Annotated in this window: 59 protein-coding genes (1 of these 59 cut by a window edge); 29 read left to right on the top strand and 30 right to left on the bottom strand. The window is 74.3% G+C overall.

Annotated features, from left to right (window positions below):
• Positions 1-149: 149 nt before the first annotated feature.
• Positions 150-491, top strand: a complete 342-nt coding sequence (locus CRP39_RS09760; RefSeq protein ID WP_097206165.1) for a DUF3099 domain-containing protein — start codon at positions 150-152, stop codon at positions 489-491.
• A gap of 28 nt (positions 492-519) precedes the next feature.
• Here the strand turns inward: CRP39_RS09760 and CRP39_RS09755 are convergent, their stop codons facing one another.
• Together CRP39_RS09755 and CRP39_RS09750 are read right to left on the bottom strand one after the other, a co-directional pair.
• Positions 520-1395, bottom strand: a complete 876-nt coding sequence (locus tag CRP39_RS09755; protein WP_097206164.1) for a carbohydrate kinase family protein — start codon at positions 1393-1395, stop codon at positions 520-522.
• Positions 1396-1403: 8 nt separating this feature from the next.
• A complete protein-coding gene (locus tag CRP39_RS09750) occupies positions 1404-2351 on the bottom strand; it encodes a pseudouridine-5'-phosphate glycosidase (protein ID WP_245853727.1) in 948 nt (315 codons plus the stop codon).
• Positions 2352-2446: 95 nt separating this feature from the next.
• Here CRP39_RS09750 and CRP39_RS09745 point away from each other — a divergent pair, with 95 nt between their 5' ends.
• Entirely contained in the window at positions 2447-2677 is a 231-nt protein-coding gene (locus tag CRP39_RS09745) for a DUF3039 domain-containing protein (RefSeq protein ID WP_097206163.1), read from the top strand.
• A gap of 4 nt (positions 2678-2681) precedes the next feature.
• Here the strand turns inward: CRP39_RS09745 and CRP39_RS09740 are convergent, their stop codons facing one another.
• The 3 genes from CRP39_RS09740 to CRP39_RS09730 form a co-directional block, all read right to left on the bottom strand.
• Positions 2682-3743: a YihY/virulence factor BrkB family protein gene (locus CRP39_RS09740; RefSeq protein ID WP_097206162.1), complete on the bottom strand. Its 1062-nt coding sequence runs from the start codon at positions 3741-3743 to the stop codon at positions 2682-2684.
• Between the two features lie 80 nt (positions 3744-3823).
• A complete protein-coding gene (locus CRP39_RS09735) occupies positions 3824-6103 on the bottom strand; it encodes a VanW family protein (protein ID WP_097206161.1) in 2280 nt (759 codons plus the stop codon).
• A gap of 144 nt (positions 6104-6247) precedes the next feature.
• Positions 6248-6472: a DUF7455 domain-containing protein gene (locus tag CRP39_RS09730; RefSeq protein WP_097206314.1), complete on the bottom strand. Its 225-nt coding sequence runs from the start codon at positions 6470-6472 to the stop codon at positions 6248-6250.
• Between the two features lie 569 nt (positions 6473-7041).
• Here CRP39_RS09730 and CRP39_RS09725 point away from each other — a divergent pair.
• Positions 7042-8463, top strand: coding sequence for an acyl-CoA dehydrogenase family protein (locus CRP39_RS09725; protein WP_097206160.1), 1422 nt, complete (start codon positions 7042-7044; stop codon positions 8461-8463).
• Positions 8464-8577: 114 nt separating this feature from the next.
• Here the strand turns inward: CRP39_RS09725 and CRP39_RS09720 are convergent, their stop codons facing one another.
• Together CRP39_RS09720 and ppgK are read right to left on the bottom strand one after the other, a co-directional pair.
• A complete protein-coding gene (locus CRP39_RS09720; RefSeq protein WP_097206159.1) occupies positions 8578-9936 on the bottom strand; it encodes an RNA polymerase sigma factor in 1359 nt (452 codons plus the stop codon).
• A gap of 305 nt (positions 9937-10241) precedes the next feature.
• Positions 10242-10985: a polyphosphate--glucose phosphotransferase gene (ppgK, locus tag CRP39_RS09715; protein ID WP_097206158.1), complete on the bottom strand. Its 744-nt coding sequence runs from the start codon at positions 10983-10985 to the stop codon at positions 10242-10244.
• A gap of 59 nt (positions 10986-11044) precedes the next feature.
• Between ppgK and CRP39_RS09710 the strand changes: the two genes are divergently transcribed.
• Entirely contained in the window at positions 11045-11860 is an 816-nt protein-coding gene (locus CRP39_RS09710; protein WP_097206157.1) for an inositol monophosphatase family protein, read from the top strand.
• Positions 11861-11879: 19 nt separating this feature from the next.
• Here CRP39_RS09710 and CRP39_RS09705 read toward each other — a convergent pair whose 3' ends face one another.
• Positions 11880-12428 (bottom strand): LytR C-terminal domain-containing protein, encoded by a 549-nt coding sequence (locus tag CRP39_RS09705; RefSeq protein WP_097206156.1) that lies wholly within the window; start codon positions 12426-12428, stop codon positions 11880-11882.
• Positions 12429-12557: 129 nt separating this feature from the next.
• Complete coding sequence (locus tag CRP39_RS09700) at positions 12558-13604, bottom strand: phosphotransferase family protein (protein ID WP_097206155.1); 1047 nt, start codon at positions 13602-13604, stop codon at positions 12558-12560.
• Between the two features lie 313 nt (positions 13605-13917).
• Between CRP39_RS09700 and CRP39_RS09695 the strand changes: the two genes are divergently transcribed.
• The 7 genes from CRP39_RS09695 to CRP39_RS09665 all read left to right on the top strand — a co-directional run bounded on the left by CRP39_RS09695 (position 13918) and on the right by CRP39_RS09665 (position 18582).
• Positions 13918-14220, top strand: a complete 303-nt coding sequence (locus tag CRP39_RS09695; RefSeq protein WP_097206154.1) for a DUF4193 domain-containing protein — start codon at positions 13918-13920, stop codon at positions 14218-14220.
• A gap of 109 nt (positions 14221-14329) precedes the next feature.
• The gene (locus CRP39_RS09690) at positions 14330-15232 is read left to right on the top strand and encodes a hypothetical protein (RefSeq protein ID WP_097206153.1); all 903 of its coding nucleotides are present in this window, start codon (positions 14330-14332) and stop codon (positions 15230-15232) included.
• A gap of 85 nt (positions 15233-15317) precedes the next feature.
• A complete protein-coding gene (gene dut, locus CRP39_RS09685) occupies positions 15318-15818 on the top strand; it encodes a dUTP diphosphatase (RefSeq protein WP_245853725.1) in 501 nt (166 codons plus the stop codon).
• A gap of 1 nt (position 15819) precedes the next feature.
• On the top strand, positions 15820-16536 hold the full coding sequence (locus CRP39_RS09680) for a DUF3710 domain-containing protein (RefSeq protein WP_097206152.1): 717 nt from the start codon (positions 15820-15822) through the stop codon (positions 16534-16536).
• A complete protein-coding gene (locus CRP39_RS09675; protein WP_097206151.1) occupies positions 16533-17342 on the top strand; it encodes an alpha/beta hydrolase family protein in 810 nt (269 codons plus the stop codon). Before CRP39_RS09680 ends, CRP39_RS09675 begins: the two co-directional genes overlap by 4 nt.
• On the top strand, positions 17339-17716 hold the full coding sequence (locus tag CRP39_RS09670; RefSeq protein ID WP_097206150.1) for an OB-fold nucleic acid binding domain-containing protein: 378 nt from the start codon (positions 17339-17341) through the stop codon (positions 17714-17716). Before CRP39_RS09675 ends, CRP39_RS09670 begins: the two co-directional genes overlap by 4 nt.
• The gene (locus CRP39_RS09665) at positions 17713-18582 is read left to right on the top strand and encodes a DUF3159 domain-containing protein (protein ID WP_097206149.1); all 870 of its coding nucleotides are present in this window, start codon (positions 17713-17715) and stop codon (positions 18580-18582) included. Before CRP39_RS09670 ends, CRP39_RS09665 begins: the two co-directional genes overlap by 4 nt.
• Positions 18583-18618: 36 nt before the next feature.
• Here CRP39_RS09665 and CRP39_RS09660 read toward each other — a convergent pair whose 3' ends face one another.
• On the bottom strand, positions 18619-19287 hold the full coding sequence (locus CRP39_RS09660; protein ID WP_097206148.1) for a potassium channel family protein: 669 nt from the start codon (positions 19285-19287) through the stop codon (positions 18619-18621).
• Complete coding sequence (locus tag CRP39_RS09655; protein WP_097206147.1) at positions 19287-19955, bottom strand: potassium channel family protein; 669 nt, start codon at positions 19953-19955, stop codon at positions 19287-19289. Before CRP39_RS09655 ends, CRP39_RS09660 begins: the two co-directional genes overlap by 1 nt.
• 162 nt (positions 19956-20117) lie before the next feature.
• Here CRP39_RS09655 and CRP39_RS09650 point away from each other — a divergent pair, with 162 nt between their 5' ends.
• Together CRP39_RS09650 and CRP39_RS09645 are read left to right on the top strand one after the other, a co-directional pair.
• Positions 20118-22157 (top strand): APC family permease, encoded by a 2040-nt coding sequence (locus CRP39_RS09650; RefSeq protein ID WP_097206312.1) that lies wholly within the window; start codon positions 20118-20120, stop codon positions 22155-22157.
• A gap of 14 nt (positions 22158-22171) precedes the next feature.
• The gene (locus CRP39_RS09645) at positions 22172-23533 is read left to right on the top strand and encodes a class I SAM-dependent RNA methyltransferase (protein ID WP_425432559.1); all 1362 of its coding nucleotides are present in this window, start codon (positions 22172-22174) and stop codon (positions 23531-23533) included.
• Between the two features lie 145 nt (positions 23534-23678).
• On the opposite strand, the gene CRP39_RS27180 is transcribed toward CRP39_RS09645, so the two are convergent.
• Positions 23679-24578 (bottom strand): hypothetical protein, encoded by a 900-nt coding sequence (locus CRP39_RS27180; RefSeq protein WP_216359675.1) that lies wholly within the window; start codon positions 24576-24578, stop codon positions 23679-23681.
• Between the two features lie 254 nt (positions 24579-24832).
• On the opposite strand from CRP39_RS27180, the gene CRP39_RS09625 reads away from it, so the two are divergent.
• The 4 genes from CRP39_RS09625 (at position 24833) to CRP39_RS09610 (ending at position 27890) form a co-directional block, all read left to right on the top strand.
• Positions 24833-25063: a DUF4177 domain-containing protein gene (locus tag CRP39_RS09625; protein ID WP_097206309.1), complete on the top strand. Its 231-nt coding sequence runs from the start codon at positions 24833-24835 to the stop codon at positions 25061-25063.
• 71 nt (positions 25064-25134) lie between these two features.
• The gene (locus tag CRP39_RS09620; protein ID WP_097206146.1) at positions 25135-25503 is read left to right on the top strand and encodes a hypothetical protein; all 369 of its coding nucleotides are present in this window, start codon (positions 25135-25137) and stop codon (positions 25501-25503) included.
• Positions 25504-25699: 196 nt separating this feature from the next.
• On the top strand, positions 25700-27613 hold the full coding sequence (gene dxs / locus CRP39_RS09615; RefSeq protein ID WP_097206145.1) for a 1-deoxy-D-xylulose-5-phosphate synthase: 1914 nt from the start codon (positions 25700-25702) through the stop codon (positions 27611-27613).
• Positions 27614-27695: 82 nt separating this feature from the next.
• Positions 27696-27890: a thiamine-binding protein gene (locus CRP39_RS09610; protein WP_097206144.1), complete on the top strand. Its 195-nt coding sequence runs from the start codon at positions 27696-27698 to the stop codon at positions 27888-27890.
• A gap of 134 nt (positions 27891-28024) precedes the next feature.
• On the opposite strand, the gene CRP39_RS09605 is transcribed toward CRP39_RS09610, so the two are convergent.
• The 4 genes from CRP39_RS09605 to CRP39_RS09590 form a co-directional block, all read right to left on the bottom strand.
• The gene (locus CRP39_RS09605) at positions 28025-30109 is read right to left on the bottom strand and encodes a 3-hydroxyacyl-CoA dehydrogenase NAD-binding domain-containing protein (protein ID WP_097206143.1); all 2085 of its coding nucleotides are present in this window, start codon (positions 30107-30109) and stop codon (positions 28025-28027) included.
• Entirely contained in the window at positions 30106-31344 is a 1239-nt protein-coding gene (locus tag CRP39_RS09600) for a thiolase family protein (protein WP_097206142.1), read from the bottom strand. The genes CRP39_RS09605 and CRP39_RS09600 overlap by 4 nt, the downstream gene beginning before the upstream one ends.
• 174 nt (positions 31345-31518) lie before the next feature.
• Entirely contained in the window at positions 31519-32760 is a 1242-nt protein-coding gene (locus CRP39_RS09595) for an HRDC domain-containing protein (protein ID WP_097206141.1), read from the bottom strand.
• A 131-nt stretch (positions 32761-32891) separates the two neighbouring features.
• A complete protein-coding gene (locus CRP39_RS09590) occupies positions 32892-33530 on the bottom strand; it encodes a DUF3000 domain-containing protein (RefSeq protein WP_097206140.1) in 639 nt (212 codons plus the stop codon).
• A 71-nt stretch (positions 33531-33601) separates the two neighbouring features.
• Between CRP39_RS09590 and hemE the strand changes: the two genes are divergently transcribed.
• The 3 genes from hemE (at position 33602) to hemQ (ending at position 37084) form a co-directional block, all read left to right on the top strand.
• Positions 33602-34675 carry a uroporphyrinogen decarboxylase gene (gene hemE, locus CRP39_RS09585; RefSeq protein WP_172442367.1) on the top strand — a complete coding sequence of 358 codons (1074 nt, stop codon included), beginning with the start codon at positions 33602-33604 and terminating at the stop codon, positions 34673-34675.
• On the top strand, positions 34672-36063 hold the full coding sequence (hemG, locus tag CRP39_RS09580; protein ID WP_097206139.1) for a protoporphyrinogen oxidase: 1392 nt from the start codon (positions 34672-34674) through the stop codon (positions 36061-36063). The genes hemE and hemG overlap by 4 nt, the downstream gene beginning before the upstream one ends.
• Before the next feature lie 304 nt (positions 36064-36367).
• Positions 36368-37084: a hydrogen peroxide-dependent heme synthase gene (gene hemQ, locus CRP39_RS09575; RefSeq protein WP_097206138.1), complete on the top strand. Its 717-nt coding sequence runs from the start codon at positions 36368-36370 to the stop codon at positions 37082-37084.
• Positions 37085-37169: 85 nt separating this feature from the next.
• Here hemQ and msrB read toward each other — a convergent pair whose 3' ends face one another.
• From msrB to CRP39_RS09560, 3 genes are all read right to left on the bottom strand, one after another.
• Positions 37170-37592 carry a peptide-methionine (R)-S-oxide reductase MsrB gene (gene msrB / locus CRP39_RS09570; protein ID WP_097206137.1) on the bottom strand — a complete coding sequence of 141 codons (423 nt, stop codon included), beginning with the start codon at positions 37590-37592 and terminating at the stop codon, positions 37170-37172.
• A 55-nt stretch (positions 37593-37647) separates the two neighbouring features.
• A complete protein-coding gene (locus CRP39_RS09565; protein ID WP_097206136.1) occupies positions 37648-38304 on the bottom strand; it encodes a response regulator transcription factor in 657 nt (218 codons plus the stop codon).
• 77 nt (positions 38305-38381) lie between these two features.
• The gene (locus tag CRP39_RS09560) at positions 38382-40529 is read right to left on the bottom strand and encodes a sensor histidine kinase (protein ID WP_216359674.1); all 2148 of its coding nucleotides are present in this window, start codon (positions 40527-40529) and stop codon (positions 38382-38384) included.
• Between the two features lie 176 nt (positions 40530-40705).
• Here CRP39_RS09560 and CRP39_RS26145 point away from each other — a divergent pair, with 176 nt between their 5' ends.
• Together CRP39_RS26145 and CRP39_RS09550 are read left to right on the top strand one after the other, a co-directional pair.
• Positions 40706-41356 (top strand): hypothetical protein, encoded by a 651-nt coding sequence (locus CRP39_RS26145; RefSeq protein ID WP_101811054.1) that lies wholly within the window; start codon positions 40706-40708, stop codon positions 41354-41356.
• Positions 41357-41474: 118 nt separating this feature from the next.
• On the top strand, positions 41475-41939 hold the full coding sequence (locus tag CRP39_RS09550) for a hypothetical protein (protein WP_097206134.1): 465 nt from the start codon (positions 41475-41477) through the stop codon (positions 41937-41939).
• A gap of 80 nt (positions 41940-42019) precedes the next feature.
• On the opposite strand, the gene CRP39_RS09545 is transcribed toward CRP39_RS09550, so the two are convergent.
• Positions 42020-42223, bottom strand: coding sequence for a cold-shock protein (locus CRP39_RS09545; RefSeq protein WP_012948038.1), 204 nt, complete (start codon positions 42221-42223; stop codon positions 42020-42022).
• A gap of 244 nt (positions 42224-42467) precedes the next feature.
• Here CRP39_RS09545 and CRP39_RS09540 point away from each other — a divergent pair, with 244 nt between their 5' ends.
• The gene (locus CRP39_RS09540; RefSeq protein ID WP_097206133.1) at positions 42468-42770 is read left to right on the top strand and encodes a hypothetical protein; all 303 of its coding nucleotides are present in this window, start codon (positions 42468-42470) and stop codon (positions 42768-42770) included.
• A gap of 44 nt (positions 42771-42814) precedes the next feature.
• On the opposite strand, the gene CRP39_RS09535 is transcribed toward CRP39_RS09540, so the two are convergent.
• Together CRP39_RS09535 and CRP39_RS09530 are read right to left on the bottom strand one after the other, a co-directional pair.
• Positions 42815-43207, bottom strand: coding sequence for a hypothetical protein (locus tag CRP39_RS09535; RefSeq protein ID WP_097206132.1), 393 nt, complete (start codon positions 43205-43207; stop codon positions 42815-42817).
• 106 nt (positions 43208-43313) lie between these two features.
• Positions 43314-43586: a YciI family protein gene (locus CRP39_RS09530; RefSeq protein ID WP_097206131.1), complete on the bottom strand. Its 273-nt coding sequence runs from the start codon at positions 43584-43586 to the stop codon at positions 43314-43316.
• Positions 43587-43815: 229 nt separating this feature from the next.
• Between CRP39_RS09530 and CRP39_RS09525 the strand changes: the two genes are divergently transcribed.
• The 3 genes from CRP39_RS09525 to CRP39_RS09515 all read left to right on the top strand — a co-directional run bounded on the left by CRP39_RS09525 (position 43816) and on the right by CRP39_RS09515 (position 47347).
• Positions 43816-43932, top strand: coding sequence for a LuxR C-terminal-related transcriptional regulator (locus CRP39_RS09525; RefSeq protein WP_281253762.1), 117 nt, complete (start codon positions 43816-43818; stop codon positions 43930-43932).
• A 113-nt stretch (positions 43933-44045) separates the two neighbouring features.
• Positions 44046-45758, top strand: coding sequence for an NAD-dependent malic enzyme (locus CRP39_RS09520; RefSeq protein WP_172442366.1), 1713 nt, complete (start codon positions 44046-44048; stop codon positions 45756-45758).
• 245 nt (positions 45759-46003) lie between these two features.
• Entirely contained in the window at positions 46004-47347 is a 1344-nt protein-coding gene (locus CRP39_RS09515; protein ID WP_097206130.1) for a GntP family permease, read from the top strand.
• A gap of 234 nt (positions 47348-47581) precedes the next feature.
• Here the strand turns inward: CRP39_RS09515 and chrA are convergent, their stop codons facing one another.
• From chrA to CRP39_RS09495, 4 genes are all read right to left on the bottom strand, one after another.
• Positions 47582-49027: a chromate efflux transporter gene (gene chrA / locus CRP39_RS09510; protein WP_097206129.1), complete on the bottom strand. Its 1446-nt coding sequence runs from the start codon at positions 49025-49027 to the stop codon at positions 47582-47584.
• A gap of 82 nt (positions 49028-49109) precedes the next feature.
• Positions 49110-49367, bottom strand: a complete 258-nt coding sequence (locus CRP39_RS26365) for a hypothetical protein (protein ID WP_143426598.1) — start codon at positions 49365-49367, stop codon at positions 49110-49112.
• A 19-nt stretch (positions 49368-49386) separates the two neighbouring features.
• Entirely contained in the window at positions 49387-49818 is a 432-nt protein-coding gene (locus tag CRP39_RS09500; RefSeq protein WP_097206127.1) for a chromate resistance protein ChrB domain-containing protein, read from the bottom strand.
• Positions 49815-50333, bottom strand: a complete 519-nt coding sequence (locus CRP39_RS09495) for a Chromate resistance protein ChrB (protein ID WP_097206126.1) — start codon at positions 50331-50333, stop codon at positions 49815-49817. Before CRP39_RS09495 ends, CRP39_RS09500 begins: the two co-directional genes overlap by 4 nt.
• 187 nt (positions 50334-50520) lie before the next feature.
• On the opposite strand from CRP39_RS09495, the gene CRP39_RS09490 reads away from it, so the two are divergent.
• Positions 50521-51159: a cysteine hydrolase family protein gene (locus CRP39_RS09490; protein ID WP_097206125.1), complete on the top strand. Its 639-nt coding sequence runs from the start codon at positions 50521-50523 to the stop codon at positions 51157-51159.
• Between the two features lie 304 nt (positions 51160-51463).
• Here CRP39_RS09490 and CRP39_RS09485 read toward each other — a convergent pair whose 3' ends face one another.
• Positions 51464-51877, bottom strand: a complete 414-nt coding sequence (locus CRP39_RS09485) for a VOC family protein (protein ID WP_216359673.1) — start codon at positions 51875-51877, stop codon at positions 51464-51466.
• 647 nt (positions 51878-52524) lie between these two features.
• Here CRP39_RS09485 and CRP39_RS09475 point away from each other — a divergent pair.
• Positions 52525-53709 carry a heparan-alpha-glucosaminide N-acetyltransferase domain-containing protein gene (locus CRP39_RS09475; protein ID WP_097206122.1) on the top strand — a complete coding sequence of 395 codons (1185 nt, stop codon included), beginning with the start codon at positions 52525-52527 and terminating at the stop codon, positions 53707-53709.
• Positions 53710-53817: 108 nt separating this feature from the next.
• On the opposite strand, the gene CRP39_RS09470 is transcribed toward CRP39_RS09475, so the two are convergent.
• From CRP39_RS09470 to CRP39_RS09460, 3 genes are all read right to left on the bottom strand, one after another.
• Positions 53818-54048: a hypothetical protein gene (locus CRP39_RS09470; protein WP_097206121.1), complete on the bottom strand. Its 231-nt coding sequence runs from the start codon at positions 54046-54048 to the stop codon at positions 53818-53820.
• Between the two features lie 107 nt (positions 54049-54155).
• Positions 54156-54551 carry a cation diffusion facilitator family transporter gene (locus tag CRP39_RS09465; RefSeq protein WP_097206120.1) on the bottom strand — a complete coding sequence of 132 codons (396 nt, stop codon included), beginning with the start codon at positions 54549-54551 and terminating at the stop codon, positions 54156-54158.
• A gap of 50 nt (positions 54552-54601) precedes the next feature.
• Positions 54602-55948, bottom strand: coding sequence for a sensor histidine kinase (locus CRP39_RS09460; RefSeq protein ID WP_097206305.1), 1347 nt, complete (start codon positions 55946-55948; stop codon positions 54602-54604).
• A 235-nt stretch (positions 55949-56183) separates the two neighbouring features.
• Here CRP39_RS09460 and CRP39_RS09455 point away from each other — a divergent pair, with 235 nt between their 5' ends.
• Positions 56184-56298, top strand: the 5' end (the start) of a protein-coding gene (locus CRP39_RS09455; RefSeq protein WP_097206119.1) for a heparan-alpha-glucosaminide N-acetyltransferase domain-containing protein. It continues 455 nt past the right edge of the window; 115 of the gene's 570 nt are visible here — the first part of the coding sequence; it begins with the start codon at positions 56184-56186; its stop codon lies beyond the right edge, outside the window.

Raw genomic sequence — 56298 nt, 5'->3', positions numbered from 1 at the left:
CGGTGCCTGCACCCACCCGGATCCGGTGGCACGATGGGCGGCGCACCCGGGCTGTGCCGGGACCCGTCGCCGTCGGGACGCCGGGCGCCGCAGCCGGGAGAGGATCTGCCGAGTGCCGGTTCGACCGGTCGGCAGAGGGAAGGACATCCGTGGCCTCGAGCCAGCAGCCTGCGCGTCCCCACCGGCAGCAGCCGGTCCTCATCACCGAGGCCCAGCCGAGCCGTGCCGAGCTGCATGCGGCGCGGAAGAAGCGCTACGTGCTCACCATGACCGTCCGCGCGGTCAGCCTCGTGCTGGCCGCCGTCTTCTACCAGACGCTCTGGTTGGCGTTGATCTTCGCGGCGCTGGGCACCGTCCTGCCGTGGATCGCGGTCATGATGGCCAACGACGAGCCGCCGAAGAAGAAGCTCGACGTCAACCGCTACTCGGCCCCCCGCCCCGACCGGATCCTCGAGAACCCCGCCCGCCCCGGCCGGGTCATCGAACACTAGGAAGGACCCCCTGCCCCTGTAGGGGGCCTCAGCGCGCCCCCGGGCGGGCGACGACGGCCGCGGCCCGGGCCACGCCCGCATCCAGCGCCCGCGCCGGGTCCCCGGCGGGATCGGCCAGCCAGACCGAGAGCAGCCCCGCGGCGAAGGCGTCCCCGGCGCCGGTGGTGTCCACGACCGGCGCGGGGTGGGCCGGTCGGTGCACGAGCGTGTCGCCGGCGGCCCACAGCGCGCCGTCGGCGCCCAGGGTCACCACCGCGACCGGGTGCCGGACGGCGAGCGCGCGGGCCGCGGTCGCCGGATCGGAGCAGCCGGTGAGCAGCCGCGCCTCCTCCGCGTTCGGCAGCACGAGCGTGGCCGCCGCCGTGTCGGCCAGCCACCGCTGCACGCCGTAGCGGGCGAGGGGACCGGTCGAGGCGGGATCCACCGACACGGTGCAGCCGGCCTCGGCCGCGGCGGCCAACGCGGCCAGGCCGGCGTCGCGTGGCCGCGGGTCCAGCAGCGTGTACCCGGACAGGTGCAGGTGCCCACCGGCCCGCAGGGGCGGGACGTCGGCAGGCAGCAGCGCCAGGTTCGCGCCCCGGTCGGCCAGCATGCTGCGCTGCCCGTCCGGCTCGACCAGGCTGACGATCGTGCCGGTCGCGGCCCCGGGCACCGCCCGCACGGCCGGCGTCACCCCCGCGGCCACGAGCTCGGCGACCAGCCCGGCACCGGCGGCGTCGTCCCCCGTGCAACCGGCGAACACCACCGGCGCCCCGAGGGCGGCCAGGTGGACGGCGACGTTGGCCCCGGCGCCGCCGCCACGGGTGGTGATCCGGGCCGGCCGGTCCGATCCGGGCGCCGGTTCGCCGGCGAGCACCACCACGACGTCGGTGGCGAGGTCCCCGACGACGACGACCGGTCGCACCGCGCGGCTCAGCGGGGGAGCGCGGCCAGCGCGGCCGCGATCTGCCCGGCCAGCTCGGCATTGCGCAGCACCAGCCGCACGTTGACCGCCAGGGTGGCGCCCTCGCTGGCCCGGTGCAGGTGGTCGAGGACGAAGGGGGTGACCGCCTTGCCGCGCACCCCGGCGTCCTCCGCCGCGGCGAGCGCGCCCGCGATCACCCGGTCGTGCAGGGCGGGGTCCAACTGCTCGCCGGTCGGCAGCGGGTTGGCCACGACCACCGCGCCCGGCACGAGGTCGCGGCGGGCGGCGAACACCGCGGCCGCCTGCGCCGCGTCGTCCACCGACCAGTCCACCGTCGAGCCGGAGTCGGCGACGTAGAAGCCGGGGAAGGTCGTCGTCCGGTAGCCGACCACGGTCACCGACAGGCTCTCCAGCCGCTCCAGGGTGGCCGGGACGTCGAGGATCGACTTCACCCCGGCGCAGACGACGACCAGGGAGGTGCGGGCCAGCGCGACCAGGTCGGCGGACTCGTCGAAGGTGTCCGCGGACTGCCGGTGCACCCCGCCGAGGCCGCCCGTGGCGAAGACCCCGATGCCGGCGCGGGCGGCGAGCAGCGCGGTGCTGGACACGGTGGTCGCGCCGCTGAGGCCGAGCGCCGCGGCCACCGGCAGGTCGCGGACGCCGAGCTTGGCGAGATCCGGGTCGGCGCACACCCGGTCCACCTCGTCGGCGGTCAGCCCGACGTGCGGGACGCCGTCCAGGACGGCGATCGTCGCGGGCACCGCGCCCCCGACCCGGACGGCGGCCTCCACCTCGTCGGCGGCGGCCCGGTTGTCCGGCCGGGGCAGCCCGTGCGCCAGCAGGGTGCTCTCGAGCGCCACGACCGGACGGCCGGCGGCGAGCGCCTCGCACACCTCCGGGGAGATGGACATCCCGGGGGACGTGGGGACGGCGGGCAGCGGGGCGGCGGCGGACACCCTGACATCATGGTGGGCGGGGTGGTCGTGCCCGGCTCCGCCCCGGTGGCCGGGAACGCCCCGGTCAGCCGTCCCGTGACCTGAGGGAGCACCGCGTGAGCAACACCGACCTGCTCGAGAAGCCCGACGTCCGCGAGGGCGACACCGGCAACGCCAACGAGGTCTTCCACTACGTCCGGAAGAACAAGATCGCCGAGAGCGCGGTCATGGGCACCATGGTCGAGGCCCTCTGCGGCGAGGTCTTCCCGGTGACCAAGACCCCCAAGCCCGGCAGCCCGGTGTGCCCGGCGTGCAAGGAGGTCTACGAGCAGCTCCGCAAGGAGTGAACGACTAGAGCAGGTCCAGGCGCCGGGCGCGCTCGAGCTTGGCGGCCCGGCGCTCCTGCCGCCGCCGCTGGTGGCGGCGCAGCGGCGCGGGCCAGCGGGCCTGGATGGTGGCGTTGAGCTCGGCGCCCAGCAGCACCGCCATGCCGAAGAAGAAGCAGAACAGCAGGGCCGCGATCGGGGTGGCCAGCGCACCGTAGGGCAGCGTCGCGGTGAGGATGTCGGACACGTAGGCGCGCAGCAGCAGTGCGGCCACCAGGAAGAACGCCACCGCGAGCCCGGTCCCCGGCAGGTGTCGTCGCCACGGCAGCCGGCGCGGCAGGACGACGTGGTAGAAGCTCGTCAGCGCCAGGACCAGGCCGACGAGCACCACCGGCCAGTAGACGGCGTCGACCAGGACGGTCGCCGTTCCCCGCCAGACCACGGGCAGCAGCGAGACGATCACCTCGCGGCCCAGCACGAGCAGCGGCAGTGTGATCACCGCCATCACCAGGCCGATGACGAACAGCCACAGCGCCTTGAGGCGGGTGCGGATCGGCCCTCGGACGTCGCGCTGGTCGTAGGCGATCACGATCGTGTTCATGAACGTCGCGGTCGCCGAGGAGCCGGCCCACAGCGACAGCACGAAGCCGACGCTCATCAGATCGAGCCGGCCGGAGCCGAGGATGTCGGCGAGGGTGGGCCGGACGAGGGAGTCGACGACGTCGGGCGTGAGCGCCTCGGCGGAGGCGGTGAGCAGCTGGTCCTCGATCCGGGCCACGGATGCACCGCCGATGAAACTGCCCAGGTAGCCGAGGGAGCCGAGCAACCCGATCAGCAGCGGCGGCACCGACAGGATCTGCCAGAACGCCGCCTCCGCCGACAGCCCGAGGATGCGGTCCTGCCAGGCCTTGGCGAGGGTGCGGCCGAGGACCTGCAGCGGCACCCGCACCGGCGCGGGCCACCGGTGCAGCCGTCCCCGCGGGGGCGCCTGAGCCGGGAGCGCCGCGGCGGTCGCGAAGTCGTCGTCGGCACCGTCCGGGCCGCTCTCCGCGGGGGCCGGTGACCCCCCGGGCAGGACGGTGCTCACCGGCCCAGTGTGCACGTCAGCGGCGCGGGAGGGGTCCGGACGGGGTCACCCGGCCAGACCTCCCCCGATCGGGCGAGCGGTCAGGCCGCCGTCCGCCGGGACGGCCGGCGGCCACCCGGTGCCGGCGCCGGGGCCGGCACGGTGCCCTCCGGGCCGGGCGCGGGAGGCGCCGGTGCCACGGGGACGCAGCGGATGACCGGCTCGGCGGCGTACCGCGTCCGGAAGTCCTCGCGACGGATCTCCGCCCCGCTCTGCGGGTCCTTGAACACGCGGGTGACGGTGATGTCGAACCCGGTCGAGCCGCCCTGCGGGCTGCAGCTGCCGTCATCCGGCTTCTCCTGGACCACCGGCTGGCGCTGGTTGTACCGGTTGCTGCTGATCGACTCGATGTCGTACCGCTTGGTCCCGTAGAAGCTGACCGTCAGGGAGCTCGGCGTCCACTGGGTGTCGATGTAGACGCCGGTGCTGCTGTCGTTGCGGAACTCCAGGTCGATCGAGTCGTAGTAGACCGTCGCCTCGCGACCGGCCGGGTAGCGGCTGATGTAGTAGCTGTGCGGCTTGTGGTAGACGTCCTCGAGCCCGGCGAAGAAGACGGCGTTGAACAGCGTCGTGGCGACCTGGCTCATGCCGCCGCCGACGGCGGTCGTGAACTGGCCGTTGTTGATGACGCCGGCCTCGACGTAGCCCTGGGCCGTGCCGCGCGGGCCGGTGTGGCCGTTCAGGCTGAACGTCTCGCCGGGCCGGACGATCGCGCCGTCGATCTCCGCGGCGCCCACCCGGATGTTGGTGCCGCTGGCGGCGCTGGTGAAGTTCGTGGTGAAGGTGCTGATCTGCTCGCGGATGCCCAGCGCCTCCGCGTCGGCGGTGCTGAACTCGGCCTCGACCGCGCCCAGCTGCGCGGTCACCGTGCGCGGCGCGGGCTGCGGGAGCACCTCGAGCAGCTGACCGGCGAGCGCGGCCGGGTCGACCCCCGTGCCGTCCACCGAGGGGACGATGCTGACCGCGCTCCCGGACAGCTCGAACCGGGCGTCCTGGGCGGGGGTCCCGAACTCGGCGAAGTCGTCGCCCATGGCCTCCTGCAGCCGGGCGGGGTCGACGGCGACGGAGAGATCGCCGCTCTCCTGCGGCGTGAAGGTGAGCGAGGCGGCGATCGCGGTCGGCGGGATCTCGACCGACGTCGCGCCGTCCTCGCTGGACACGGTGACCGGCGCGGCCAGGCCCGGGGTCACCGTGGTGTCGAGGACCCGCTGGGCCTCCGCGGCGTCGACCACCACCTCGGTGACGTCGACCGGCAGCTCGATCGGTGTGGACGGGTCCCCGCCGGAGGCCAGCGCGGCGGTGACCGCGTCGGCGGCGCCGGCGCGGTCCAGCGTGCGGCCGTCCTCCGGCTCGACGATGCGCGCCTCGGCGCCCTCGACGGCGATCGAGGCGTCGACCGGTGCCCGGTCGACCTGCTCGGCGATCGCGTCGATCTGCGCGGCCAGCGCGGTCTCCTCGCCGGTGATCACCGGGGCCACCTCGCGCTCGCCGAACAGCGTCGCGAGCCGGCTCCACGGGTTCAGCGGCTGGTCGTCCGCGGCGTCCACCGTGCCGTCGACATCGAGGGTGATGCCGGCGGTGGCGGGGGAGAGGGTCGCCTCCACGTCGTCGGCCACGACCACGTGGTCGGCGGTGACCCGCGGGGCGAGCTCGGTCTGCAGCCGCTCGCTCGCGGCAGCGGTGGAGAGCCCCCCGATGTCGACGCCGGCCACGACGGTGTTCCGGGGCACGTCGCCGCTGGAGGTGAGCAGGTCGATGCCGTACGCGGCCGCCAGCACGCCGACGGCCGCGACGGGGGTGACGAGGGCCGGACGGCGCCACCAGGGGCGGCGCGGTGGCGCGTCCGCGGCCGGTGGTTCCCCTCCGGCGCCGTTGCCGGGGCCGTCGGCCGGGCCGACGCCCGGAGGCGTGCCGGAGCCGTCGCCGGACGGGGCGGTGCCGTCCCGCTCCGCGGCGGGACCCGTTCCTGGCTCCGCCGCCCCCGTCGGGGGGACGCCGGTCGCCGAGGTGGCGCTCGCGGAGGTGGCGCTCGCCGCGGCCGTGTCCGCCGGGCCGGCGGCCGGCGGCCGGGCCTGCCCGGGTGCCTCGCCCGGGGCGAAGCGGATGTCCTGGGTCTCGCCGTCCTCGACGGGGGCGGCGGGAGGCGCCGGCTCGGCCGCGGCGGCGGGGGCCTCGGGGGTGGCCGCGGGTGCGGCCGCCGGAGGGTGGGCGGTCTCCGGTCCCACGGGACCGCGGTCGCGCGGCACCGGACGGGTGTCGTCGGAGAAGACCTCGGGTTCGATCCGGGCGGTCTCGTCCTGCGGGGTGGGGGACTGGGGCATCGGGGGATCTCCGGGTCGCCGTCGACCGGGGGATCCCGGGAACGACGGAGCCGCCGGCGTCCCGTCCGCCTCAGGCGGATCCGGAACGCCGGCGGCGGCGTCGGGTGAGGGCTTCATCGCTGTCAGCGACGATAACCCCCTCGGTCAGGAGGTGATGCGCTGCTCGCCATCGGTGTCGATGATGTCGACGGCGATGTCGCGCAGCTTGCCCTCGTACTCACGGGCGTGGTGCCCGCAGAACACGAGGTCACTGCCGCTGGCGAGGACGACCCGCACCTTGGCCAGCGCACCACAGCGGTCACAGTGGAAGGGGACGACCAGGTCGTCGGCGGGCGGGGTCGTCGTCAGCGTCTGGGTCATCTGGGTCATCACTCGCTCTCTACCGCACGGACCCGCGGCTGCGGATCGGCCTCCTGCACAGCGCCAGGATGAACCCCTCTGTTCCCGATCCTGCCGATCGAACGGTGGACTCGCCGTAGACGGTGTGTCCGGGGCCGTTGAGTCGGGTGGGGCGGGTCAGCAGGGACGTCACTGGGTCGTGCAGGTCTGTGGTCGTGGTGCTCGTCGTCGTCAGTTCCGTGCGCCGGTCGTGGTCCGGCTTGGTGGGTCCGCTGCTGTCTTGACGTCCCCCACGCTACGCCGCTTACCCGGACGGTGACGGCTCACACCGCCCCACCGGCTCATCGGGGTGAGATCGTGACCATCCCGAGACGCGACCGTCACGGAGCAGTCGTCGGCCGCAACGCGCCTGGAACGACGGCCCCGGCTGTCCCGGCGAGGCCACGGCGCGGGAGGAGACGTTGGTCCCTTCCGACGTGGAGATCGGGCGCACGAGGGTGATGAACGGCACAGGGTCCTCCGGGTCGCACCTCGGCCCCGTGCCACCGGTCGCCGTCGCGGTCGGCCGGGAGTTCCGTCTCGTGAGGAGAGCCCCCCGTATGTCCATCGACTTCGCACCGTCGAGCGGCATCAACTTCACGCTCAGCGGGCAGCAGAAGAAGGTCCAGCTCGCGGCTCGCGACTTCGCGGAGAACGTGCTGGCGCCCGTCGTCCGTGACGCGGACCGGGAGCCGGACCCGTTGAAGGCGTTCCAGATGACCAAGCCGGCCTACGTCGAGGCCTACAAGCGTGGCATCGCGTTCGGGATGCTGCCGGAGGAGTACGGCGGGGGAGGGCTGACCAACGTCGAGCTGATCCTGGCCGCGGAGGAGCTGTGCGCCGTCGACCCGGGGTTCGCCTGCACGGTGCTGGTCAACGGTCTGGCCCTGATGCCGGTCTGGTACTGGGGGACCGAGGAGCAGAAGCGGCGGGTCATCGGTGCGGCCACGTCGGATCCCTCGGGTGAGTTCATTGCCGGGTACGCCGCCAGCGAGCCCCCGGGGACACCCGGCGGCACCGCGAACTTCGACACGCCAATGGCCCATCCCGTGGGCATCGGGGTGACCGCCCGGCGGGACGGCGACTCCTTCGTGCTCAACGGGCGCAAGTACTGGCCCTGCAACGTGGCGGGGTGGGACGGCGCGGGCGCGAACGTCAACCTCGTCGTCGTGCGCACGGACCCGGACAAGGGCGGCACGGAGGGCCTGTCCGCGATCCTGGTCGAGCGCGGGACCCCCGGGGTGACCTACTCCCTCATCGACACGTTCGGGCACCGCCTCACGCCGAACGCGGAGATCGTCTTCGAGGACGCGCGGGTACCGGCCGACAACCTGGTGCAGGGGACGCTCGGGAACGGCGACCTGCTCATCAACCGCAACTTCGCCTGGTCCGGGCCGGTCGCCGGGATCGCCGCGGTCGGCGTCGCCCGCGCCGCCTACGAGGCCGCGTTGACGTGGGCCAAGACCTACACCGCCGGCAGCCCGCACCCGATGATCGAGTTCCAGAACGTGGGGTACGTGCTGGGCGACGTCGCCGCGCGGATCGAGGCCTGCCGCTACTTCTGCTGGAAGGCGGCGCACTACATCGACGAGCACGACTACCACGGCGAGCTGATCGGTGCGCTGAACAAGACCTACTGCACGGAGACGCTCCTCGACAGCGTCTACAAGTGCATGCAGGTGGTCGGCGTCAACAGCGCGGACAAGAAGCACCCGTTCGAGAAGTACCTGAGGGAAGCGGCGATCTTCCCGATCTACGACGGCGGCAACTTCGGGATGCAGCGACGCCGGGTCCACGGCGTCCTGGCGAGCCCCGACTTCAACCCCCGCGCGTTGATGGACAACGAGAACGTCGAGTTCACCAAGGGCATGGAGACCATCGACACCATCCAGCGAGTCGATGCGGGGAAGCTGCCGACGACCCCCGCGCCGCGCAGGGCGCAGGACGCGAGCGTGCCCACGGCCACCCACCCCGTCGCGTAGGCGGGCGGGGCCGGGACGACGGAGGCCCCCTGAGCGGAGACGCTCAGGGGGCCTCCGTCCTCCCCTGCAGAGCCCCGCCGCGAGCGTGCGAGCGGTGGGGCAGGGGGTCCGCTGTCAGTCCAGGTAGTCGCGCAGCACCTGGGAGCGGCTCGGGTGACGCAGCTTCGACATCGTCTTCGACTCGATCTGCCGGATCCGCTCGCGGGTCACGCCGTAGACCTGGCCGATCTCGTCCAGCGTGCGGGGCTGGCCGTCGGTGAGGCCGAACCGCAGCCGGACCACGCCGGCCTCCCGCTCCGAGAGCGTCTGCAGGACGCTGGTCAGCTGGTCCTGCATGAGCGTGAAGCTCACCGCGTCGACGGCGACCACGGCCTCGGAGTCCTCGATGAAGTCACCGAGCTGGCTGTCGCCCTCGTCGCCGATGGTCTGGTCGAGGCTGATGGGCTCCCGGGCGTACTGCTGGATCTCCAGCACCTTGTCCGGGGTGATGTCCATCTCCTTGGCCAGCTCCTCCGGGGTGGGCTCGCGCCCGAGGTCCTGGAGCAGCTCGCGCTGGATGCGGCCGAGCTTGTTGATGACCTCGACCATGTGCACCGGGATGCGGATGGTGCGGGCCTGGTCGGCCATGGCGCGGGTGATGGCCTGCCGGATCCACCAGGTGGCGTACGTGGAGAACTTGTAGCCCTTGGTGTAGTCGAACTTCTCCACCGCGCGGATCAGGCCGAGGTTGCCCTCCTGGATGAGGTCCAGGAACGCCATGCCGCGGCCGGTGTAGCGCTTGGCGAGGGAGACCACGAGGCGGAGGTTGGCCTCCAGCAGGTGGTTCTTGGCCCGCTCGCCGTCACGGACGATCCAGTTGAGGTCGCGCCGCATCTGGGGGGAGAGCTTCTGGCCCTCCTCCTCGGCCTGGCGCAGCCGCTCGGCGCCGTAGAGCCCCGCCTCGATCCGCTTGGCGAGGTCGACCTCCTCCTCGGCGTTGAGCAGGGCCACCTTGCCGATCTGCTTGAGGTAGGCGCGGACGGAGTCGGCCGACGCGGTGAGCTCGGCGTCCTTGCGCGCCTGCCGCAGCGCCTCGGACTCCTCCTCGTCGTCCCACTCGAAGTCCCCGCCCTCGGGGGTCTCCTCCTCGGCGGCGGCCTCGACGGCGACGCCGTCGGGGCCGGCGACGACGGTCTCGTCGAGCTTGAGGCCCTCGCTGCCGTCGACGACCGCGACGGCGGAGTCCTCGGTGGCGACCGCGGTCAGCACGGCGCCCTCACCGGTGCCCGGCGACGGCGTGATGCTGGGCTTGCCCGTGGCGGCGGTGCTCTTCGCCGCTGCCTTCTTGCGAGCGGGGGCCTTGGCCGGGCCGGCCGAGGCAGGACCCGCGGATACCGGTGCGCTGGTCCGGGTGGCCCGGGGGGCGGCGGCAACCGTCCTGGAGCGCCCCGGGGTGCTCGCTGCGGCTTCCGGTGCTGGCTTGTCGGCGGGCACTCAGGGTTCCTTCCCGTGCTGGGTGCGTTCCCCGGGGGGCCGTCTGGTCCCCGGGCAGCGGCCTCGGCCGGCGTCCGGAGCGGGAGAGGTCCCAGCAGACCCGGCCCGGGTTTGACCGGTGCGGGGGCGGGGGATGGCTCTCGGCTGGGGAGCGACGGGGCGAGGCTCTTCCATTGTAACGACGGTCCTGGACGAAACCACCGTTGCGGACCTGGCGGGATCGCTCGCACGGGGGTGCGACGCCGAGGTCAGGAGCGTCCGCACCCTCCGTGGCGTCCCGGCCGCGAGGACCGACCGGGCCCTGCTCACTGCCCGATGCGCTCCTCGGCGGCCAGGGCGGCGCCGACGATGCCCGCGTCGTTGAGCAGCTCGGCGGGGACGACCGGGGTGCGGGTGGACAGCAGCGGCACCCACTTGTGCGCTTTCTTGCTCACGCCACCACCGACGATGATGAGGTCCGGCCAGACACTCGCCTCCAGGACGTCGAGGTAGCGGTCCACCCGGCGGGCCCACTCGGGGTAACCGAGGTGCTCCCGCTCGCGGGCCGCCGCCGACGCCCGCCGCTCGCCGTCCTCGCCGTCGACCTCGATGTGGCCGAACTCCGTGTTGGGCACCAGGACGCCGTCGGTGAACAGGGCGCTGCCGATCCCGGTGCCGAAGGTCAGCATGAGGACGACGCCCTTCTTGTCCCGGCCGGCGCCGTAGCGCATCTCGGCCAGCCCCGCGGCGTCGGCGTCGTTGAGCGTCTGCACCCCGCCGGGCACGACGGCGGCCAGCCCCTCGGCCAGGTGCGTGCCCAGCCAGCTCTTGTCGACGTTGGCCGCCGTGCGGGCCACCCCGTGCTTGAGCACCCCGGGGAAGGTGACCCCGATCCGCCCCTGCCAGTCGAAGTGACCCACGATGCGCGCGACGACGTCGTAGACCGGCTCCGGATGGGACGGCTGCGGCGTCTCGATCCGCAGCCGCTCGCCCTCCAGTTCGCCCCGGTCCAGGTCGACCAGGCACCCCTTGATCCCGCTACCACCGATGTCCACCCCGAAGCCCAGCACGCGGTCAGGGTAGTGACCGGCGCCGCAGGGGGCAGGCCCGCTCGGGCAGGATCGGCGCCGTGACCCCCGCGCCTGACGCCGCCGCCCTGCTCGACCTCGCCGTCACCACCGCCCGCGAGGCCGCCGACCTGGTGACCCGCGGCCGCGCCTCGGCCGCCGCCGGGCAGGTGGACGTGAAGTCCAGCCCCGTCGACATGGTCACCGCGGTGGACAAGGCCTGCGAGGAGCTGGTCGTGACCCGCCTGCTGTCCGCGCGGCCGGACGACGGGCTGCTGGGCGAGGAGGGGGCCGCCCGGACCGGTACCAGTGGCGTGCGGTGGGTCGTCGACCCGATCGACGGCACCACCAACTTCGTCTACGGGCTGCCGGCGTACGCGGTGTCGATCGCCGCCGAGGTGGACGGGCAGGCTCGGGCCGGGGTGGTGCTCAACGTCGCCACCGGCGAGCTGTACTCGGCGACGGCCGGTGGAGGCGCGCACCTGACGCTGCCGGGCGCCGACCCCGTCCGGCTGGGCGGCAGCCGGCCGGCGTCCCTCGAGCAGACGCTGGTCGCGACCGGGTTCGGCTACCGCGCAGAGCAGCGCCGGGCCCAGGGTGCGGTCGTCGCCGAGCTCCTGCCGTACATCCGGGACATCCGGCGGCACGGCTCCGCCGCCCTCGACCTGTGCACCGTGGCCGCCGGGCGGGTCGACGCCTACTACGAGCTGCACCTCAACCGGTGGGACTTCGCCGCGGGGGCCCTCGTCGCCGCCGAGGCCGGGGTCGTGGTCACCGGCCTGCCCGGCCGCGCGTTCGCCGAGCCCCTCGGCATCGCCGCGGCGCCGTCGGTCGCCGACGAGTTCATCGCCCTGCTCGACCGCCTGCACCCCCGCTGAGCCGGGCCGGTGCGTCCGCTCAGCAGGCGGCCGCGGCGCTCTGGGCGGTGCTCAGCGCGGCCGACACCTGCTGGGGTGTGGCCAGGCTGTCGGGGAAGACGAACTCCGGGCCGATCACGAGGTCGACCTGCGCGGTGGCGCGGGTGTCGAGGTGGTCACCGGCACCCCGCAGGACGAGCCCGACGTAGGCCGCCGCGTCGGTGCCCCGGGGACCGTGCCGGATCTCGCCGACGCCGGTCACCTCGCGGTCGCTGGGGTCGTTGGCGACCTCCTCGACGACGAAGCCACGCCCCTGCAGGTCCGCGGCCACCGACTGGGCCAGGCCCGCGGTGTCGGTCGCGTTGAACACGCGGAGGGTCAGCGTCGTGGGGTCCAGCGAGGGAGGAGCGGCCGACGCCGTCGTGCACGCCGCCGCCTGGGCCGCGTCGCGGTCCTGCTCGTCCTGCAGGACGTTCCACCACACCGCCAGCGCGGCGAGGGCCAGGACCAGCAGGAAGATCAGCGGCGGGATCGGTCGCCGGCCGCTACGGGGACGCACCGCGGGACGGTCGGTCGGCGGCGCGCTCACTGGCTCTCCTCGCCGGCGCTCGTCGGCCGCGTCCGCGGCGCTGCTGTGCGGCCGCGTGAGCTCGCCGGCTCGCTCACGTGTCCCCCTCGGTGCTGGTGGTCGGCGGGAGTCTAGGGCCGGGCGGAGGCCCTAGATCGCACCGTCGTCCAGCGCGGCGCGTCCCCGTTCGACGCACGGCCCGATGCGCTCGGCGTAGCCGGAGGTGTCCTTGCCGGCCATCGCCCCCGCCTTCGACCGGGCGACGATGCCGGCGACGATCGCGGCGAACTTGAAGTAGGCGAAGCCGACGTACCAGTTGAGGTCGGCGAGATCCAGGCCGGTGCGGGACGCGTACCGCTCGGCGACCTGCGCGCGGGTGGGGAAGCCCGGCAGCGCCGTCACGCTGCTCTGGCCGGCGACGCTCTCCTCACCGGCCTGCGGCCAGTAGACGAACAGCATGCCGACGTCGGCCAGCGGGTCACCGAGGGTCGACATCTCCCAGTCGAGGACCGCGCGGATCCCGCCGGGGCGGTCGGGGTCGAGCAGGCAGTTGTCCAGCCGGAAGTCGCCGTGGACGACGCCGTCCCGCTGCGTGGTGGGCACCGTCTCCGCCAGCCGGGCGGCGAGGGCGTCGAGATCGGGGCGGTCCTGGTCGCGGGTCGCCTCCCACTGCATGGTCCACCGGCGCACCTGCCGCGCGAGGAACCCCTCGGGGCGGCCGAAGTCGCCGAGACCCACCGCCTGGTAGTCCACCGAGTGCAGGTCGGCGAGGACGTCGACCAGCCCCTCGCCGATCCGCCGGCGCTGCTCGGGCTCGTCGGCGTAGCCGGCCGGGATCTCGTCGACGACGTGCAGCCCGACCACGCGCTCCATGACGTAGAAGGGGGCGCCGAGCACCTCAGTGTCGGTGCACAGGTGCAGCGTCCGCGGAACGGGGACGGGCGTGGGGCCCAGGGCGGTGATGACCCGGTGCTCGCGGGCCATGTCGTGTGCGGTGGCGAGCACGGCGCCGGTCGGCGGGCGCCGGAGGATCACCGGTTCCCCGGCGGCGCCGCCGTCCGGGGTCACCACGTAGGTGAGGTTGGACATGCCGGCGGCGATGAGGTCGATGCGCACCGATCGCCAGCGGTCGTCACCGAGGACCGAGGCCAGATAGGGCCCGACGACGGCTGGGTCAGCACCCACAGGAGTCGACACGGCCGCAGGGTAACCTCTGGCGCTCCGCACGCCGCCCGACCGATCCGGCGCCGATGTGTTCGTCCCGTCGCGAGTCGGGCACAAACGGGGACCGCGCGACGTTGGGGGGTCCGCTGGCGGAGCGTCACCGCCCCCGCCGTCCGGCGGAGGGGAGGCGCGGACCGCAGCACCCGGCCGGTGCCCGAGCAGCGGGCGCCGGTCTGCAGACCACCGGTCGCCCTGGCGACCGGCCAGGACGGCGACGCCCCTGGTGCCGCTGTCAGACGATGCGGGCGCCGATGCCCGCGAGAACCCCGGAGGAGGGGCACACCCCATGGCCACCGACTACGACGCCCCGCGCCGCAACGAGGCCGACGAGCTCGGCGAGGACTCGCTGGAGGAGCTCAAGGCGCGGCGAGCCGAGGCGCAGTCCTCGTCGGTCGACGTCGACGAGACCGACTTCAACGAGAACCTCGAGCTCCCCGGCGCGGACCTGTCGAACGAGGAGCTCACCGTCCGCGTCCTCCCCAAGCAGGAGGACGAGTTCACCTGCTCCCGCTGCTTCCTCGTGCAGCACCGCAGCCGGCTGGCCGCCACCCGTGGCGACCAGCTGTTCTGCCGCGACTGCGCGGCCTGAAGAAGGACACCCTGCCCCCACCGCTCGACGCTCGCGGCGGGAGGGGCGCCGTCCGGCCTCCCCACCCTCGAGGTGGGGCCGGGGTGGGGCACCGTCGGGAGGAGAGCCAGTGACAGAGAACCAGCAGCGCACCGGCGCGGTGCGCGACGTGCCGCCGCCGCGTCCCGTCGCGGGTGGCGGCAGCGCCGCGGCGCCGTCGGCGGAGGAGGGTCCCCTGGCCCGCGCCGGCCGCGTCCTGGCCGACGCCGTCTCCGGGCTCCTCGGCGGGGCCACCGGCTCCGCCGAGGGGGCCGCGGATGCCGCTGACGGGCGGCGGTCGGCCGCGTCGACCCTGCGCGACGTCGTCTCCGCCGTCGCGGCGGCCGGCTCCCGCGCTGGGCGCAGCGCCGCCCCCGGCGGGACGCCGGAACCCGACCCGGCGGCCGACCGGGGGCCCGGCGCGCCCCTCGGTGACCTGCTCGGCGCCGCCGTGCCGCTGCTGCCCATCCGGGACGCCGCCCGGCTGCGCGCGGCGCACCCGGGGGCGACCGACGACGAGATCGCCGACGCCCTCGTCGCCCGTGCGGCACGTCTCACCTCCGGCATCGGCGCGGCGACCGGCGGCATCTCCGCCGCCACCTGGTTCGCCCCGCCGTCCCTGCTGACGCTGCCGCTGGGGCTGGGTGCCGAGACGGTGCTCACCGCCGCGGTGGAGGTGGTCATGATCGGCGAGTTGCACGAGCTGTACGGCCGGCCCGCCCCCGGTGACGCGCGGGCGCGTGCGGCGGCCTACCTGGCGAGCTGGTCGGCGCAGCGGCCGGTCGACGACGCGGTCACACCGGGGATCGCCGTGCTGCTCGGTGGGGCGAGCCTGAGCGCGATCCGCCACCGCATGACCCGACGCCTGGCCCGCAGCGTCCCGGCGGCGGCGCCGTTGCTCGTCGGCGCGGCGCTCGGGGGGCGGGGCAACCGCAGGGCCACCGAGGACCTCGCCCGCCGGGTGCTCGCCGGCCTGAGAGGGCCCCGACCGTGACGTGAGAACCCCTGACCCCCTCGCAGGGGCCCGCCGCGAGCTCGTGAGCGGTGGGGGGCAAGAGGGTCCTTATAGGGTCGCCGACGTGCCCGACCTGCCCGTGCCCGAACCGGCCACCCCGGCGGTCGAGGTCCCGGTCCGGCTGACCTCGCCGGAGGACGCCGTCCCCACCTACGCCCTCCCTGGCGACGCCGGCGCGGACCTCGCCATCGCCGAGGACCTCGAGCTGGCCCCGTTCCAGCGGGCGCTGGTCGGCACCGGCGTGGCCGTGGCGATCCCCGAGGGCTACGCCGGCTTCGTGCACCCCCGGTCGGGCCTGGCGCACCGGCTGGGTCTGAGCCTGGTCAACGCGCCGGGCACGATCGACGCGGGCTACCGGGGCGAGATCAAGGTCAACCTGGTCAACCTGGACCCCACCACGCCGCTCACGCTCCGCCGCGGCGACCGCGTCGCGCAGCTGGTCGTGCAGCCGGTCGTCCAGGCCCGGTTCGTCCCGGTCGAGCAACTGCCGGAGAGCGCCCGTGGCGCGGGCGGGCACGGCTCCACCGGCGGCCACGGCAGCGCACAGTCGAAGGGACCCACCTGACATGCCGTTCGGACGGCGACGCAACCGCATCGACCGCAGCCTGCGTGAGCGCGGGGTGCCCCCCGAACCCCAGCACCGGCCCCGGGAGGTCGAGGAGACGACGGGACCCTGGGACGCAGCCGACGCCCCCGAGGACGGCGTGGCCCGCATCGACCTGGGCTCCCTGCGGCTGCCCGCGGTGCCGGGCATGGAGCTGCGGGTCGACGTCAACGCCCAGCAGAAGGTGATCGGCGCGACGCTGCGCTCGGGGGAGTCCACGCTCCAGGTGTCGGCGTTCGCCGCGCCGCGGGCCGCGGGCATCTGGGACGACGTCCGGGCCGACCTCGCCCGCAGCGCGTCCGGTCAGGGCGGGTCGCTGCGGGAGGTCGAGGGCCCCTTCGGCCACGAGCTCACCGGCACGGTCCTGGTGGCCCAGCCCGCGCAACAGGGACAGCCGGCGCCGCAGCCGGTGCGCCGGGCGGCCCGGTTCCTGGGCGTCGACGGCCCACGCTGGTTCCTCCGCGGGATGCTCAGCGGGCCGGCCGCGGAGGGGCCCGAGGCGGCCGCGCAGCTGGAGGAGGCGTTCCGGCGGATCGTCGTCGTCCGCGGCAACGAGCCGATGCCGGTCCGCGAGCAGCTGCCGCTGACCCTGCCCCCGCAGGCCGCGGCGCAGGTGGCCGCCCAGCAGGCGGCCCGGCGGCAGGCGGGCGGCGCCACCCCGCCGGCGCCGGGCGCGTGAGCACCACGCAGGCCCCCTACGGTCCGCACCCCGACCAGTTCGTCGAGCTGACCCTCCCGGCCGGCATCGGGCGCGCCCCCGTGGTCGTGGTGGTGCACGGCGGCTTCTGGCGTGCCCCGTACGGCATCGAGCTGGCCCGGCCCCTCGCCGCCGACCTCGCCGCCGCGGGCTTCGCCGCGGTCGCGGTCGAGTACCGCCGGGTGGGTGCCGGTGGGGGGTGGCCGGTCACCCTCGAGGACGTCGCGGCCGCGGTCGACGCGCTGCCGGACCTCGGGCGAACCGGCGGGGACGCTGCCGACCGGCTGGATCTGGGTTTCCTCGCGGTCGTCGGCCACTCCGCCGGCGGTCAGCTCGCGGCCTGGCTGGCCGGGCGGCAGCGGCTGCCCGAGGGGGCGCCCGGAGCGCGGCCGCGGGTGCGGGTCACCGCCGCGGTGCTGCAGGCGGGCGTCCTCGACCTGGAGCTCGCGGCCGCCCAGCGGATGGGCGACGGCGCGGTGCAGGATCTGCTCGGCGCGGAGCCCGGGGAGGCCCCCGACCGGTACGCCGTCGCCGACCCGGTGCGGCTGGTACCGGCCGGCGTGGACCTGCTGTGCGTGCACGGCACCGCCGACGACGACGTCCCGCGGGGGCAGAGCGCCCGCTACGCGGCGGCCGCCGCCGCGGCCGGGGTGCCGGTGGAGGTGCGGTGGGTGGACGCGGACCACATGGCGCTCATCGACCCCGACGGCGCGCCGTGGGCGCTGGTCCGCGAGTGGCTGCGGGAGCGCGCCGCTGCGGCGCGCGACGGATCTACCCTGGATCCGTGACGGAGACCCGTTCGGGCGGTTGGCTGGCGCGCACCCTGCAGCGGCTGACGGCCGACGACCAGACCATCGACGCCGAACGCCTGCGCGAGGGCGCGGTGAGCGCCGGCTGTGAGGCGGTCAGCGCCTGCCGCAAGGGGGCGGTGGTCACCGTGACCGGACGGCTGAAGTCGGTGGTCTACACCCCGCGCGAGACCGTGCCGACCCTGGAGGCCGAGCTCTTCGACGGCTCCGGGTCGGTCACCCTCGTCTGGCTCGGCCGCCGGCGCATCCCGGGCATCGAGCCCGGGCGCACGATGACCGCCACCGGCCGGTTCGCCTCGTTCGACGGCCGCCAGGTCATCTACAACCCCCGGTACGAGCTGAGCGCCGGGTGACGGCTGCGCCCGAGGGGGAGGGCCGGCCCGCGCCGGGGCAGCCCGCCGGCCGGCCGGCGGGGGGCGAGCCAGGAGGGTCGGGCGCGGTCACGTTCGACCGGCACCTGGTGCTGGATCAGCTGGGTGGCTGGCGCGGCATGGTCGACGCGTCGCTGCCCACGATCGCGTTCATCGTGGGCAACTCCCTGGGGGAGCTGCGCGCCGGCATCTGGTCGGCCGTCGGTGCCGCCGTCCTCGTCTTCACGCTGCGCCTGGTGCGCCGGGAGAGCGTGCAGCAGGCCGTGAGCGGCCTGTTCGGGGTGGCCATCGCCGTCGGCATCGCCGCCGCCTCCGGTCAGGCGCGGGACTTCTTCGTCCCGGGGCTGATCCGCAACGTCGCCCTCGGCGTGGTGCTGGTCGGCTCGATCGTCGTGCGCTGGCCGCTGGTCGGCGTCCTCGCGGAGTTCCTGGCGCCCAGCCACCTGGGGGCGATGGCGTCGCACTCCCTGCCCGGGCTGCGCCGCAGGATCGACCGGGTCAGCGCCTCTCTGCACCACCGCGCACCGCCGGACCCGGAGACCGGCGTCCGACCGGCCGACCCGGAGCCCGAGCGGCACTGGCGGGACGACTCCCGGATGGTGCGCGCCTACGCCTGGCTGACGTTGCTCTGGGGGGCGACGTTCCTGGTCCGCGCCGTCGTCCAGTACGTGCTGTACCGGGCGGACGAGGTGGAGCTGCTGGGCACCGCGTCCCTCGTGCTGGGCCTGCCGGTCACCGCCGTGGAGATCGTCGTGACGCTGTGGGTGGTCGCGCGACTGCACCGGCACCGCGCCGTGCCCGCCGACCGGGAGAGCGGACCCGGCGAGCCGGAGCGCCCCGCCGCCTGAGGGAGGACCCCGACCCGGTCCCTGCGGGCGTGGGCGTCAGCCGGCGTGTGCGGGGGAGAGCACCTCCTGCAGCTGCTCCTCCACGTCGGCGTGGGTGACGAACAGCAGCTCGTCCCCCGCCTCGAGCGGCTCGTCGGGGCTGGGGGTGATCACCCGGTCGCCGCGCAGCACCACGGTGAGCACGGTCTCCCGGGGCAGCGGCACCTCCCGCAGCGGGCGGCCCACCCACGGGGTGTCCTCGGCGAGGGTGATCTCGACCAGGTTGGCGGCGCCCTTGCGGAAGCTCATCAGCCGGACGACGTCGCCTACAGTCACCGCCTCCTCCACCAGCGCCGCCAGCACCCGCGGCGTGGAGACGGCGACGTCCACGCCCCAGGCCTCGGTGTAGAGCCACTCGTTGCGGGGGTCCTTGACCCGGGCCACGACGCGGTTGACGGCGAACTCGGTCTTGGCCAGCAGCGACACGACGAGGTTGGCCTTGTCGTCGCCGGTGGCGGCCACCACCACGTCGCAGGTGGCCAGCTGGGCCTCCTCGAGGGAGGAGACCTCGCAGGCGTCGGCCTGCACCCACTCCGCCCCGGGCACCGACCGGGTGCGGACCTTGCGGCCGTCCTTCTCGATGAGCATCACGGCGTGGCCGTTGTTGAGCAGCTCGCCGGCGATGGACCGGCCGACGGCGCCGGCCCCCACGATCGCCACCCGCATCAGGACTCCCCTCCCTGGGGACCGCGCTCGACGACCTCGTGCACCCGCGTGGTGATCGCGTCGGTCGCGGCCACGACGAGCTGGTCGCCGTCCTGCATGACCGTCGTCGCCGTCGGCAGCTGGGCCTCGCCGAAGCGGACCAGCCAGGCGGCCCGCGCCCCGGACTGGGCCTCCAGGTCCGACAGCTTCCGGCCGACCCAGCCCTCCGTCACGGTGACCCGGATGAGCAGCACCTGGCCGGTGGGCTCGCGCCACAACTCGCTGACCTTGACCGACAGCAGTTCGCGCAGCAGCCGGTTCACCGTCCACGGGACGGTGGCCACGCTCGGGATGCCCATCCGCTCGTAGACCTCGGCGCGCTTGGAGTCGTAGATGCGGGCGACGACGTGCTGGACGCCGAACGTCTCGCGGGCCACCCGCGCGCTGATGATGTTGGAGTTGTCGCCGCTGCTCACCGCGGCGAAGGCGCCCGCGGAGTCGATGCCGGCGTCGAGCAGGGTCTGGCGGTCGAAGCCCAGCCCGGTCACCTGGCGGCCGCCGAAGTCCGGCCCCAGCCGGCGGAAGGCCTCGGGGTCCTGGTCGATGACCGCGACGCTGTGGCCGATCTCCTCGAGCCGGCGGGCGATGGCCGAACCGACGCGGCCGCAGCCCATCACGACCACGTGCACTGGTGGACTCTCCGCTCGATGGTCCCGGTGCGCCGGCGCCGACCGCCCGCGCTGCCCGGCCGCGAAGCTACACCCGGGGGTGCCGCTCGACGCCGTCCACGCGCTGCAACTCACCCTCCCGGCGGGGGCGTGGGCCGTCCCGGCGTCCGTACGATCGCCGCCGTGCCGACCCTGTCCGACCTCGGACAACTCCCGAAACGGCTGCTCCTCGGCCGTGCCGTCCGCAGCGACCGCGCCGGTGAGTCGCTGCTGCCCAAGCGGCTCGCCCTCCCGATCTTCGCCAGCGACCCGCTCTCCTCCGTGGCCTACGCCACCCAGGAGATCCTCATCGTGCTGACGCTGGCCGGCACCGCCTTCCTCTTCCTGGCGCCGTGGCTGGCCATCGCCGTCGTGCTGCTGCTGGCGACCGTGGTGCTCTCGTACCGGCAGGTGGTCCGCGCCTACCCGTCCGGCGGCGGGGACTACGAGGTGGCGTTCAAGAACCACGGCCAGTTCGCCGGCCTGACCGTGGCCAGCGCGCTGCTCGTGGACTACGTGCTGACCGTCGCGGTGTCGGTCGCGGCCGGCACCGACAACATCATCTCCGCGTTCCCCGGGCTCAACCAGCACCGGGTGCTCATCGCGGTGGGTCTCGTCGCGCTGCTGGCCGCGGCCAACCTGCGCGGGCTGCGGGAGTCCGGCCGCACCTTCGCCCTGCCGACCTACCTGTTCATCACCGGCATCCTGGTGATGATCGTCACCGGCCTCGTGCGGGACCTGTTCACCGACTCCCCGGTGGTCGCCGAGACGGCCGGCTACACCGTCACGCCGGAGCCCGGCTTCGAGCAGCTCGGCGGGCTGGCACTGCTCTTCTTCGCGCTGCGCGCCTTCGCCTCCGGCTGCACGGCGCTGACCGGGGTGGAGGCGATCGCCAACGGCGTCCCGGCGTTCAAGCCGCCGAAGAGCCGCAACGCCGCCACCACGCTGGCGCTCATGGGCGGGATCGCCGCGGTCCTGTTCTCCGGTGTTACCGCGCTTGCACTGGCCGCCGACGTCAAGTACGTGGAGGACGCCTGCGACCTCCAGGGCTTCGCCGACTGCGACACCGAGCCGCAGCGGACCGTCATCGCGCAGCTGGCCGCAGCCACGTTCGGCGGTGACACCTCGCCGCTGTTCTTCGCCATCCAGGCGGCGACCGCGCTGGTCCTGGTCCTCGCCGCGAACACCGCGTTCAACGGCTTCCCGCTGCTGGGCTCGGTGCTGGCGCAGGACCGGTTCATGCCGCGTCAGCTGCACACCCGCGGTGACAAGCTCGTCTACAGCAACGGCATCCTGCTGCTGGCGGGCTTCGCTGCGCTGCTGCTGTTCGCGTTCGACGCGGACGTCAACCGGCTCATCCAGATGTACATCGTCGGCGTCTTCACCAGCTTCTCCATCGGCCAGTGGGGCATGGTGCGGCACTGGAACCGCCAGCTGCAGACGACGGAGGACGCGGACGCACGACGGCGGATCCGCCGCTCGCAGGCGATCAACACCGTCGGCGGTTCGCTCACCAGCGTCGTCCTGGTGATCATCGTGGTCACCAAGTTCACCCGGGGCGCCTGGCTGGTCCTGCTGGTGATGCCGGTGCTCTTCCTGCTGATGAAGGCCATCAACCGGCACTACTCCCACGTCGCGGAGCAGTTGGTGCCCGACACCGACTCCCGGACGCTGCCCAGCAAGGTGCACGCGATCGTGCTGGTCTCCAAGGTCCACAAGCCGACGCTGCGGGCGCTGGCCTTCGCCCGGGCCACCCGCCCCGACGTGCTCACCGCGCTCACCGTCAACGTCGACGACGCCGAGACGCGGGCACTGCAGGCGCAGTGGGAGAAGTACGACATCCCCGTTCCGCTGACCGTGCTGGAGTCGCCCTACCGGGAGATCACCCGGCCGGTGCTCGACTTCGTCAAGGGGATCCGCCGGGACAGCCCGCGGGAGCTGGTCGTGGTCTTCGTGCCGCAGTACGTCGTCGGCCGCTGGTGGGAGAACGTGCTGCACAACCAGAGCGCGCTGCGGCTGCGCGCCCGGCTGCAGTTCCAGCCCGGGGTCATGATCACCACCGTGCCCTGGCAGCTGGAGAGCTCGGTGGGGCGGGACGACGACGGCCGCGGCGGGGGGCCGGCGCCCGGGGACCTGCGGCGCGGACTGACCACCGACGAGGCGGAGGCGACCCCGTATGGCTGAGGGAGCCCGACGACGTGGCCGGCAGGAGGACCGCTGTGGCTGAGCGCGGACGACGCGGCGGCGGGCGACCGGGTCGCACCGCCCGCCCCGGACGCCCGGACCGCGGGGGTGGGTGGACCGGCCTGGAGTTCGAGGTGACCGTCGGGCCGGTCGCGCACGGCGGGCACTGTGTGGCCCGGCACGAGGGACGGGTGGTCTTCGTGCGGCACACGCTGCCCGGCGAGCGCGTCGTCGTCCGGGTCACCGAGGACCGCCACCCCGGCTTCTGCCGCGCCGACGCGATCGAGGTGCTGACCCCGTCGCCGGAGCGGGTCGAGCGGCCCTGCCCGTACAGCGGGCCGGGCCGGTGCGGCGGCTGCGACTGGCAGCACGCGACGCCGGCCGAGCAGCACCGGCTGAAGGCGGCCGTGGTCCGGGAGCAGCTCCTCCGGCTGGCCGGCCTGGACGTCGACGTGGTGGTCGAGGAGCTCCCCGGCGGCCCGCTGCGCTGGCGTTCCCGGGCCCGCTTCGCCGTCGACCGGTCCGGGGCGCCCGGGCTGCGCCGGCACCGCTCCCACGACGTGGTGCTGCTGGACGACTGCCCGATCACCGTCGAGCCCGCGGCCCGTGCGGTGCTGGGGCGCCGGTGGCCGGGCGCCGGGGCGGTGGACGTCGCCGTCGACTCGAACGGCACCGTGACCACCACCCGCCTGGACCGGCAGGGCCGGCCGCAGACGACCCGCGTGCTGCGCCCCGGGGAGGACGGGCCCGCCCAACCGGACGGCCGGGCCGCCCGGACGGCCGCCGGCCGCGACTGGGAGGTCGAGGGCACCGGCTTCTGGCAGGTGCACCCCGCGGCGGCCGACGCCCTCGTGTCCGCCGTCGAGGGGTTCGCCGCCGTCGGTCCGGGGGAGACGGTGCTCGACCTCTACGCCGGCGCGGGGCTGTTCGGTGGCGCGCTCGCCCCCGGCGTCGGAACGGGTGGCCGGGTCGTGTGTGTCGAGGCCGACCCGGCGGCGTGCGCCGCGGCCGAGGCCAACCTGGCCGACCTGCCGCAGGCGGAGGTCTGGCAGGGCGAGGTGGACGCCGAGGGGCTGGCCGACCTGATCGACGAGCTCGGCACGCCTCCGGACGTCGTCGTCCTGGACCCGCCGCGGGCCGGTGCCGGCCCGGCGGTGAGCCGCGTGCTGGCCGGCGCCGGCCCGCGTGCGGTGGTCTACGTCGCCTGCGACCCGGCGTCCCTCGCCCGTGACGTCGCCGTCCTCGGGACGGCGGGGTACCGGCTGGAGGCCGTCCGCGGGTTCGACGCCTTCCCCATGACCGCGCACGTGGAGTGCGTGGCCCTGCTCGTCCAGGACACGGCAGGGAGACAGCCGTACGGGAGCGCCGCGCGGTGACCCCGTGACGGGCAGCGTGGTCGCGAGTGCCGGCTGGGCGCTGACCACCGGCCGCGTGGCGAAGGCGCACGACGGCCTCGATCTCGCCGGACTGCTCGGCGGTCCGCAGCCCGGCTGCGTCGGGCGAGTGCCTCGGGGCGACGGCTCAGAGGGCGCAGCCGCCGCCGGAGGCGATCGGGCCGGCGTCGACCGGGTGGCCGGGACCGGCGTTGACGATCACCGTGCGCACGCCGGTGAGGCGGCCCAGGCAGGAGTCGGTGGACGACGAGCCGGCGTCCCGGCCGTCGACCCACACGTGCAGCCATGTCGACGCCGAGGAGGGGTAGCCGGTGTGGCAGGCGCCGTTCTGCGGCGCGGCGCCGTCACCGCAGGTGTCCTCGACGATCAGGTAACGGCTCATCGCCGGGACGTAGAAGCGGGTGCCCGCAGCCCAGTCGAGGGTGTCCTGGCCGCCGGCCTCCGAGTGCCCGACCGCGACGGTGATCGGGTCCTCGTACGTGCCGGTGCCGCCGGCCTGCCGGTGGACGATCGGGTGGGAGGTGCTCGGGCTGCCGGCCGGGGCGTTGTCGAAGTACGAGTAGCCGGTCATGTAGGCCTGGATCTCGCGCTCCCCGGTGCCCGGCGGCGCCGGGGCAGGGGCCGGCTCCGGAGCGGGCGCGGGGGCCGGCGCCGGGGTGGACCGGGTCGTCGAGGGTGTCGGCTTCGGATTCGGAGCCGGAGCCGGAGCCGGAGCCGGGACCGGCGCCGGGGTGCTCGGGGCCGCGGTGGTGGCCCTCGTGGTGGGCGCGGGCGTCTCTGACGGCGTCGCGGGGGTGGTCTGCGGCGCGGGAGTGGGCGTCACCAGCGCCGAGGAGTGCGGCACGGCCGCCCGCGAGGCGTGACCGATGCCGCGGTCGTTGGTCGGGAGCGGGCTCGCCGTGGCGCTGACCTCCGGGGTCCGCGCCGCGCCGTCCGCGGGGTCGTCGAGCACGAGGGCTCCGCTGCCGGCGACGACGCCGACGATCGCCAGGGCCCCGATGATCGTGGCGGTGCGTGGACGTCCCATCGCGCCGTATGAGCGAGTCAGGTCAGACGGGCCCCGGCGGAAGGCGGGCATGCGGACAGGGATCCCCTCGGCGGGTGGTCGACAGCTGGCTGCGGGTCGAGCCGACCCGGCCGCTGGACTCCCAACACCGAATGGAGTTGATCCAGCGCTGTGCGTCACGTTAGCCCGAACGGGGTGGGTGACGGAAGGGTCCGGATCCAGATCACTCCAGCGCTCTCCGGGGCCGCACCGGGGGGTCGGTTACCGTGCTCCCCGTGACCACCTGGGAGTACGCCTCGGTCATCACGGCCAACGACGCCGAGTCACAGCGGGCAGGGGTGAGCGTGAAGCTCCCCGGCGGCTCGCTGGAGCGGCAGAGCGGGGACACCAGCTCGGTGCTCAACCGGCTCGGAGCCGAGGGGTGGGAGCTGGTCAGCTACCACTCCAGCGGCGCGGGCACCTGGGGGTTCGAGCAGTTCTGGCTCAAGCGGCCGACGTCGGGCTGAGGGCGCCCTCCCGCGCGACGACCAGGGCGCGCCGTCGAACGTGTGTTCGGCGGGTGCGGCAGACTGGTGGGGTGGACGCGACGCTGCCCCCGGGCTGGCCGGACGCGGTGCCCCCGCCCGGTTCCCCGGACTGGGAGCAGAGCGCCGTCGCGTGGCTGTTCGACCTCGTCCCGCCGGACTACCGCGCCCACGAGGTGCTGCGTCGATACCCGGTGCTGCTCGCCCGCTTCGCCCGTGACCACGTGCGGGCCGGCCTCGAGGCCGCGCGGGCGGGGTGGCGGACGGTGCGGGTCGAGCTGGCCGACGAGCTGCCCGCCGACGCGATGACGGCGGCGATCACCGCATACGAGCGCGAGGGTGCCCGCCTGGCGGCCGCGGCGCGCGGCGTCGAGGTGGTCGGTGGTGCGCTGCGCGGCGAGCGCTGGGTCCCCCGGCTGTGAGCGGGCCCCCGCAGGAGCCGACCGGGGCGCTCGTGGGGGCGCTGTCACGGACCGGCCCGGCGCGCGGGGGAGCGGGCCGGGGCCAACTGTGAAACCCAGCGCTCGACCGGAAGACCCGGACGGACGCGGTTACAGTTGATCGGCGGCCGCTGCCGAGCCGTGCACCTGCCGCCGTCAGAGAGGACACCTCCGACTCGTGTCGCTCCTGCGATCGCTCCGCAGCCCCGCCGACCTGAGGGCGCTGCCCGCCGATCAGCTCCCGGCCCTCGCTGCCGAGATCCGCGACGCCCTCGTCACCAGCGTGGCCCGCACCGGCGGTCACCTGGGCCCCAACCTGGGGGCCGTCGAGCTCACCATCGCCCTGCACCGGGTCTTCGACTCCCCGCACGAGCCGATCCTCTTCGACACCGGACACCAGAGCTACGTGCACAAGATGCTCACCGGTCGGGTGGAGGGCTTCGAGCGGCTGCGCCAGCGCGGCGGCCTGTCCGGCTACCCCAGCCGTGCGGAGAGCGAGCACGACTGGGTCGAGAACAGCCACGCCTCCACCTCGCTGTCCTACGCCGACGGGCTGGCCAAGGCCTTCGCCGTCCGCGGGGAGAAGCGGCCGGTCGTCGCCGTCATCGGTGACGGCGCGCTGACCGGCGGCATGGCCTGGGAGGCGCTGAACAACATCGCCACCGCCCACGACCGGCCGGTGGTCATCGTGGTCAACGACAACGGCCGCTCATACTCGCCGACCATCGGCGGCGTCGCCGACGCGCTGGCCACCCTGCGGTTGCGGCCGGGGTACGAGCAGGCGCTGCTGCAGGTCCGCCAGGCGCTGCACCGGGCGCCGGTCCTCGGGTCGGCGCTCTACGACGCGCTGCACGCGATCAAGAAGGGGCTCAAGGACGTCCTGTCGCCGCAGGGGATGTTCGAGGACCTCGGGCTCAAGTACATCGGCCCGGTCGACGGCCACGACACCGAGGTGATGGAGTCCGCGCTGCGCCGCGCCCGCTCCTTCGGTGGCCCGGTGATCGTGCACGCCGTCACCACCAAGGGCTTCGGCTACCCGCCGGCCGAGACCGACCAGATCGACGCCTGGCACGCCACCGGCGTGTTCGACCCCGACAGCGGGGCCAGCGCCGCGGTGGCCCGCGACTGGACCGCCGCGTTCTCCGACGAGCTGGTGCGCATCGGCGCCGAGCGCTCCGACGTCGTCGCGATCACCGCGGCCATGCTGCACCCGACCGGGCTGGCCGCGTTCGCCGAGCGGTTCCCGGAGCGGACCTTCGACGTGGGGATCGCCGAGCAGCACGCGCTCACCTCGGCGGCGGGCCTGGCGATGGGCGGCCTGCACCCGGTGGTCGCCGTCTACTCGACCTTCCTCAACCGCGCCTTCGACCAACTGCTGATGGACGTCGCGCTGCACCGTCAGCCGGTGACCGTCGTCCTGGACCGTGCCGGGGTGACCGGCACCGACGGCGCCTCGCACAACGGCATGTGGGACATGTCGATCCTGTCGGTCGTCCCCGGCCTGCGGCTGGCGGCGCCGCGCGACGAGCCGACCCTGCGCGAGGCGCTGCGCGAGGCGGTCGCGGTGATCGACGGGCCGACCGTCGTCCGCTTCCCGAAGGGCGCGCCGCCGGTCGACATCCCGGCGCTGGAGCGGCGCGGCCCGGTCGACGTGCTGCGCCGCGGGGTCCGGGCGGAGGTGCTGCTCGTCGCCGTCGGGTCGGTGGTGCCGATGTGCCTGTCCGCCGCCGAGCGCGCCGCCGACCACGGCATCGAGGTCACCGTCGTCGACCCGCGCTGGGTGCTGCCGGTCGCGCCGGAGCTGGTGGAGCTCGCGGCCGGGCACCGGCTGGTGGTCACCGTCGAGGACGGCGGCCGCGCCGGCGGTGTCGGCACCACGCTGACCCAGGCGCTGCAGGACCGCGCCTGCGACGTACCGGTGCGGACCCTCGGGTTGCCGCAGGAGTTCCTGGAGCACGGCAGCCGTGGCCAGGTGCTGGCCGACGTCGGCCTCACCGAGCAGGACGTCGCCCGACGGATCGCCGAGTGGACCGCGGTGGTCGCCGAGCGCGCCGAGGGGCGTGTGACGGAGGTCGTCGAGGAGACGCCGTGAGCGTGATCGCCGAGATCCAGTAGAAGGACCCCGTCCTCCCCACGCCTCGCACGCTCGGCGCGAGCCTCGGGACGGGGCCGTCATCCAGGCCTCGGGGCTGCGGTACGAGGTCGGCGCCCTCGGGGCGACGCTGGAGGGCGAGGCCGACGAGGTGTGGGCCACGCTGCGCGCCGCGCACGAGGCGATGCTGGCGGCCGGCGCGACCGGCGGGCTGTCCCACATCAAGGTCGCCTCGGTGAACCGCACCATGGACAGCCTGACCCACGAGTTCCGGTGATCCCCGGACCCGAGCTCCGTTGAGACGGCGAGAGCGCCGCCCCCTCGCAGGAGGGAGCGGCGCTCTCGCCGTCTCACCGTCGTTTTCCGTGGAAACCGACGGTCACTGGGCGTCGGTTTCCACGGAATCCGACGTCAGGCGGGGAGGGAGGCCACCCCGCGGGGCAGGAACCGCCTCCCGGTGACCGCCTCGGAGACGCCGGCGCGGTCGAGGTACGCGGAGATCCCGCCCAGCCAGAACGGCCACCCGGCGCCCAGGACCATGCACAGGTCGATGTCCTGCACCGCCTGGACGACCCCCTCGTCGAGCATCAGCCCGATCTCCTCGGCCAGGGCCTGCTCGGCGTCGGCCCGCAGTTGCTCCTCGGTCAGCGGCGAGTCCCCGGCGTCGATGCCGGCGAGGTCGGAGTCGACCACGCCGGGTTCGGAGAACACCGACGCCTTGCCCAGCTCGACCATCCGCCGCAGACCCTCACCGACGACGAAGCGGTCGGGGAACGCCTCGTGCATCCGCTCGGCAACGTGCAGGGCGACCGGCGGACCGACCAGCGAGAGCAGCTCGAACGGCGTCATGGGGAGGCCCAGCGGCTCCAGCGCCCGCTCGGCGACCGCGACCGGGGTACCGGCGTCCACGGCCGCGGTGACCACGCCGAGGAATCGGGTCAACAGCCGGTTGACGACGAACGCCGGGGCGTCCGCGACGAGCACGCAGGACTTCCGCAGCGCCGTGCCGACGGCGAAGGCGGTGGCCAGCGTGGCGTCGTCGGTCTGTTCGGCGCGCACCACCTCCAGCAGCGGCAGCACCGCCACCGGGTTGAAGAAGTGCAGCCCGACGACCCGCTCCGGGTGCTCGAGCTTCGCGGCCATCGCGGTGACCGAGAGCGCCGAGGTGTTGGTGGCCAGCACGCACTCCGCCGAGACGACGGCCTCGACCTCGGCGAAGACCTGCTGCTTGACCGAGAGCTCCTCGAACACCGCCTCGATGACGAGGTCGGCGTCGACGAAGACGTCCGTGGACAGCGATCCGGTCACCAGCCCGCGCAGCCGGTTGAGCGCGTCGGGGGAGAGCCGGCCGCGGGCGGCCAGCTCGTCCAGCTCACCGTGGACGTAGCCGACGCCCTTGTCGACGCGGGCCTGGTCGACGTCGGTGAGGACGACGGGCACCTCCAGCCGACGGACGAGCAGCAGCGCGAGCTGCGAGGCCATGAGCCCCGCGCCCACGACGCCGACCTTGGTGACCTTCCGGGCCAGCTTCCGGTCCGGGGCGCCGGCCGGCCGCTTGGCCCGCTTGTTGACCAGGTCGAAGGAGTAGAGGCTCGCCCGCAGCTCGTCGCTCATCAGCAGGTCGGTCAGGGCGTCGTCCTCCGCGGCGGTGCCGGCGGAGAACGCCTCCTCGCCGACCCCGTTCCGGGCGAGGTCGAGCAGCTCCACAGCGCGCAGCGCGCCGGGGGAGGCGTTGCGGGTGCGGCCGGCGACGACGGCGCGGGCCCGGGCGATGGCGTCGTCCCACGCGCCGCGGTCGACCTCGGGGCGGGTCACGGCGACGTCCCCGGTGAGGACCCCGGCCGCCCACTCCAGCGAGCGCTCGAGGAAGTCGGCCGGCTCGAACAGGGCGTCGGCGATGCCCGTCCTCGCCGCCCGGGACGCGGAGGTCACCTTGTTCTGCGCCAGGGCGTTCTCGACGATCACCGTGACGGCCGCGTCGATGCCCACCAGGTTCGGCAGCAGCTGCGTGCCGCCCCAGCCGGGCACCAGGCCGAGGAAGACCTCGGGGAAGGCGACCGCGGCCGTGGTGGCGATGGTCCGGTGGTGGCAGTGCAGCGCCAGCTCCAGGCCGCCGCCGAGCGCGACGCCGTTGACGAAGGCGAACGTCGGGACCGGGGAGTCCTTGAGCCGGCGGAACACCCGGTGCCCCGTCTCGGCGATCTGCCGCGCGTCGGTCGCGGAGGTGATCGACGGGACGCCGGACAGGTCGGCGCCGACGGCGAACACGAACGGCTTGCCGGTGACGGCGATCGCCGCCGGCGCGGGGGAGCGGGCCGCGATCTCGTCCAGGGCGGTGTCCAGGGACGCCAACCCCGCGGGGCCGAACGTGGACGGGCGGGTGTGGTCGTGCCCGTTGTCCAGCGTGATCAGCGCGAACTCGCCCGCGATGCCGGGCACCGTGAGGTACCGGACCAGCGCCCGGGTGACGACCTCGTCCTCGAATCCGGCGCTCATGCCGATGCCTCCTCGGTGCGTGCCCCCGACCAGTTCGGGTTCTCCCAGATCACGGTGCCGCCCATGCCCAGACCGATGCACATGGCGGTGAGGCCGTAGCGGACGTCGGGCCGCTCGGCGAACTGGCGGGTCAGCTGGGTCATCAGCCGCACGCCGGAGGAGGCCAGCGGGTGGCCGACGGCGATCGCGCCGCCCCACGGGTTGACCCGCTCGTCGTCGTCGGCGATGCCGAAGTGGTCCAGGAACGCCAGGACCTGGACGGCGAAGGCCTCGTTGAGCTCGAACAGGCCGATGTCGTCGATCGACAGGCCGGTGCGCTCCAGCGCCTTCACCGTCGACGGCACCGGGCCGACGCCCATCACCTCGGGCTCGACGCCGGCGAAGCCGTAGCCGACCAGCCGCATGCCGACGGGGAGCCCGAGTTCCTCGGCCACCTCCTCGGCGGCCAGCAGGCAGCCGGTGGCGCCATCGTTGAGGCCCGCCGCGTTGCCGGCCGTCACGTGGCCGTGCGGGCGGAACGGCGTCTTGAGCGTCGCCAGGCCGTCGAGGGTGGTGTTCGGTCGCGGCGGCTCGTCGACGGTGGCCAGCCCCCAGCCGGCCTCGGCCGAGCGGATGGCGACCGGGACCAGCTCCGGGCCGATCTGACCGTTGGCGACCGCCTTGGCGTACTTCTGCTGGCTGGCCAGGGCGAACACGTCGGCGCGCTCCTTGGTCAGGTGCGGGAAGCGGTCGTGCAGGTTCTCGGCGGTCGACCCCATGACGAGGGCGGAGCCGTCGACGAGCTTCTCGCTGGAGAACCGCGGGTTGGGGTCGGCGCCCTCGCCCATCGGGTGGTGACCCATGTGCTCCACCCCGCCGGCGATGGCGACGTCGTAGGCGCCGAAGGCGATGCCGCTCGCGGTGGTGGTCACCGCGGTCATCGCGCCGGCGCACATGCGGTCGACGGCGTATCCGGGGACGCTCGTCGGCAGCCCGGCCAGCAGCGCGGCGGTGCGGCCGATCGTCAGCCCCTGGTCGCCGTTCTGGGTGGTGGCGGCGATGGCGACCTCGTCGACCCGCTCCGGCGGCAGCGACGGGTTGCGCCGCAGCAGCTCGCGGATGCAGCGCACGACCAGGTCGTCGGCGCGCGTCTCGGCGTAGACGCCCTTCGGGCCGGCCTTGCCGAAGGGGGTGCGGACGCCGTCGACGAAGACGACCTCACGCAGCGAGCGTGGCCGCCGCTCTCGAGATGACACAGGACCTCCGCAGCAGTTCGGAACCGGCCCGGTCGGGGCGCGGCACCGAACAAGTTACCGGTCGGTAACAGCCGCGGGCGAGCGCCGCCCCGTGAGGTTCAGGGAGCGATCCCCCCGTCGGGTGGCCCCGGACGTGGGAATCGCTTCCCATACCGCGGACGGCGGGCGCCTCGGTCAGGCGCGGGTGACGGCGTCGGTGAGCAGGTCGCGGGTGAGCTCGACCTGCCACTCGCGGGCACCGCCGGCGCGCAGGACGGCGGCGACCGACTCGGCGTCCCGGAGCTCCGGAGGGGTCCACGTGAGCCGCCGGACGAGGTCGGGGGAGAGCAGGTTCTCCACCGGCACGCTGTGCTTCTCCGAGAGCTCGGACAGCCCGGCGCGGGCGACCTGCAGGCGGGTGGCGGCCGCCGGGTCGCGGTCAGCCCAGCGGCTCACCGGCGGCGGCCCGTCGCCCGGCTTGCTGTGCAGCGGGAGCTCGGCGTCCGGCAGCTCCCGCCCGCGGACCAGCGCACCGAACCAGGTGCCGACCAGCTTGCGGTTGGCGCGACCGCGGAACACCGGGAGCTCCAGCAGCGCCGCCTCCGACCGTGGGTCGGCCTGGACGGCGGAGACCATCGCGGCGTCGGGCAGCACCCGCCCCGGGGCGACGTCGCGGCGGCGGGCCAGGTCGTCGCGGGCCTGCCACAGCGAGCGCAGCATGCCCAGTTGCCGCCGGTTGCGCAGACCGTGGACGCCGGACGTGCGCCGCCACGGGTCTGCCTTGGGCGCCGGCGGGCCAGCAGCGAGGATCGCCTCGAACTCCTGCCGCGCCCACTCGGTCTTGCCCTGCTCCTCGAGGATCCTGGCCAGCGCGTCACGGAGGTCCACCAGCACCTCGACGTCGAGGGCGGCGTAGACCAGCCACTCCTCGGGCAGCGGCCGGGTGCTCCAGTCGGCGGCGGAGTGCCCCTTCTGCAGCGAGAACCCGAGCAGCGACTCCACGACGGCGCCCAGGCCCACCCGCGGCAGGCCGGCCAGCCGCGCGGCCAGCTCGGTGTCGAAGACCCGCCTCGGCACCAGGCCGATCTCGGCCAGGCAGGGGAGGTCCTGGTTGGCGGCGTGCAGCACCCACTCGGCGTCGGCGATCGCCTCCTGGACCACCGACAGGTCGGGCAGGGGGACCGGGTCGACGAGACCGGTGCCGGCGCCCGCGCGGCGCAGCTGGACCAGGTAGGCCCGCTGGCCGTAGCGGTAGCCGGAAGCGCGCTCGGCGTCCACGGCCACCGGCCCGGTGCCGGCCCGCAGGGCGTCGGCGTAGTCCACCAGCGCGGTGGAGGTCTCGATGACCGGGGGCAGGCCGTCGCGCGGAGCGAGCAGCGGGACCGCCGGGGGAGCGGTCTGCTCCTCGTCCGGGGTCGGGTTGGGCTCGGTGCTCAGCGCTCGTCCACCTTCTCGCCCGTGTCGTCAGCGTGTGCAGACCGGCAGCGCGCAGCTCCGCGGAACGGGACCGCAGGGGCCGGGGAGGGCAGCCGGCGAGGGGACGTCGGACGCCCCTCGGGACACCGATGTTAGAGAGTCCCGCCGCCGGAGGGGTCGGAGGGACCAGAAGGGCCCAGCAGCCGGACGCCGGGCGGCGGCAGCCCCGCCGCGGTGCCCAGGACCTCGAGCCAGGCCAGCAGGTGCCGGTCCAGGGCGCCGTCCTCCGCCGTCCAGGAGGCGCGGATCTCGACGTCCACGGAGTGCTCGGGCCCGGCCAGCTCGCCGAAGCGGGTCGAGGCGGTGCGGGTGACCGTGCCGCCGACGGCGTGGTGGGTGGCGCCGGCCTCGGCGAGGGCGTCGGTGAGCCAGCTCCACGCGACCTCGGAGAACATCGCGTCGTCGACCATGTGCTCGTCGGTGGCCGCCGAGAGGTAGCCGACGCAGCGGGTGGTGCCGGCCCACGCCTCGTGCCCGGCCGGGTCGTGCAGCACGATGAACCGGCCGCTGGCGACCTCGACCTCCTCGTCGCCGTCGGGCTCGGTGACCAGCGCGCCGATCGCGTACGCGTGGGGCGCCAGCCGCTGCGGGGCGGGGATCTGTTCGAGGGTGATCTCCGGCCGGGCGGTCACGCGGGCCATCGCCTCCAGAGCAGCCCGGAACTCCGGGGGGACGTCGCCGGTCCGGTCGCCGGCGCCGTGCCCGGCACCGGCCAGGCTGGAAGGCTCCACGCTCGCAGGGTAGGGCGCGGACCGGCACCGTGCGCCCGACGCGCCGCACGGTTCTGGGAGGATCGGCGGTCGTGACCCCTGTTGGCGCGACCGATCCCGGCTCCTCCACCCCCACCGGCCCGGCCCACTCCGATCTCGTGCGGGCCGCGCGCGGCCTCCCGGTGAGCCGGACCCCGGTGTGGTTCATGCGGCAGGCCGGCCGCTCGCTGCCGGAGTACCGCGCGCTGCGCGCCGGCACGGCGATGCTCGAGGCCTGCCAGGACCCCGACCTGGTCACCGAGATCACCCTGCAGCCGGTCCGCCGGCACGGGGTGGACGCCGCGATCCTCTTCTCGGACATCGTGCTGCCGCTGGTCGTCTCCGGCGTGGACATCGAGATCAAGCCCGGCATCGGCCCGGTCGTGGCCCAGCCGGTGCGGACCGTCGCCGACGTCGACGCGCTGCCGCCGCTGGAGCCCCAGCGGCTGGCGTTCCTGGAGACGGCGGTGCGCCGGCTGGTCGCCGAGCTCGGCCCGACCCCGCTGATCGGCTTCGCCGGCGCCCCGTTCACCCTCGCGACCTACCTGATCGAGGGCGGCCCCTCCAAGGAGCACGCCCGCACCAAGGCGTTCATGTACGCCGAGCCCCAGGCGTGGACCCGGCTGCTGGACCGGCTGGCCGTCTCCGCGGCCACCTTCCTCCGCGCCCAGGTCGACGCCGGGGCCTCGGTGGTCCAGCTCTTCGACTCCTGGGCGGGCGTGCTGTCGGCCGCCGACTACGCCGAGCGGGTGCTGCCGCACTCCCGCGCGGTGTTCGACGGGCTGGGGGACCGGGACGTCCCCCGCATCCACTTCGGCGTCGGCACCGGGGAGCTGCTCGCACTCATCGGGGACGCCGGCGCCGACGTCGTGGGCGTCGACTGGCGGGTGCCCCTGGACGAGGCGGCGCGCCGGGTCGGGCCGCAGCGCTCGCTGCAGGGCAACCTCGACCCCGCCGTCCTGCTCGCCGACCGGGCGACGGTCGACCGCGAGGTGCGCCGGGTCGTCGAGCAGGGCCGCGCCGCCCGCGGGCACGTCTTCAACCTGGGGCACGGCGTCCTCCCCGACACCGACCCCGGTGTGCTGTCCCACGTCGTCGAGCTGGTCCACGAGCTGTCGGGCCGATGACCCGCCGGCTGGTCGTCGTCGGGGCCGGGATCACCGGCCTGGCCGCCGCGTTCGAGTGGCGCCGGCGGCGGCCGGACGACGAGATCGTGGTCCTGGAGGCCGGGAACCGGGTCGGCGGGAAGCTGGGCCGGGTCGAGCTGGCCGGGCACTGGTACGACACCGGACCCGAGGCCGTGCTCGCCCGGGTCCCCGAGGCGGTGCAGCTGGTCGAGCGCCTGGGGCTGGCCGACCGGCTGGTCCGCCCGGCCACCACGCAGGCGTCGGTCGTGCTGCCCGACGGGCGGCACCGGCTGCCGGCCGGCACGGTGCTCGGCGTCCCCGCCTCCGCCGACGGGCTGGACGGCATCCTCACGCCCGCCGGCGTGGCCCGGGTGGCCGCCGAGGCCGACCTGCCGCCGCTCGCCCTGGACGGCGACCGCACCGTGGACGTCGCCGTCGGCACCTTGCTGCGGGAACGGCTCGGCGACGAGGTGGTCGACCGGCTGGTGGAGCCGCTCCTCGGCGGCGTCTACGCCGGCCGGGCCGACGAGCTGTCGTTGAGCGCGACCATGCCGGCGCTGACCGCGCACCTGCCGGCCGCCCGGTCCGTGCTCGGTGCGGCGGCCGCCGCCCGCGACGCCGGGGCGCGCAGCCGGTTCGACGCCGACGCGCCGGTGTTCGTCACCGTCGACGAGGGGATCGGCTCGCTGCCCGCGGCGCTGGTCGCGGCGTCCCGGGCCGACGTGCGGCTGGGCACCCCGGCGCACGGGCTGACCCGGACGGCCACCGGCTTCGCGCTGTCGATCGGCCCGGCCGCGGCCCCGGAGACGCTGACCGCCGACGCCGTCCTGGTCACCACGCCGGCGCCCAAGGCCGCGCGGCTGCTGTCCGAGGTCGCGCCGGGCGCCGTCGAGCCGCTGGAGGGCATCCCGTACGCGTCGATGGCCGTCGTCGCGATGGCGTTCCCCGCGCAGGACGTCGATGCCGGCTCCGGTCTGCTCGTGCCCCCCGTCACCGGCCGGCTGGTCAAGGGCGTCACCGTGTCGTCGGCCAAGTGGCCGCACCTCGCTCCCAGCCCCGCCGCCCCCCACCTGCTGGTGCGCTCGTCCGTGGGCCGGTTCCGCGACGAGTCCCAGCTGCAGCGGACCGACGGCGACCTCGCCGCGGCCGTGGTCGCGGACGTCGCCGACCTGCTGGGCCTGTCCCGGCCGGAGCCCGTGGCGACCCGCGTGGTGCGCTGGGGCGGCGGGCTGCCGCAGTACCTGGTGGGGCACCAGGCGCGGATCGACGCGGTCCGGACGGCGGTCAGCGCGGTGCCGGGCCTGGCCATCGCCGGTGCCGCGTTCCGCGGGGTGGGCGTGCCGGCCTGCATCCGCGACGCGTACCACGCGCTGGACGCGCTGTCCTGAGCCGTGGTCCGGGCCACCGCGGTCCCGGGCATCCCCGGAGCGCCGCGGTTGTTGAGGATGGGGTGAGGACACCGCACCACCCGAACGACCCCTTCCGACCCGGTTCCCGATCTCCCCGCTGCCTGCGCCACCACGTCTGGATGGCCGCCTGCGACGACTGCCGCGACGCGCACACCGCCGTCGTCAGGCGCGAACCGGAGGAGCCGGAGCAGCCCACCGGCACGGCGGCCTGACCCCCGCCCGGTCGCGCGGCGGCCCGACCCCGCGGACGCGGGCGTCCCGCGCCGCGCGCGACAATGGGCCCATGAGCGACCAGAGCGACCAGCGCAGCATCGGCAAGCGGGCCAACGACCTCAACGCCACCATCCGCTACACGATGTGGTCGGTGTTCCGGCTGGCCCGTCCGCTGGGCGACGAGGCGCGCTCGGCGGCCGCCGACGAGGTGCAGGCGCTGCTCGACGAGCTGGCGGGCAAGGACGTCGTCGTCCGCGGCGTCTACGACGTCGCCGGGCTGCGGGCCGACGCCGACGTCATGGTCTGGTGGCACGCCGCGACGCCGGAGGCGCTGCAGGAGGCCTACACCCGGCTGCGCCGCACGACGCTCGGCCGCCACCTGGAGCCGGTGTGGTCGCAGATGGCCCTGCACCGGCCGGCGGAGTTCAACCGCAGCCACATCCCGGCGTTCCTCGCCGACGAGGAGCCGCGCCACTACGTCTGCGTGTACCCGTTCGTGCGGTCCTACGAGTGGTACCTGCTGCCCGACGAGGAGCGGCGGGCGATGCTCTCCGAGCACGGGCAGATGGCCCGCGGGTACGCCGACGTCCGGGCCAACACCGTGGCGTCGTTCGCCCTCGGCGACTACGAGTGGATGCTCGCCTTCGAGGCCGACGAGCTGCACCGCATCGTGGACCTCATGCGGGAGCTGCGGGCGTCGGCGGCTCGGCGGCACGTCCGCGAGGAGGTGCCGTTCTACACCGGCGTCCGCAAGCCCGTGGCCGAGCTCGTCCGCGACCTGCCGTGACCACACCCCGCGACGATCATGGAGTCCGGGGAGCGACACAACGGCGGACGGCCGCGCGTCGCTTCCCGGACTCCATGATCGCGGGTCAGCCCTGGGCGGGCTCCAGCCGGATCGACACGCTGTTGATGCAGTAGCGGTCGCCGGTCGGGGTCTGCGGGGCGTCCTCGAAGACGTGTCCGAGGTGGCTGTGGCAGGTGCCGCACAGCACCTCGGTGCGGACCATGCCGTGGTTGCGGTCCTCGCGGAGCACCACGTTGTCCGCCGACGTCGGCTCGTAGAACGACGGCCAGCCGCAGTGCGAGTCGAACTTGGTCTCGGAGCGGAACAGCTCCGCCCCGCACGCCCGGCAGGTGTAGACGCCGGTCGTCTTCGTGTCGACGTACTCACCGGTCCAGGGCCGCTCGGTGCCGGCCTGGCGGAGGACGGCGTACTCCTCCGGGGACAGCTGCGCCCGCCACTCCTCGTCGCTCTTGGTCACCTTCGGCTGGTTCTGCGCGGACGTCGTCATGCGTTCCACGGTACGACGCCGGAACGCGCTGACCTCGGCCGATGCCTGCCCTCCGTCAGCGGCCCAGGCCCGCCTCCCGTGCCCGCACGATCGCCTGCGCCCGGTCGGTGACCTGCAGCTTGGTGAGCACGTTCGAGACGTTGTTGCGGACCGTCTTCGGTGACAGGTACAGCGCCGCCGCGATCTGCGCGTTCGACCGGCCCGCGGCGACCAGCTCGAGCACCTCGCGCTCCCGGGTGGTCAGCTGCGGGAACGCCGTCTCCGGCCCGGTCGGCCCGGCCGCGAAGAACTCCCCGATCCGGCGGGCCAGGGCGGCCCCGAACACCGCCCCGCCGCCGGCGACGGTGGTGATCGCCCGGATCACCTCCTCCTGGTCGGCGCCCTTGAGCAGGTAGCCGCGGGCGCCGGCCCGGACGGCGGCGAACACGGTGCCGTCGTCCTCGCTCATGGTGAGCACCACGACCCCGATCGACGGCGACTCGGCGGTGATCCGCCGCGTCGCCTCGATGCCGTCGAGCACCGGCATCTGCACGTCCATGACGACGACGTCGGGCTGCTCCTCGCGAGCCAGCGCCACCGCCTCGGCCCCGTCGGCGGCGGTGCCCACGACCACCAGCCCGGACACCGAGCCGAGCAGCACCGCCAGCCCGTCCCGGTAGACGGGGTGGTCGTCCACCACGGCCACCCGCAGGGGTTCCTCCGGCTCAGCCACGATGCTCTCCTGTTCGCTTCCGCGGGCCGCTCCGCTCCTCGCTCGTTCCTCGCTGGCGGGCTTCCGGCCCTGTCCGCTCACGCCGACCCCCTCCCGTCCGCGGGCAGGACCGCCCGCACCACCGTGCCCCCGGACGCCGGGCACTCCACCGAGCAGCGCCCGCCCAGCTCCGCGGCGCGCTCGCGCAGCGACACCAGCCCCACACCCGCCGGCGCCCCGGGCGCGATCCCGACGCCGTCGTCGGCGACCTCCACCACCAGGTCGCCGTCCCCGTCGCAGGCGAGGGACACCCGCACCCTGGTCGCCGAGGCGTGCTTGGCGACGTTGGCCAGCGCCTCCGAGGCGATCCGGTAGGCGGCGACCTCGACCGCGGCGGGCAACTCGGCGAGCTCGCCGGGGTCCACCGTCACCCCGACCCGCGGCGCGAGCAGCCGCTCGGCCTGCTGGCGCACCGCCCCGGCCAGGCCGAGGTCGTCGAGCGCGGGTGGCCGCAGGTCGTGCACCAGCCGGCGGACGTCGGCCAGCGCGGCGGAGACGTCGTCGCGGGCCTGGCGGAGCAGCCGGTCGGCCTCCTCGGGGCGGCTCACGGCGAGGTTGCGGGCGGTGTCGATGCGCAGGACGACGGCGCCCAGCGAGGGGCCCAGCCCGTCGTGCAGGTCGCGGCGCAGCCGCCGGCGTTCCTCCTCGCGGGCGGCGACCAGCTGCTCCCGGCTGGCCTGCAGCTCGGCGGCGAGCGAGCCGGCGCGGGCGGCCGCGGCGGCCTGGCGGACGACGTCGGCGAGCAGCCCCTCGTCGCGGGTGACCAGGTGCGCGCGGACGCCGTCCCGGGGGAGCAGCAGCCGGCCGACCTGCTCGCCGCGGTAGGCGATCGGCAGGGACTGCACGGCGGCCGGACGGTGGCCGGACTCGGCGAGCAGGTGCTGCCCGCCGGGCTGGTCGACCTCCACGCCCACGTAGGGGGAGCGGAACGCCTCGGCGATGCCGGCGGCGACGGCCATGAGCTGCTCCTCGGCGCCGTCGGAGCGTTCCAGGCGTTCGGCCAGCCCGGAGACCACGCGGTAGGGGTCCTCCCGCTCGCCGAACACCCACCGGCGGACCAGGCGCCAGGCCTGGGCGCGCAGCGGCACGTAGAGGCCGGTGACCACGAGCAGCGCCAGCAGGGTGGCGTCCCGGTCGCCGAGCCGGTCCCCGAGCAGCGCGCCGGCGGCGGCGATCACCGCCAGGTCCAGCAGGACGACGGCCACCGCGAGCCCGCCGTAGACCAGCGTGCCGCCGAGCAGCCGGTCGATGTCGACCGCCTGCGGGCGCAGGATGCCGACCGCGACCGCCGCCCCGGTCAGCGTCACGGCCAGGGAGAGCGTGACGGAGCTGATGTCGCCGGGCGCGACGAGCGTGCCCACCATGACCAGCCCGTCGGTGACGGCGGCCCACAGCAGCCAGCGCATCCGCCGGCGGTCCTCGCCGGCCGCCGCCCGGTACCGGGCGAGCACGACGGCGACCGGCACCAGCACCCCGAGGACGGCGGCCGGGAAGGCGAACCGCAGCAGCGGCAGGACCACCGCCTCCGGCAGCGGCAGGCTGGTCGGGTCCAGGTCGAGGGAGCGGTAGATCTCCGGCGTCTCGGAGCCGGCGCGGGCGTCGGCGATCTCCGACGGCACGACCATCAGCAGCGTCGGGAGCAGTGCCGTGCACGCCAGGCTGATCAGCGCCACGGGCCGCCACCACGCGGTCGGGAGCCGCCCGTGGGGGTAGAGCAGGAGCAGCAGGGGCAGGCCGAGCAGCAGCCAGGCACCGAAGCGCTGCACGAGCCAGAACGCCAGGGTGCCGCCCGGCAGCGGCGGGTCGTGCTGCAGCGCTGAGGTCAGCCACGACTGCGCGAGCCCGTCGACGGCCCACAGCAGGGCGGTGCCGCCCACCACCCAGGACACGGCGTTGCGCGGTTCCCGCCGCAGCAGCAGGGCGGCCGGGAGGGCCAGCCCGATCCCGGGGAGGCCGAAGACCCAGCCCGGCGTGGCGTGGGCCGCCTCCCGGGCCGCCGCCGGGGTGACGACGTCCAGGACAGCGGCCGCGACGGCCGACCCGACCGTGACGACGACCAGCGCCCGGGCCGCGGCGCGCACGGCAGGGTGCGCGCCGTCGGGGTCGCCGGGGCGCCCGGGCGACGGCGTCGGGGGTCCCCCCGGCACCGCGGAGGTCGGTTCGGCGACCGGGGTTGCTGCCTGCACGCGGGCGATCCTGGCCTGCCGCCGTCCCGTGCGTCACGAGGCAGCTGTCCCGTGTCGCCCGGGACGGCGACGGGGACCGGATCGAGGGCGCCGCGCCCTGGCTGCCCGGGACGCCGCCCCGAGACGGTTCTCCCAGTCGGTGCGCAGGGCACCGCCACTTCGACCCGGGAGACGAGATGTCCCTCAGCACCACCCCCGCCCAGGCCCGCACCGACGCCGCGCCGGCCGGTCCCCGAACCGCTCCCGTCCGCCCGGCGGTGTCCACCCGGTCGGTCCGTCGGGCCGGCGCGGCCGTCGCCGCCGGGTCCGCCGCCTGGGCCGGCGGCATCCTCGCCTTCGGGCTGGACCCGGTCGACGGCTGGCAGGGGACGGTCTACAACCTGTCCTCGCTGGCGTTCCAGCTCGGCCTGGTCGCGCTGGTGACCGTGCAGCTGCGCACCGGGGCCACCGGCACCGGGAAGCTGGCCCGGTCCTCCCTGCACGCCGAGCACGTGCTGCTCGGGCTGGCGATGGTCTCGACGCTGCTCTACGCGGTCCTGCCCGAGTACCGGGAGGAGGCCTGGTTCCTGGCGCTCGACGCCTTCTGGCCGCTGTCCATGGTCGGCATGTTCGCCATCGGCATCCGGATCGCCATCGCCGGCCGCTGGACCGGTGCCGCCCGGTGGTGGCCGTTGGGCGCCGAGAGCTGGGCGCCGGTCAACATCCCGATCGCGCAGGCCCTGCCCACCCTGTCGCCGTACGTCGCCGCCGGTCACCTGCTGCTCGGCTACGCCGCGCTCGGTGTCCTGCTGGCCCTGCGGCCGGAGCTGACCGGGGCCCGCGACTGAGGAGACACTCCATCCTCCCCACCCTCCGCGAGCTCAGGGTGGGACCCGGGACGGGGCCGCCCCGCCACCCCCTGACCCGGGTGGCGGGGCGTCGCCGTGCCCGGCGGAGACTGGACCGGTGACCGCGCCCGACACCCCGCTGCCCGACGTCTGGTTCACCCGCGACCTGCCGGTGCTCCGGGCCATCGCCCGGCTGGTGGACGAGGGAGCGCACGGGGGTTCGCCCTACCTGCTGGGCCAGGTGGTGCCCGCGAGCGGCCTGCCCAAGGCCGAGGTGGTCAACGCGGCGCGGGCGCTGGTCTCGGCCGGCTACGCCGAGGCGCTGACGAACCACGCGGGGGACATCGTCCGGTTCACCGGCATCTCGCCAGAGGCCCGCCGGCTGGCCGGGCTCTGGCCGACCCCGCAGGGGGAGTGGGAGCGGCTGCTGGAGCAGGTGACGGCCCGGGCGGAGAGGGCGCCGACCGACGTCGAGCGGGAGCGGTGGCGGGCGCTCGCCGACGCGGCCACCGCCGTCGGGCCGGACGCCGGCGCGCTGCTCATGTCGGCGCTCATCGGCGGGTACGTGCCCCGCGTGCGGTGACCCGCGAACGACAGCGCCCCCGCCCGGAGAACCGGACGGGGGCGCTGGTGCCGATGCGGGATCGGCGGCTGATCGTGAGATCAGAGCGGGTTGACGTTCGCAGCCTGCGGGCCCTTCTGGCCCTGCTCGATGTCGAACGAGATCCGCTGGCCTTCGTCGAGCGAGCGGTACCCGCTGGTCTGGATGGCCGAGTAGTGGACGAACACATCCGGTCCGCCACCGTCAGGGGTGGCGAAGCCGAACCCCTTCTCCGCGTTGAACCACTTGACAGTTCCTTCGGGCATTGCTCGCTCCTAGCTGAGGTGGTGCATCGGGGTCCTGCCATAGCGCAGGGCCTTCCCGACGTGACCACCCTAGACGTTGATGGGCACCCGCGGGGGCCCGGGACTCTCCTGGTCCGGCGGGCGCGTCGTGGTCGAACGGGTCTTGCGGAGATCCTGCGGCTCCCTCGTCGAGCGCCTGCGGGAGCGGCCGGAGAGTCCTCGGTGCCGGGACGGACCCGGCTGACCCGAGGAACGGATTCCTGCCATGACCACCGCCGGCGCCCCCCAGCCCACCGCCCCGCTCGTCCTGCGCGACGTCGAGGACCTCGCCGAGAGCGACCTGGACGCCGACCTCGCCCAGCGCCTGGAGGACGCCGGCTGGCTGTGGCTGCGTGCCGACGGGGCGGGCACGGCCGGCGACGAGGTGGGCCGGATCAACGCCGGCCAGGACGCGCGGCCAGGGTCGGCCGACGCCGTCGAGCTGGCCTGGGCGATCCGACGGAACGGGCCGGCCGCCACGGCCGCGCACGGACTGGGCTTGAAGGCGGCGATGCTGGCCGCCGGCTGAGCACGGGGAGGCCGGCGTCTGCAGGGTGCGCCGGGCGGCCGGCCTCAGAGCAGGCGGCCCGGCTCCTCGGGGAAGGCCCGGCCGCTCGACGGCGCGCCGGAGTAGTCCGGTCCGCGCGCGGGGGAGGGGCCTGCCGTCAGGGCCAGCGGCTCCGCCCGCCAGGAGGGGACGCCGATCGGCGGCTGCTCCTCGCGGTACTGCTCGGCCAACCGTGCCACCTCGGCCCGCCGGGCCAGCAACGCGCGGCGCCACCTCCGGCCGCCGAGGTCGAGCCCCACGAGGACGGCGATGCCGACGGCGACGGTGAGGCAGGCGTCGGTCACCGCGGTGGCGACGTCGAGCGGCGTGAGCTGCGGCCAGCCGATCGACTCCAGCTGGGCGCCGACGATCTCGACGACGACGTAGAGCACGCCGTACACCGAGAACGAGACCCGCACCGTGCACCTCCGTCGTGGACCGATCACCGCCTCAACGGCAGATCGGGTACCTGGGCGGAGGTGGCACGTCCCCTGGACGGCGTCGGATCACCCCGCGGGGTGAGGGTCAGGGCACGAGCACCTCGTTCCAGGGACGCACCGTCCACTCGGCGACCACCCCGTGGCGCACGAACGGGTCCCCGGCGATGAACTCCTCGGCCGCCTCCCGGGTGGTGAACACCCCCATCGCATCGCCGTTCATCGGCTCGTCGAAGGTGCCGACCATGAGCAGCAGGCCGCGGTCGTGGAACTCGTGCAGTCGCGCGACGTGCGCCGGGCCGTGCTGGCGGGCCAGCGGCAGGAAGTCCTCGACCGCGCGGTAGGTCATCACGTGCTTCATGGCCGGGCATCCTGGCCGGGACCGGCGGTGGACGGCACCGGACCGGGCGTGGGCCGCCGCCGCCACGCGGACGTGACGTGCCACACCCCGGACCTCGGTCGCTGCCGGGAGCGCTCGGCGAGTGAGCCCGGGTGATCCCCAGGCTCAGCCGAAGGCGAAGTACCGGAGGACGACGTAGGGCCAGGCGATCGCCGAGGGCCGGTCATCGAAGGAGATCGCCGCGCTGCTGGTGATCAGCATCAAGACCGTCGAGCGGCACCGGGCCAACATCCTCCAGAAGCTGGAGATGCGCGACCGCACCGAGCTGACTCGCTACGCGCTGCGGACCGGGCTCATCGAGAGCTGAGAGGGAGGACACGTGGCCGAGGCGTCGGACGTGCGATCCCAGGCCCCACCAGGCCCCACCCACTAGGGTTCGGCGCGCAGCACCACCCCGTCGGCGAGGTCCACGGAGAGTGCATGATGGAGCGCCCGTACCAGATCGTCGAGACCGACACCGGGCCCGTGTGCCAGGTCCGGGCGCGGGGCACGCAGGTGATGCGTGAGCCGCACATCTTCCGCGGAACGGCGTTCACCCACGAGGAGCGCGCCGCGTTGGGTCTCGTCGGCCTGCTGCCCCACGGCGTGTCGACGATCGACGCGCAGACCAAGCGCGTCTACGCGCAATACCTGCGTGCACCGGACGACCTGGCCAAGAACGTGTACCTGACCTCGCTGAGGGACCGCAACGAGGTGCTGTTCTACCGGCTGCTCAGCGAGCACGTCGACGAGATGCTGCCGATCATCTACACCCCCACGATCGGTCAGGCGATCGAGCGCTACAGCCACGAGTACCGCCGTCCTCGCGGCGTCTTCCTGTCCATCGACCACCAGGACCAGATCGAGCAGTCGCTGGCGAACTTCGGTCGCACCGCCGACGAGGTGGACCTCATCGTCGCGACCGACTCCGAGGGGATCCTCGGCATCGGGGACCAGGGCGTCGGCGGGATCGAGATCGCGATCGGCAAGCTGACCGTGTACATCGCCGCAGCGGGGATCCATCCGCGTCGGGTCATCCCGGTCGTGCTCGACGTCGGCACGGACAACCAGGCCCTGCTCACCGACCCCATGTACCTGGGCAACCGACACGCCCGCGTGCGCGGCAAGCAGTACGACGAGTTCATCGACGCCTACGTGGAGACGGCGCACCGCATGTTCCCCGACGCGCTGCTGCACTGGGAGGACTTCGGGGTCGACAACGCCCGGCGCATCCTCGACCGGTACGCGGACGCGGTGTGCACCTTCAACGACGACATGCAGGGCACGGCGGCCGTGGCGCTGGCCGCGGCGGTGGCCGGTGTCCGGGCCGCCGGTTCGTCGATGCGTGACCAGCGCGTCGTCGTCCTGGGGCCGGGCACGGCGGGGGTGGGGATCGCGGACTTCCTCCGGGAGGCCATGGTCCGCGACGGGCTCGACCCGCAGGAGGCCGCCCGGCGCATCTGGCTGGTGGGGCGCGACGGACTGCTCACCGACGACATGGGCGCCGAGCTGCGGGACTTCCAGCTGCCCTACGCCCGCCCGGCCGGCGAGGTGGCGTCGTGGGCCTCGCCGGGCCGCTCGGTGGATCTGGCCGCCACGGTCGCGCGGGTGCACCCCACGATGCTCATCGGGACGTCGACACAGGCGGGTGCGTTCGACGAGGCGATGGTGCGGGAGATGGCCCGGCACGTCGATCGGCCCATCATCTTCCCGCTCTCCAACCCCACGCCCAGGATCGAGGCCGTGCCGGCCGACCTCCTGGCCTGGACCGAGGGGCGGGCGCTCGTGGCGACCGGCAGCCCGTTCCCGCCGGTGGTCCACGACGGGGTGACCCACCACGTCGCGCAGGCGAACAACGCGCTGGTCTTCCCCGGCCTGGGCCTGGGCGTCACGGTGGCCCGGGCCCGGCGGATCAGCCAGGGCATGATCCAGGCCTGCGCGGACGCCGTCGCCGGCCTCGCTGACGTCAGCCTGCCCGGGGCCCCTCTCCTCCCCGCCGTCTCCGACCTGCGGCACGTCTCGGCCACCGTCGGCGTCGCCGTGGCCGTCGCCGCGGCCGCTGAGGGCCTGGCGCAGGTGGAGGTGGACGCCCCGGTGCAGCAGGTGCACCAGGCCATGTGGCAGCCGACCTACCCGAGGATCGAGGCCGTCTGAGCGCTGCCGGTGGCGGGATCCCCGGGCTACGTCGCTCACGTCGGCAGGTCCAGGTCGGTGAGGGTGCCGTCGAACGCCTCCGTGGCCATCCCCAGCCCCACGGTCTCCGACGGCGTCGGGTGCGCGTGGATGTCAGGCCGACCTGCGCCAGACCGACTGCGGCGCCCGATCAGTGCCAAGGTGTGGGATCGACGTGGCGACGGTGCCGGTGACCTCGCCACTCCTCGTATCGGGAGGGGCCCGTCATGGTCGTGATCCACACCGCGATCGCCATCGCCGTCATCGTTCTGCTCATCATCAAGGTCAAGGTCGACCCGGTGATCTCGCTGATCATCGGGTCGCTCTACCTCGGCCTCGCGACCGGTGTCGGCTTCGCGGCGACGCTGACGGCGATCGCCACCGGTTTCGGCGAGATCATGGGCGAGGTCGGCCTGCTCATCGGCTTCGGCGTCCTCATCGGGGCGATGCTCCATGCGATAGGCGCCTTCCGGAAGATGGTGACGACGCTGGTGAACCGTGTCGGCGCGCACCGGCTCCCGTACGCGATGACCGCTGCCATGTCGATGATCTTCCCGTCGATCTACGTGGACGTGCAGATCGTGCTGGCCTCTCCGGTGGCGCGTTCGACCGCGCCGTTCATCGGCCGGACCGGCTTGCCGCACATGTCCGGTGCGCTCGGGACCGGGATCTTCGCCGGCTACGTCTTCGTGATCCCGGGACTGGCCGCGGTCTCCATCGCGGGCCTGCTCGAGATCCCACTCGGTACCTGGCTGCTCTACGGCCTCGTGCTGGGGCCGCTGACCGCGATCGTGACGACGTTGATCTTCCGCTTGTTCCTGCGCGGCCGGTACTGGAACGTGGCCCGGGACGAGCACGTCGACGAGGCCATGGTCGAACAGGAGACCACGGAGCTGGTCAAGGACGACAGCGCGACGCCCCCGCTGTTCGTCTGCCTGCTCCCCATCCTGGTGCCGCTGGTGATGATCGCGTTCGGTGCCTTCGCCCAGCTGCTGGGGTTCTCCAACGACGTCATCGCCTTCATCGGCGACGCCAACTTCGCGCTCTTCGTCGGTTTGGTCGGTGCCTACGTGCTGTGCCGGCGCACACTGGGCTCGGAGGGCACGGACACGGCGATGAGCGAGGGCTTCCACACCACCGGCGGCATCCTGCTCATCACCGGCATCGGCGGGTCCCTGGGTGCCGTGATCGGGGAGACCGGGCTCGACACGATCCTGGCCGACCTCTTCACGGCCGACGCCGGGGCACCGGTCATCCTCAGCATCGTGCTCGCCTGGGTCATCGCGGCGGTGCTGCACCTGGCGATCGGGTCGGTGTCGGTGGCGGCCATCACCGCCGCCGGGATCATCGGCCCGGTGCTCGGGTCGATCGACGTCTCGCCGATCGTCATCGGCCTCGCCATCGCCTCGGGCGCGATGTTCGCGCTCCAGGTCAACAGCAACTTCTTCTGGATGTACAAGTCGCTGCTGGGGCTGTCGACGCAGGGCACCTTCAAGACCCTGACGATGGTCACCTCCGTCGCCTCGGTGGTCTCGCTGCCGATGGTCATGGCGGTGGCGCTCATCGCCTAGGTCGGCGGCCGGCCGCGGCGCGGCTGGAGTACCGAACGCACCGGCTGTCCTGCCCGATCGTCCGCGACACCCTCGCGGCGGCCCACAGGTGCCGCCCGAACGACACCCGGCCTGGGTAGAGGGCGAGATCGACTCCTGCAGCTGGAGCCTCGCCTGGCCGACCGGGGCTGCGCCGCACACGGGAGCGGGCACGGTGGTGCAGTCGGCGACCAGGGCCGCGAGGGTTGATCGGGGTCAGGTGAGGGGCAGGCCGGCCAGGCCGGCGGCGAGGCCGAGCAGCGCGCACGCGCCGAGGGTGCGCAGCACCGACCACTTGACCCGGAACAGCAGGACCGCGGCCACCAGCGCGATGACCAGGGGCACGAGCCGCAGCGTGGTGAGGTCGGGCAGCTCGAACGCCAGCGGGCCGCGGTCGACGGCGACCGTGTCGGAGAAGAGCGTGTGGACGGCGAAGTAGACGCCGAGGTTGGCGATGACGCCGACCACCGCCGCGGTGATCCCGCTCAGCGCCGCCGACAGCGACCGGTTGCCGCGCAGCCGCTCCATGAACGGCGCTCCGAGCAGCACGAACAGGAAGCTGGGCACGAACGTCACCCAGGTGACCAGCAGTGAGGCGAGGGCGGCGGCGACCCACGGGTCGAGGTCGCCGGGGTTGCGGTAGGCGCCGAGGAACGCGACGAACTGCACCACCATGATCAGCGGGCCGGGCGTGGTCTCGGCCAGCGCCAGGCCGCGGACCATCTCGCGCGGTCCCAGCCAGCCGTAGACCTCGACGGCCTGCTGGGCGACGTAGGCCAGCACCGCGTAGGCGCCGCCGAAGGTGACCACGGCCGCGCCGGAGAAGAAGAGGCCCTGCTGGGTGAAGACGCTGCCCGCGCCGGTCAGCAGGGCGACCGCCACGATCGGCAGACCCCAGACGAGCAGGCCGACGAGCAGCACCGTGAGGGTCCGGCGTGCGGTGGGGGACTCGTGGTGCAGGACGTCGTCGGAGATCACCGGCGACGGGCCGGCGTCGGGCCCCTCGGCGGCCTTCTTGCGGGGCAGCGCGGACGGCCGCCACCGGCCGAGCGCCCAGCCGGCGACGCCGGCGAGGGCGACGACGACGGGGAACGGCACGCCGAACAGCGCCAGCGCGAGGAACGAGGCCACCGCGAGGACGACGAGGGCGCGGCTGTCCAACGCCTTCTTGGCCACGCGGATCACGGCCTGCACGACGATCGCGAGCACGGCCGCGGCCAGCCCGGCGAAGACCGCGGTGACCGCGGTCGTCGTGCCGTAGGCGACGTAGATCGCCGACAGCACCAGCAGCGCCACCACGCCGGGCAGGACGAACAGGCCGCCGGCGACGAGCCCGCCGCGGGTGCCGTGCAGCAGCCAGCCGACGTAGGTGGCCAGCTGCTGCGCCTCCGGGCCGGGCAGCAGGGTGCAGTAGTTCAGGGCGTGCAGGAACCGGCGCTGGCCGATCCACCGCTTCTCGTCGACCAGGGCGCGCTGCATGACCGCGATCTGGCCGGCCGGGCCGCCGAAGGTCTGCAGCGAGATGAGGAACCAGGTCCGCACCGCGGTGCGGAAGGGGATGACGGCCTGCTCCTGCGGCCGGGCTGGCTCCGGTACGGCAGCCGGCCCCTGCGTCGGGGCGGGCGGCGCGGTGTCCTGCGGCTGGGGGGACTCGCGGGTCATGGACGTCCTCGTCGGTCGGATGCGGGCACGCAGCGCAGCGGGGCGCGCGGGGTGGGACGAGCTGGACCGGTGGGGCGGGTGCTCAACGGGAGGGCGGACAGGAGCCTTCGTCCCGGTCGGTGGCCGCGTCGGGGTCCTCGGGCAGCAGCAGCCCGAGACACAGCAGCAGCGCGCCGAGGCCGAGGGTGTAGCCGGCGAAGACCGGGCCGGGGTCGAGGCCGACCGCGGCGGCCAGGCCGATGCCGAGGACGACGCCGCCGACGAGCTGGACGTAGGCGCGCATCCGGCTGCGGTGCACGTGCAGGGTGATGGAGAAGCCGTGGTCGGCGGTGCTGCGCATGGGGGTCCTCCGCGGTGGGTCAGGCCGGCTCGCGGCCGAGGAGCAGGCGGCGGCGGTGGAACTCGTAGAGCCCGTCGAAGACCGGCCCCGAGACGGCCAGGGTGTGGGCGTCGTCGCCGGTCATCGACAGCCCGCGCAGCACCACGTCCAGGCCCGGCGCCTCCGGGGCGTCGAAACGCGCGTCGTCGAGGTCGGCCTCGTGCACGATCTCCGCGAGCCGCCACAGCACCGGGTCGGTGAGCTCGTACCGGCGCAGGATCGTCTCGAACGAGCAGTCCCCGCCGTGGTGGCCCAGCTCGACACCGCGCATGTCGAACGGGGTGGCGTCGGCCGGGACCTCGTTGCGGTCGGTGACGAACACGAACTCGGCGTCCGGGTCGAGGAAGCGGCGGATCAGCCAGGCGCAGGCGGCGCGGTCGATGTGCACCCCCGCCCGGGTCGCCCACCTCACGGCGCGACCTCCGACACCGCCACGGTCTCCACTGCGGCGACGGCGGCCAGCTGGCGCAGCGCGGCCGCGGCGACCTCCCGCTCCGGCGGGGGGAAGAAGTCGCGGCGGTTGATCGCCCGCCACTCGCCCCGCAGGCGGCGCAGCGTCCTGGTCCGGTCGGTCGGGTCCGTGCCGGCGGCAGCTCGGCAGGCGCCGGCGAGGTCCCGGTACTCCGCCGCACGGGCGGCGGCCATCCCCGTGGCCAGCTCACGCTCCTGCGCCACCGTGGCCGGCCGGGCGACCCACAGCCCCGCCGTCCCGTCGGCGGCGAGGACGTCGTCGGCCAGCCACTCGAGCGCCTCACGCGTGCGGGAGTCGGCCGGCAGGGCCACGAGGCCGTCGGACAGTTGGGCGACGCCGAGTCGCTTCAGCCGCCGCCACAGGGTCGTCCGCGGCCCCGACGGCTCGCGCGGCAGCCGGTACGAGAGCAGCACCCACTCGCCGGTCTCGGCTCGGCGGGGTGGCGACGTGGACACGCGGAAACGCAACCATGGTTGCAGCAGTACGTCCAGACGAGCGCCGCGCGATCGCGCCGCCCCGCCGAGTGCCGACGTCGAGGACCCGAGGCGCTGAGAGCAGGCCAGTGCCATCACCTGCACGGGCGGGTACACACGGCGGTCCACAGCCGTAGCCGCAGCCTCTGCCGACTGACACGCTTCCGGCATGCATCAGGCGTCAGGCATGGCGGTCCCGGACACGGTCGCGGAGATGTGCCGCCCTCGGACCACCGCGGTCCTGGTCTACGACGCACAGGCCGGCATCCTCGCTCACGTCCGTGACCGCGACCGGCTCGTACAGCAGATCGGCGCGGTCCTGCAGGCCGCTCGAGCTGCCGGCGTCGCCGTGCTGTACGTCCGGCACGTGTCACTGCCGCTCTCGCACATGGGTGTGGCCGCGCTGCGGACCGCCATGGCCTGGCAACGGAAGAGCCGGCCGGACGAGGTCACACAGGCCTTCCCGCCGGACGCCCCGCAGACGCAGATCGTCGAGGAGTTGGCCCCGTCGGCCGGTGAGCCGGTGTTCGACAAGCTTGGGATGTCGGCACTCGTCGGCACCCCGGTCGAGGCAGTGCTGCGTGATCGCGGGGTGACGACGGTGGTGCTGGTCGGCGCCGTTCTGGAGATCGGGATCGAACCGACCGCGCGGCACGCCGCGGACCTCGGGTTCCTACCCGTGGTGGTCGAGGAGGCCTGCGGCGTCGTGGACGCCGAGGCGGCTCAACGGTCGATCGCCAGCCTGGACTACAGCCTGCTCAGCTACCGATGCAGCACCGAGGACGTGCTCCACGCATTCGAGCAGTGACTCGGTAGGCACGCGGCGCGAGTCGTGGTGCAGGTCGGCCTCAGACGCTGGCGTCCAGCGCAGTCCGCGGCGGTCCGTGGAGACAGCCGGGAGCGCTGTGCCAGGCGCGAGGCGGCACCGAGATCAGTCGTCTTCGCTGGTGGGACGCCTGGCGCGACTGGGCTGCACCCGTGTCGGCTCGCCCGGTCGAGCCGAGCAGTGCCCTGGGCGGTACCGGTGGAGCCGCACTTCCTGCTCGACGGGCCGCGGACCTACTCGCTGCGCAGGCACCCCGTCCCGCCGCGCGTGACCGCCTGACCGCCGATCAGTCGATTCGCTGGGCCAAGTTCACGATGAACCCCTCGGGTCCTCGCACAGACGCCATGCGCCAGATGCCTTCGTACTGACCGACACCACCGACCAGGTGGTAGCCGTCCGCGGTGAGCCGGTCGAGGATCGCCTGGAGGTCGTCCACCTCGAAGGTCACGTTGCGCAACCCCAGTTCGTTCGGCATGGGGTCGGGCGAACCGGGTTCGTGGTCGGGGTGGAGGAAGCGCGACAGTTCCAGCCCGGTTCCTCCGCCGGGCGGCCGCAGCACGACGACCTCGGTACGGCAGTGCGGGATGCCGACGACGGTGTCCAGGAAGTCGCCTTCCAGAACCGTCCGGCCCTCGGTCTCGAAGCCCAGTTCGACGAAGAAGTCCGTCACCGTGTCGAGATCCCTGACGGTGATGCCCACGTGGTCGAAGCGCCGGATGGGCGACATGGCGTACGTCCTCCTGTGTTCGTCCGTCAGGTGCAGGTTCTCATTCGGGTGCTCCTCCGCGTACCGCAGGTCCGGCGCGTGCTGGGGTCCCGCGCTTGCCTGGAGCGTTGACACCGCAGCGCGACGAGGACGGTGGCGCCGCGGCGCAGGAGCGGCGGTCGGGCCTGCATCTGGACCTTCTCCCACACGGCGGTCTGGGCCTTCGAACGCGCCGGGACGACCGCGTTCAGGAACGGAGCGAGGTGCCACGGCAGGCGAGGACTCCTGTGGACGACCTCCGTCGACATGCGTGACCGGGCGGCCGGGACGTGCACGTCACCTCTGCCACCGGGCGTGATGCTGCTGTTCAGGGCGCCGGCATCACGGTCGGGACGACTCCCGCAGTTGTCGACCGGCCTGGTCGAGCACGCGAGGTGAAGGCCCGTCGTCCTGTGTCCGAGACAGGTCGACCCACGAGGAGAGGCAAGAAGTCGGCCAGGGAAGAGCAAGAACTCGGCAAACGACGTCCGGATTCGTGTCCGACCTCTCCCTGTCCAGGAAGAGGGCGACGGTCGCCGTCGCGCATGGAGGACTCGCCCCGCCCTTCCCCGCTTGCTCCGACCTGACCCGAGGACCACTCAATGCCTCTGCTCACCCGACCCGACGGCGTGACCGCCACACCCTCCGGCCCGGTGGCCCGCCGAACTCCCGAGGGGCAACGACAGCTCCGGCGGCCCGGCCGGGTGGTCGGGCTCGACATGGCCCGGGCCCTGGCGGTGTTCGGCATGGTGGGCGCGCACTTCGGTGCGGTGCCCGCCGATGTGGGTGTCTCGCCGTCGAGCTGGCTGGGGATCGTCCACGGCCGGTCCTCCATCCTCTTCGCGGTGCTCGCCGGGGTGTCGGTGGCGCTGCTGACCGGCCGGACTGCCGCGCCGGCCGGTGAGGACCTGGTCCGCGCCCGGATCCGGCTGCTGGTTCGGGCGGCGTGGGCGTTCGGCATCGGTGCGACGCTGGAGGCGCTCGGCACCGACATCGACGTGATCCTGGGCGTCTACGCGATCCTGTTCCTCCTGGTGCTGCCGTTCCTGCGCTGGTCGCCGCGCCGACTGCTGCTCGCGGCGGCCGTGCTGGCGGTCCTGACGCCCCCACTGGCGCTGCTCCTGACGGTGTGGGCGCAAGCCACCGGGCTCGAGGAGTCCCCCTTCGTGCTGCTGATGCTCAACGGCCCCTACCCGGCCTTGATCTGGTGGACCTTCATCCTGGTCGGCATGGCCGTTGGCCGCTCCGACCTGAGCTCACCGCGGCTGCGGGCACGGCTGCTGTCCGCCGGCGCGACGCTGGCCGTACTCGGTTACACCACCGGCTGGATGACGTCCGGGTGGTGGGGGCAGGCGGCATCGACGCAGGACTGGGTCGACGGCGAGATCGACTCCCGCAGCTGGAGCCTCACCTGGCTGACCGGGGCTGCGCCACACAGCGGCACGACCTGCGAGATCGTGGGATCGGCCGGTGTCGCACTGGTCGTCATCGCGGTGTGCCTCGTCGTCGCCGAGCGGCTGCCGACGACGACCTTCCCGTTGGTGTCGGTCGGCGCGATGGCGCTGACGACCTACACCAGCCACGTCTTCGCGCCTGCCGTGCTCGACTGGGACGTCGAGGGCGTTGCGACCTGGATGGCGTTCATCGGGGTGATCGTCGTGCTCGCCACCGGTTGGCACCTGGTCGTCGGCCAGGGCCCGCTGGAGAAGCTGCTCTCCAGCAGCTCCCACAGGGCGGCAGCGTTGGCCGTCCGGCACCGGGCGTCCCGGCCGCAGCCGTCGTCCTGACCAGAGCGTCGCCGCGGACGGACACAGGGGCAGACGGCTCGCCCATCCACCGGTCGGAAGGACGCCTCCGGTGACGCGGCGTCCGAACGCTGACGGCCGTTGCCGCGTTCAGCTGTCGGGCCGACTGCCTGCCCCGCCCACTCCGTCGAAACGAGTGGCGTGCGATCCCTCGCCGCGCGGTGGACGCTCGTGATCTCGCGGGCTGGGCCCGACCTGCCCGCGGCGCCGGACTCCGCGGGCCACCAGCCACACGACCGCGGTCAGCAGGTACGCGGCGACCAGGACGCCGACGCCGACGACGACGACCCCGAGGGCGACGAGGGTGACGAACTCGGTCACGGCGTTCTCCGAGCGGGCGACGGCAGGGGCGGCGACGTGTGCTCGTCAGCATGCGCTCGGCCGCCGCGGAGCTCCACGCCCACCCGCACCGCGCGTCGGCCTCGGCGTCAGGGGGCCGCTGCGTGCCGGGTGGCCGGGTAGGCGTGGATTGTCGCGGAGCTGAGCTTCGGAACGGCATGCGTCAACCGGTGCTCGGCGTCATGGGCCAGGGTGTGCGCGTCGGCGATGCTCACCGCGCCGTCGATCTCGAGATCGGCCTCGGCGTGCAGGACGTGCCCGATCCACCGCATCCGCACCCCGCGGATGCCGGTCACTCCCGGCGTGTCCAACAGTGACCGCTCGGCGCGGTCGATCAACTCCGGATCGACGGCGTCCATCAGCCGGCGGTACACGTCACGGCCGGCAGTGCGGAGCACCGCCAGGATCGCCACCGTGATCACCAGACCCACGACCGGGTCGGCCAGCGGGAACCCGGCCGCGACCCCGCCGGCGCCGACGAGCACAGACGCGCTGACTCCCGAGCAGTCGTCCGCCGGACCTTCACACCTCGGACCTACCCCTGCAGGATCTCGGCGGAGCCCGCCGGCTCGTCCGGTGAATCGGCGGCCGCGGGCAGGAGCAGGGTGAACACCGGTGGGGACACATGCGTCAGGTGGAGCCGACCGTGCTCGGCCTCGGCGAGGCGGCGGGCCAGGGCGAGGCCGATGCCGTGCCCGTCGCGGCGGTCGGCCCGCCGGGCGAACACCATCCCGGCCGGTTCGGACAACCCCGGCCCCTCGTCGCAGACGTCCACGGCCACCGCGCCGCTGCCCTCCCGTGCGGCCACGGTGACCGTGCCGGCGCCGTGCGCCGTCGCGTTGTCGACGAGCACGGCGAGCACCTGCCGGACCGCGGCGGGCGAGGCGAGCGGGTCGGGCGTCCCCTGGTCCACCCGCAGCACGAGGTCGCGGCCGGTCAGCGCCAGCCGCGCCTCCCACTCGGGGGCGAGCTCCCCGAGCAGGGCGCCCAGGTCGATCCGGCTAGCGTGACCGGCCTGCCCGGCCCGGGCGAGCAGCAGCAGCTCGTCGATGATCGCCTCCAGGCGGTCGGCGTCGGCGAGGCTCGCGGCGATCGCCGGCCGGGGGTCCGCGTCGGCCTGCTCCAGCGCGGCCTCCAGGCGCAGCCGCAGACCGGCCAGCGGTGTGCGCAGCTGGTGGGAGGCGTCGGCGGAGAACGCGCGCTCACGGGTGATCAGGTCGTCGAGGCGGGCGGCGGTGCTGTCCAGGGCGACGCCGACGGAGTCGATCTCGGGAATGCCCCCCGGGCGGCTGCGCACGCTGAAGTCGCCGTCCCCGAGCCGTCGGGCGCTCTCCTCCAGGTCCTCCAGGGGCTGCGCCAGCCGGCGGGCCTGTCGCCGCCCCACCAGCCACGCGACGGTCACCGCCACCGTGGCGAGCCCGGCCATCCCGGTCCAGGTGACGGCCAGCTCGCCGTACACGTCCGCGCGGGACTCGGACACGAGGACGGCACCGATGATGTCCTCGCCATGCGTGACCGGCGCGGCGGCGAACAGGAGGTCGTCGTCGGCGCCGGCCTTGATGTCGCCGTCCAGCGCACCGGCCAGGACGTCCTCGTCTCGAACGGGTGCGGTCCCGGCCAGCCGGTCCCCGTCCTCGTCGAACACGGCGGCGGTGATGTCCTCACCGTCGTCCCCGACATCGGTCAGGTCGTCGGGGTCGACGGCCGCGCCGGCCTCCACGTCGTCGGCCACGGTGATCGCGACGTCGTTGGCCACCCGCAGCAGGTGCCCGCGCTCCTGCCCGACCAGGTGCCGGAACACCGCGATCCCCAGCGGCACGGCGAACAGGACCGTGGCCACGACGGAGGCCAGCACGGCCAGGGCGATGATCCGAGTGCGCACGAACACCGGCTCCGTTCAGCGGCCGCGGAAGGGGTGCGGCTCCCCCGCGAGCCAGGATGAGGTGCCCCGGCAACGCTGTCACCCCATTCCGGTGCAGTACATGTCAGGCAGATCGTCGCCCCGGAATCGCCGCCGCTCAGCCGTGGGTAAGAAGTTGGTAAAGCGGAGCAAGAAGTTGGCAAAGCGTCGGGCGACTGGCATTGCCCTGTTCGGACTCTGCTTACCGTGCCCGGCCATGAGCTCCGCCCTCGCCATCGCGCCGTCACGGAGTCCGGGTCGCTCGGCCCATGAGTCCGGCCGGATCGTCGGCCTCGATGTCGCCCGCGCCCTGGCGGTCTTCGGCATGTTCG

It is taken from the genome of Geodermatophilus sabuli (genome assembly GCF_900215145.1).
GTDB lineage: Bacteria > Actinomycetota > Actinomycetes > Mycobacteriales > Geodermatophilaceae > Geodermatophilus > Geodermatophilus sabuli.
Note: the sequence above shows the minus strand (reverse complement) of the source record. Positions and strands in the feature narration are given on the sequence as shown.

Coding starts and splice junctions, on each gene's coding strand:
- CRP39_RS09735 (WP_097206161.1), bottom strand. CDS start 6,103: ATGCCCCAGTCCCCCACCCCGCAGGACGAGACCGCCCGGATCGAACCC.
- CRP39_RS09730 (WP_097206314.1), bottom strand. CDS start 6,472: ATGACCCAGATGACCCAGACGCTGACGACGACCCCGCCCGCCGACGAC.
- CRP39_RS09725 (WP_097206160.1), top strand. CDS start 7,042: ATGTCCATCGACTTCGCACCGTCGAGCGGCATCAACTTCACGCTCAGC.
- CRP39_RS09695 (WP_097206154.1), top strand. CDS start 13,918: ATGGCCACCGACTACGACGCCCCGCGCCGCAACGAGGCCGACGAGCTC.
- CRP39_RS09680 (WP_097206152.1), top strand. CDS start 15,820: ATGCCGTTCGGACGGCGACGCAACCGCATCGACCGCAGCCTGCGTGAG.
- CRP39_RS09660 (WP_097206148.1), bottom strand. CDS start 19,287: ATGCGGGTGGCGATCGTGGGGGCCGGCGCCGTCGGCCGGTCCATCGCC.
- CRP39_RS27180 (WP_216359675.1), bottom strand. CDS start 24,578: ATGGGACGTCCACGCACCGCCACGATCATCGGGGCCCTGGCGATCGTC.
- CRP39_RS09605 (WP_097206143.1), bottom strand. CDS start 30,109: ATGAGCGCCGGATTCGAGGACGAGGTCGTCACCCGGGCGCTGGTCCGG.
- hemG (WP_097206139.1), top strand. CDS start 34,672: ATGACCCGCCGGCTGGTCGTCGTCGGGGCCGGGATCACCGGCCTGGCC.
- hemQ (WP_097206138.1), top strand. CDS start 36,368: ATGAGCGACCAGAGCGACCAGCGCAGCATCGGCAAGCGGGCCAACGAC.
- msrB (WP_097206137.1), bottom strand. CDS start 37,592: ATGACGACGTCCGCGCAGAACCAGCCGAAGGTGACCAAGAGCGACGAG.
- CRP39_RS26145 (WP_101811054.1), top strand. CDS start 40,706: ATGTCCCTCAGCACCACCCCCGCCCAGGCCCGCACCGACGCCGCGCCG.
- CRP39_RS09545 (WP_012948038.1), bottom strand. CDS start 42,223: ATGCCCGAAGGAACTGTCAAGTGGTTCAACGCGGAGAAGGGGTTCGGC.
- CRP39_RS09540 (WP_097206133.1), top strand. CDS start 42,468: ATGACCACCGCCGGCGCCCCCCAGCCCACCGCCCCGCTCGTCCTGCGC.
- CRP39_RS09530 (WP_097206131.1), bottom strand. CDS start 43,586: ATGAAGCACGTGATGACCTACCGCGCGGTCGAGGACTTCCTGCCGCTG.
- CRP39_RS09520 (WP_172442366.1), top strand. CDS start 44,046: ATGATGGAGCGCCCGTACCAGATCGTCGAGACCGACACCGGGCCCGTG.
- CRP39_RS09515 (WP_097206130.1), top strand. CDS start 46,004: ATGGTCGTGATCCACACCGCGATCGCCATCGCCGTCATCGTTCTGCTC.
- chrA (WP_097206129.1), bottom strand. CDS start 49,027: ATGACCCGCGAGTCCCCCCAGCCGCAGGACACCGCGCCGCCCGCCCCG.
- CRP39_RS26365 (WP_143426598.1), bottom strand. CDS start 49,367: ATGCGCAGCACCGCCGACCACGGCTTCTCCATCACCCTGCACGTGCAC.
- CRP39_RS09490 (WP_097206125.1), top strand. CDS start 50,521: ATGCATCAGGCGTCAGGCATGGCGGTCCCGGACACGGTCGCGGAGATG.
- CRP39_RS09475 (WP_097206122.1), top strand. CDS start 52,525: ATGCCTCTGCTCACCCGACCCGACGGCGTGACCGCCACACCCTCCGGC.